The sequence below is a fragment of the Anaerolineae bacterium genome, from assembly GCA_013178015.1.
GTDB lineage: Bacteria > Chloroflexota > Anaerolineae > DRVO01 > DRVO01 > Ch71.
This window is the reverse complement of the sequence record JABLXR010000009.1, coordinates 57672-101250: the sequence shown is the minus strand read 5'-3', so window position 1 is coordinate 101250 and position 43579 is coordinate 57672. Positions and strand designations below refer to the sequence as shown.

Below are 43579 nucleotides of genomic sequence, written 5' to 3'. Positions count from 1 at the left end.
AGGGGTCGCGGTAGTCGGGTACGGCAAGAGGAGGCGGATCGCTGGTTCGCACGTACATGACAAGCTGCTCGTCCGGCGCCACCTGCCCGGCGAGCTCACGAGCCGCCGGTAGACCGGCGCCGGCTCCCTCGTCGAGCCAGGAGGGAGCGTCGCCACGCGCCGCCACCCCAGGGAAGAGCCACTTCACCACCCTGACCACCCGCCGCCAAGGCGCCTCCGCCCGTTCCCAGAAGGCATCGGCCAAGTCCTCAGCCGCTATTGGCGGGAGGATCAATGCCACGGCCAACGCCAGCACCGCGACGGGAGCCGCCAGGGCAATGACCCGGGCCCCCAGGGCCGAATCATCGAGGGGACCATGGGGGCCGAGCTCGTCCCGCAGGCGCCACAGCCGGGTCTGTACCAGCAGGGACAGGGACAGTGGCACGAACGCCACCAGGTGGCGCCAGCCGCCCAGGCCGAAGAACGTGTTGGCCGCCAGCAATACGCCCACCGGCAGCACCGCCGCCATGGCCGCCCGCAAGCGCACTGCCGCCCACCCCATCCACAGGCTGGCCGTCCACATGGTCCAGCCGGCGGCCACTAGAGGGGCCAATGGGTCATCATTGGAGCCGCCCAGCCACACCACCGTCGCCCACCACTGCAACCGGCGTACACCCTGCATCAGACGCCCCAGTGCTTCGGCCGGGTGGGAGAACACCCCGCCTGCTGCCAGCAGCGACAGGGCCATGCCCGCCAGGAACGCCCCCAGCCACGCCCAGGCAGAAGTGCGCCGGGACCGCCCCAATGCGAGGCCCAGAATCCCGGCGATGCCGGTGACGGGCGCTAACAGCTCCATCCCCGGCACCCATCGGCTCTCAGCTAGGGCCAGAGGGAGCATCACGGCTAGCGCCACCACCGCCATGTCGCCCAGCCGTCCCTGCGCGTGAGCCAGAGCCTCCTCGGCCATGGCAATCAGGCCGCTGTTCCTATGCATGGCCCGCCTCGCGATCCGGGTGCCCTTTGCTCGGTGAGCCCCATGCGGCCGGCGCAGCCAGGCCCCATCGCTCGCTGCGTCGGAGGGCCGCCCGCCGCCGCTTCTCCCGACTGCTTAGGGCGACGAATTCGTATTCGCGGTCCAGCACCCAGTGTCGGACCGCCATGCGGCCCAGGACTGCGCTCAGCTCCTGGGCGCCTCGTTTGCCACCGAAGGATACGGCATCGAGCAGGAGAACCGACGGCCTTGATCCCAGGCGTCGAAGCAGCTCCACGCCCGCTGGCAAGCTCTCACACTCGCTGCTGGCCACGACCACCACCCCAGCTCCGCCCCCTAGCCCCCAACGCTCGGCGTGTAGGACCTGGGACAGAGGCCAGGCTCCCTTCGCCCTGATGGTGGCCAGCCCCCGCATGAGCTTCCAGTACTGCTCCTCTCCCTTGGCCGGGGGCAAGAACACCCGACCGCCGCCGTAGGCAAGCAGCCCCACTGCCTGCTCCCGCCCCAGGCCGCGAGCGACGATGGCCGTCGCCGCCAGCACGGCGTATTCCTCGGTGGACTCGTGATCCTGACCGGCCTGCGTGCGTGCCTCCATGTCGAGCACGACCCACAGGTCGCCGGCCGGCTCCAGATCGAAGTCCTTAACCATCAGGTCGCCCACCCGCAGGGTGGTGGGCCAGTGAATGTGGCGTGGTGGGTCGCCTGCCGTGTAGTGCCGCACCCCGGCAGCGGTCACCGTCTGCTCCACCGAGCGCACCATGTGACTGCGCTCTCCCGCCGACCTTCCCTTGTCCGGAGCCACCTCTGGCGCCCGACCCACAGGTGGGTACACCAGCAGGTCCACATGCGCGTTCGATCGGGCGGTAACCTGGTAGAGCCCAAAAGGATCACCGGTCGTCGCTTCCCAAGGCCCCAGACGGAATTGCCCCCGCTGCAGACAGAGTCCCCCTGCCTGCCAGCGCACCTCTGACTGCGGGCCCACGCCCAAGGCGGTGCTCACCGAGTAGCCGGGCAGGTCGGAGTTGTCGCGCAGCTCGAGCCAGGGCATGGGGAACACAGAGGTATTGACCAGGCGGAAGTCTTCGACCAACCGGTCGCCCACTCGAATGAGGGAGCTACCGTACCGACGCCCCAATCGCACTCCGCGGCTCAAAGAACGGGTCCACAGATAAGAAACCAGCTGAACGCACCCAAAGGAAACTAGCAAAACGAACCAGATACGCGAGGGCACAAACAATGCCAGCAGAGCAAGGAGCACCAGCAACGCCCCCAGCAGCCGAGCCGAAGCACTCGCTCTGGGTCTCGAGTCGAATCTCAGGGTAGACAGATGTGCGTCTGTGGTCGGGTCCGCCGGCCTCGGTGAAAACACTTCCTCACCCGTTACCTGACAGTGCTGCAGGTAAGTCTATCAGAGGCCGGTGCCAAACAACCAGAAATGGGCCCCACGACTCGGGCCGGCGCTCGCCTACGCGACGGCAGCGATGACCCGCCGCCGCCATCCCCCTTCCAGGAGTGGGCTCACAGATACGGTGATCCGGCTGCGGGGCCACTCCGGCGCATCAGGCTCTCACCGACAGCGAGGCCTGCAAAGCCTGCGCCGCTCCCGACAGCCCCAGGGCCGTCCAGCCGGTGGTCTCCATAGCACTGAAACCTCGGTCGTAGTCCGCCCCCAGCCCACAGTTCCAGGCGGCAAAGCTGCCGGTTCCCGTCTGGGTGGCGGCTATGCCGCGTGACGCCGAAACGAGGCTCGGCCACAGCTCCTCTCGGCTTGCCGGCACTGCCCACCCAGCCAACGCTAGGCCCTCCGCCAAGACACCCAGTGCCGGCAGAGACATGAGGGAGGCATTCCAGCGCTGAATCACACCGATGTAGCCCAGCAGAGGTCGAAGCCAGCCCCCGGAGGCGTCGGCCAGATGTAGTTCGGCCAGAAACGCCAGGGCCATGCCCAACTGATGCGTCTCGCCCGCAGTCTGCGAGAAGTCCAGGTAGCGAGCTTGCGGCTCTCGGTCCCGCCACCGGGTCAGGAGGGCCGAGCTTGTGCTGTCGTAGGTGAAGTAGAACCGGCCCTCGGGGTCGGGCTGCATGTAGAGCATCTCCGCCAGCAGCTGGGCAGCCTGCCGAGCTCGCTCGTGCCAGGAGAAGCGAAGCGCCACCCTTCCCCCCCACGCCGTGGTGAACGCCTCCACCAGACCGTGTCCCTGGCCCGGATCCATGTCGAAGAAGCCGCCGCTCCGGTGCTGATAGGAAAGCAGCCTCTCGATGGCCTCCCGGGACAGCAGGTCGGCCCGCCCCGCACGGGAAGCCGCCAACAGCAGGCAGGCGGAGCGCACGAAGCTGCGCTGCCTCTGCCGCTCCGGCTCATCCAGCAGATGGAACTCGCCTGGGCTGACCATCCACCGACGCACGGCGTAGTCCAGCAACCGCGCCGAGGTCTGGAAGTCCCCTTGTGTGACAGACGCCAACACCCCAGCGTAGCCATCGCCGAGCGCGGGAGACGGTTGGGCTCGTTCCGCCTCAGCCAGAAGAGCCGACTCCGCCCAACTGGTGGCCCGGCGTGCCGCCTGGGCACACCAGCAGCCCAACATCCCGACCTCGGCTGCCGCTACTGCCACTACAGCGCTCCCACGAAGTCTTCCGGGTCGTCAAGGAAGTGGCAGAACTCTACGTACACCGCCGCCGACCAGCCATAGTCCCGGATGGGAGCAACGCCCGTGTTTCGCTTGCGCGACAGCGCAGCGGGGGAGCGCCGACCTTCCGGGTCGTAATACTCGAAGATGCAGCCCTCCTGATCATACCAGCGCGCCACTTCGGCGACGGTCCGCTCCGCCAGCGCCAAAGCCTCGTCGCGGCACCCGTAGTGGAGGAGACCCTCGACGACCAGGTAGTTCAGGTTCAGCCAGGTCGGGCCTCGCCACATATCGTCGTCGTAGCTGGGGTGGTCGGCTGCCACACTGGGCACAGGGAGGGCGCGCCAGAAGCGGCCTGGGTCACAGAGCGATTCCACCAGCCTTCTCGCCCGCTCGGGGGTCGGCACGCGCGCGTAAAGGGGAGTGAAGGAGGCCACCGAGGGCACATCCACCCACTCCCCGTCGAGGCGGTCGAGATACAGCCCGAGGTCGTCACTCCACAGCTTTGCTTCCATCAGGCGCCGGTGGCTTTCTCGCAGGCTGAGCCAGGCGAAGGCGTCTTCTCCCCGCCCCAGGATGGCGGCGAAACGGGCCATGGTGGCGCACTCGGCCGATAGCATGGCGTTGAAGTCCACCGCCGCCTGATTGCCGGGACGGTCGAACCGAGGGGAGTTGTCCATGCCCGACTCCCCGCAGTGGCAGAGCTCGGACTCAAGGTCCTTGCGCCACTCCAGTAGCCCGTCCCGGTCGGCATCCCGGTGCTCGAGGTCCCAGCCCAAGTAGGCAGAGAGGCGGGGGTAAGCCCACTGCAGAAACTCACGATCCTCACGGACGCGGTAGGCCTTCCAGCAAGCCCAGGCCAGTACCGGCGGCTGGGTGATAGTCGAACGCTGCTCATCGCCCGGCCCCATGACGTGGGGGATGAAGCCGTCCTCTCGCTGCCGGCTGAGCACAGCCGCCAGAGCTTCCTGAGCCAGCATTCCGGAGAGCCGCCTGAGCCCAAGAGAGTGGAAAGCCGAGTCCCACAGCCACATATGCCGGTGGGGCCAGCGATCGGGCGTTGTCCAGCGCACATTGAGGTCGTCCTGGGCCGAATAAGTGTTGCACTTGAGGACCGAACAAGCCTTGAGGTAAGCCCGGCGCTCGGCATCATCTCCCCAGGCAGGAGGTGTCAGTACGCGCAGGAACGCCAGCCGAGCCTCTGCCACTTCCTCTGGCGAGGCCCAGAGACCGCGCCCCGCTCGGCGCGCGGCATCATCGGCATCCAGACCGAAAGCGCAGGCGAAGCGATCGTCCTCCAGACGCACGGAGACCGCCCCCGGCGGGTCGTCAAGGAAGGACCTGGCTGCGGCCACGGGGGATAGCGCCGGACTGGGACCCCGGCCCACCAGAGTGAACTCATCCAGGAAGGCGCAAGTCAGGAACGGCTTCTCCTCGGTCTCCCGAAACAGCACCAGAGCGTCGCCCGTCACCACAGACCGCCGCCGGTCCAGGACCGCAGGGCTTTCCGGCCAGTAGAGTGCGCAGGGAGGCTGGACGTGGAAATGCACCCCAATTCGGTCTGGCAGCAACGACCCCACGAAGGGTCGGTAGTAGTCGGTTCGACCGTCGACACCCGAGAAGGCAAACAGCCCGTCCCGCGCCCAGACGCTCGGGAGGATGATCGTGCTCACGGCAGCTCCTCTGGTGTTAGTGCCATGCTGCCCCTTATCGAGGGGTCAGCGCGGGGGGTACCTGAGTGTACGCGCCGCGGCCCTCCGGGGTCAACCGCCGTTCTTGCCCTTCCTGGGGGCCATGCGGCCGTTACGGCCAAGCCAGAGCGCCTGGGAGCATGGGCGCGGCGCCCGCCATGCGGCCGCGCCCGCCGGCCCATGGCGGTTGCTCACTGTCCTACGCTACGTCAACCGCAGCCCGAAGCGCCGCAGCACTCCGTCGAGGCGGCAGGTGAGCTCCAGCAGTCCTTCCTCTGACGACGACTCCCCCCGAATGGTAAGGAGCGGCTCCGTGATGGAGGGCCGCACTAACACCCACTGCCCCTCCCACTCCAGCGTCAAACCAGCCGGCTGACGCTGAGCTCCCGCATCGGGGAAGGCCTCCACCAGGGCCTCCAGCACCCGGTCAACCGCTCCAACGAAGGGGAGACGCAGTTCCGTCAAGGTGTAGCCTCGAGGCAGGTCAGCGGCCAGCCGACTCAGTGGCCCCTCCCGCGCCACCAGCCGGCAGATCCTCATCGCGGCATAGAGCCCATCGTCTCCCCCCAGCTCGGCAAAGAAGTAGTGCCCGCTGATCTCGCCGCCGAAAGCGGCGCCGTGTTCCAGCAGCTGGGCCCGAATCAGAGCGTGGCCAGGGTAGGACCACACCACTCGCGCTCCCCGCGCTTCCAGGGCGGCTGCTAGCCGGCGTGAGGCGCGCACGTCTAGAATCACGGGCGCTCCCGGAGACCTGCCCGAGGACTCCAGGGCGAGCAACGCTGCCGCGACGTCGCCGGGCACGACGGAGCCGGCCTCGTCCACGAAGACCACCCGGTCGCCATCTCCATCGAAGGCTACGCCGAGCTGAGCGCCGGCCTTCGCCACCTCGGCTGCTAGCTGGGCCAGCGCCCCATCCACCGTGGGATCGGCGCCCCGGGCAGGGAAGCCACCATCTGGACCACCGTTGATCTCCACCACTTGGTGACCGGCCTGGCGCAGGGCAGCGGCAGCTACGCCGCAAAGGCAGCCGTTGCCTGGGTCCACCACCACCCGCAAAGCATCCCCCTCTCCGGACAGGCCCACCACCGCCTGGCAGTAGCGGTCCAGCCACGGAGCGAGAGGCGCCACCGGCGGCGGCCCTGATCGCACCACCGGCCGGTCCAGCAGGGCCATCGCGCGCGCCTCCAGATCGCGGAGGTCGCTCTCAGAGGGCGGCCGGCCCTGGCGACCGAGGATCTTCAGCCCGTTGTAGACAGGAGGGTTGTGAGACGCCGTCACAACCAGGGTGAGGTCAGCGCCCAACTCCCGGGCCACGAAGTAAGCGATCGGGGTGGCCGCTGGGTGCAGGACAGTCGCCCAAGGACAGGACAGACCCTCCCACACGGCTTCCAGGAGGGCAGGCGTGCTAGCCCGCAGGTCGCCCGCCAGCACCACGATAGAACCCTGTGGATACTGCCCGGCGAAAGCCGCCCCGATACCCCGGAAGAGCCGCTCGTTGACAACCTCGGGATATGGGCCGCGCACGTCGCACGGCTTGAAGGCGCTAGTGAGACCCATAATGTCCGTTGCCGGCCAGGCCGTCGCACCGCGCTAGTGTGGAGGCTCCGTCGGCAGCCGTCAAACAGGACCGCTCACAGGGACCGAGCCGGGGAGGGTAGCTCCCCGGCTCGGTCCTTCGGCCCCGTTGGTAAACCTGCGGGCGAGCTAACGGCCCATGGCCTCGGCAGTATAGCCGGTGACGAACACGTAGAACGATTCTGCCTCCTCGAAGTGCTCGGGGAAGTAGCCCTCGAACTCGGTCTTCTCCCCTGGCCTCAGAGGGACATCCAGCTCGATCCAGTCCAGCGTGGCGTTGATCACCTTGCCTTGGGCATCGTAGAGGGTGGAATAGACGGCCAAGCCCATGAATTCCAGGTCTGTCTGATTGACGACAACGCCGCGAATGTAGAACACGCTCCCTTCGATGGACGTCTCCGCTTCGGTCACCGTGAGCTCCACGTCCGGCGAAGGCTCGTCGGTGATCCAGAGGAGGATCTCATAGTCGGTGATGCTCTCCACATCCACGTCCCCAAGGTCGGAAGCCCACACTGGAATCCAGAAGCTGCTCTTCTCACCCGGTGGGATGACCGGTCGGTCGAGGTAGTAGGTGAAATCGCCCTCGACCTGGTTGCCGTCAGCGTCGTACAGCCGAGCCTCGACGAGGATGAGCGTGTCGAGAGTCTGGTCAGAGACGTTGACCGCCTCGCCCACCACGCTGATGTCGCCGTTCTCGGTGATCCAGCCGGCATGGCTGGTGATCTCGAGGATGCCGTCACCCGGAATGAGCCCCTCGGCCTCCTTCTGGCCCGTCGCACCCGCTTCCACTGGGTATCCGGTGACGAACACGTAGAACGATTCGGCTGTCTCGAAGTGATCCATGAAGTAGCCCTCGAAGTCCATCGTCTCGCCCGGCAGCAGCGGCTGCTCAGGCGTGATGAAGTCGAGGGTGGCGTTCACCACCTTCCCGGCGGCGTCGTACAGAGTGCTGTAGACGCTCAGCGATCCGATGCTGAGGTCGGTCTGGTTCTCCACTTCTCCTCGGATGTAGAAATAGCCGCCTTCCTCCACCGCCTCGGCGCTCTTCACCACCAATTCGACGTCAGGCGAAGGCTCGTCGGTCACCCAGAGGGTGAGCTCGTAGTCGCCCACTGCCTGGGGATCAACGCCGCCCAACTCGTCCTCCAGAATAAGCACCCAGAAGCTGCTCTTGTCCCCAGGGGCGATGACCGGACGGTCCAGGTAGGCACCAAAATCTCCCTCGATCAGGTTGCCTTCCAGATCCCACAGCGCAGCCTCGATGGACACCACTGTGTCTATGGTGATATCGGAGACGTTGAGCACCTCGCCGACGATGGAGATGTCGCCCTCGTCGTCCACCCAGGCGGTGTGGCTAAGGAACTCGAAGACGTTCTTCGCCTGCGCCTGCCCCTCAGCCGCCGGTCGCTTGACGCCGCCACTGGCACCCAGGCCGGTCGCAGCAGGGCTGGTGGCAGTAACCCCCGGAGAGGCAGCCGGCTCGGCTGTCGGCGTCGCCGTTGCCGGAACGGCGGTGGCTGTGGGTGGTACCGGGGCATCCGTGGCCGGCACGGGAGTATCGGTAGGTGGAACCGGGGTGTCCGTGGCCGGCACCCGAGTATCGGTAGGCGGCACCGGTGTGGCGGTCGGGGGCAACGAAGTCGCCGTCGGCTCTCCCCCCAAGCTGAAGTTGAACCCGCACCCCAAGAGCAGTAGACCCAGGACTACAACTAGCGCCACGACACGCTTGCTACGCATACGCCGACTCCTCGGTAGGTTTGGAGCATACCCTTGCCCCTGCGACCGGCAGGTGCCCTGGGGCAACTGCCCGTGGATACACGCTCTCCGGCCGGGCCGGTTGCGCCGTAAGTTTCGGCAACCGGCTCCGGATTCTTTAGCTCCGCTCCGCCAGGTGCCCGGCAGCCACGACTCCCGCGGCTACGGGCAAAGGCCGGGTGGTAACCACTGGTACTCCCGTGCCGGCCACCGAGTCCACCACTACCTCATGCATGCGCACCGGCGCCCGCAGCCTGGCCTTCCGGAGCTCCGCCAATGCCGGAATCAGACGGTCCTTGGGGATCGCAGTCAAGGTGCGGACCGGGACGACGGGTAACGTTCCGCCCTCCACCCCGACCGTCGTAGTGAGCACTCGCCTGGGATCCGCCACCTCGGCCCGGCCGTAGGCCACACCGCGCCGGCAGGCACTTCCGTGCACCTCCACACTGTCCTGTAGAACACGCACCTGCAGCGGACAGCCACGAGGACAGCTGGTGCAGATGATCTCGCGGGTTGCGGGTGCAACGCCCTGGCCCCCGTCAGACTGCGAACCGGAGGATCCACTCACCCCTCGCTCACCTCCACCAAGACGTCATCCTCTGGGCGCAGAGCCCTAGCCGCCCGCGGGCTCAGACGCACTCCTATCATCTCCCCCGGCCGGGCATAGTCAAGCCGCTTTCGGATCAGAGTCTCGCCGTTGGCCGACACCGTCACGCGGCAGGTAGCCTCGATGGGCCGGCGCACCCGTATAGCCAGTTCCGGCCGGCTCCGGACCGGAAGACGTAGCCTCTGGGGCACGACCGACCGCACCCCCCTTCCGGCCACAACCCGCGACCATGACCGCGGCTCGGGCCCCTCCAGTACGTACCGGGCCGCCTCCCTCCCGGCTAGCTCCCCCGCCATAGTGACGTCGTCCGCCAGATCATGCACCTGCACTACGTTGCCAGCGGCGAACAGCCCCGGGACCGTGGTCTGCATCCCGTCGTCCACCAGGGGCCCGCCCGTGACCGGGTCCAGCTCCGCCCCCAGCATGCGCGTCAGCTCATTCTCCGGTATGAGGCCCACAGAGAGGAGCAGGGTGTCGGCCGGCACCAGCACTCCCGTCTCCGGGCGGGGACAGAGGGCCTCGTCTACCTGGCACACTGTCACCCCGGTGAGGCGCCTGTCGCCGTGAATCTCGGTCACGGTGTGGCCCAGGTAGAGGGGCACGTCGTAGTCCTGGAGGCACTGGACGTAGTTCCTTCGCAGGCCCGACAGGTAGGGCATCAGCTCGTACACGCCCACCACCTCGGCCCCCTCCCACGTCAGCCTCCGGGCCATGATCATGCCAATGTCGCCGGACCCCAGAATGGCAAAGCGCTTGCCGGGCAGGTAGCCGTCAATGTTGACCAGCCTCTGGGCGGTTCCGGCCGTCATCACCCCGGCAGGGCGCGTGCCGGGGATGGCGATGGCCCCCCGCGTCCGCTCCCGGCAGCCCATGGCGAGCACGACGGCGCGCGCCCTGATCCGCACCAGCCCCACCGCCGGCCCGCTCACCCAGAGGGTGAAGCCTTCATCCGGGTGATCGTCGGTTCCGCGCCGGGCCTGCACCACCATGGCCTCGGTGAGACAGCGCACGCCATCCAGTTGGTCGAGCCAGCGGTAGGCGTACTCCGGCCCGGTCAGTTCCTCGCCATACAGCTTGAGGCCAAAGCCGGGGTGGATGCACTGCAGTAGCACCCCGCCCATCTCGCGGCTGCGCTCGACGATGGTGGTGCTGGCCCCGGAGGCCTGCGCCGCCGAGGCGGCGGCCAGCCCGGCCGGGCCCGAGCCCACGACCACCACATCGCAAGCCTCCTTCCTCACCCGCACCTTCCCCGGCACGCGCCCGTAGTGCCCATCAGCACCTCCGAACCGGTCCCGCTCTTGGTGACCTCGCAGGGGGCGATGCCGAGCTCTCGGGCAAGGATCTCCACCACGTAGGGCAGATCAAACCCACCCTGACACCGTCCCGCCCCTACCCGCACCCGCTTCTTGATGGCGTCCAGCGTCCGGGCGGGAATGGGCGATCTGATGGCCGCCACGATCTCCCCCTCGCTCACTTCCTCACAGCGGCAGACGATGCGTCCGAACGCCGGATCTCGGGCCACCAATTCGGCCCTGACCTCCGGCGGCATCCCGGCCAGCCGAGGCGGCGGCTCGCGGATGGGGTCGAAGCTCGGGTCGGGCCTCAGCTTGAGGCCGGCCTCGCCCAGCAGAGCCACGGCCCGGCGGGCGATGGCCGGCGCCGCCGTAAGCCCGGGTGATTCGATCCCCGCTAGGGTGATCAAGCCCTGCGGTGATCGTTCGCCGCGGATGATGAAGTCGCGGGCACCGGCGGGCCGCGAGCCGGCAAAGACGGCGATGCACTGCCGCAGATCCAGCGAGGGCACCATCCGCACCACCTGGCGCTCCACCTCCGCCAGCCCCTCGCCGCTGACCGCCGGGTGCTCGAGCTCGTGAGTGGGCAACGAGGTGGGCCCCAACAGCACGTTGCCGTCCACCGTAGGGGTCACCAGGATGCCCTTGGTCACCGGGGTGGGGATGGGGAAGAGGACGTGTCGGACCAGAGGTTTGCCCCCGGATCGCTCCCCGTCGAGGCCACTGGAGCAGACCGACCGATCTAGCACGAAGTAGTCCCCCCGGCGCGGGTGTATGGTCAGGTCGGTGATGCCCACCATCCGCATCACCCGGTCAGCATGGGCGCCGGCGGCATTTACCAGGAAACGGCAGCCGAAGTCGCCGCGGGTGGTGCGCACCCCGGCGACCCCATCCTGCTCCACGATGATGCCCGTGACCTCCGCTTCCAGCAGCACCTCGGCCCCATTGGCCACCGCGTTCTCGGCTGCCGCGATGGTGAGCAGCATAGGGTTGACGATGCCAGCGCTGGGGGACAGCAGCGCGGCCACAGCCTCTTCGGACAACGCTGGCTCCGCCTCCCGCAGTCTGGGCCCGCGCAGTATCTCTAGGCCGCGCTCTCCGTTGCGCTCACCCCTGGCCCGGAGCGCGCTCAGCACTCGCACCTCCCTCTCCCGGAAGGCCACAGTCAGAGCGCCCACCGGCATGAAAGGCACCCCCAGTTCTCGGCAGAGCTGAGGCATGAGGCGGTTGCCCTCAAGACACAGGCGGGCCTTATTGCTGCCCGGCTTGGGCGAGAGGCAAGCATGCACGATCCCGGAGTTCGCCTTGCTGGCCCCGCTGCATACGTCGGACCCCTTCTCCAGGACCAATACCCGGGCCCCGTAGCGGGTTAGCTCCCGGGCACAGAGGGCCCCGACAACGCCCGCGCCCACCACTATGACATCGTATCGCTTCACGTCCGTAAGGGCTTCCCAGTTCAATGAGTGGGCCTCAGCCCGCTACCATCTTCGGGGCTGAGGCCACAGTCACTCGACAGTCGCGCTTGCGCGGCTGTATCAGGCCATGATTTGAAGCCGCTGCCAGGTCACCGCCATCTCCGGTTGTTCGCCGGCGAAGTACCGGGCCATGTCTTTGGCAATGGCCTCTACCAGGCGGCCCCGAGACTCCTCGCTGGCCCCGGCCATATGCGGGGTGAGGAACACATTGGGCAGGTCCCGCAGCGGGCTATCGGCCGGTAGAGGCTCCTGGCCGAACACATCTAGGACAGCGCGTATGCGCCCCGTCTTCAGCTCCTCGATGAGAGCCTCCTCATCCAAGACCCAGGCGCGAGCGTTGTTGACTATGAGGGCCCCATCCTTCATGGAGCGGAAGTGCTCCGCCCGCAGCATCTTCTCCGTCTCCGGAGTCGTGGGGGCGTGAACCGAGACGATGTCGGCAGTAGACATCAGTTCCTCCAGCCCCACTTTCCTCGCCCCTAGCTGGGCCGCCCCCTCCTCGCTCAGGTAGGGATCGTAGACCACTAGATCGCAGTCCCATGGGCCGAGCAGCCGCATCACCTTGCGCCCCACCATACTGGCGGCGATGATCCCCACCCTCTTGAAGTAGAGCTCGTGCCCCCAGCCGTCCTCGGGTCGGCGCCAACCCCGCTCCACTTTCATGCGGTGCTCGTACTTGTACAGGTCGCGCTGTGCGCTCAACATGGCCCACAGCGTATACTCCGCCACTGAGTCGGCTATCACGGGGGCGGCGCTGAGCACCACGATGCCGCGGTCATAGCCCTCCTTGGGCATGAGATGCTTCACGCTGCCGGCTGCGTGTCCCACAATGCGCAGTGAGTGGGCGGCCTGTAGTAACTCTGGGCTGAAGGCAGGAGACCCCCACGAGGTCACCACCGCCTCCGCTCCGGGCAGAAGCTCGGCCAACTGCTCGGCGTTCAGGTTCTCATCGGTCTCGTTCCAGATCACCTGTCCGAGGCTCTCCAGGATAGAGCGCGCCCGCTCGGAGAGGATGTCGGCCGAGAGGGGACGGGGTGGCAGGTACAGGATCTTGCGCCTGGTCATGGTGCCGCCTAGAGGCAACTGGCGAGGATATCGTCCGCCAGCGCCATCGTCTTAGCCGCGTCCGCGAAGCCGCATTCGGTCTCGATGCCCTCCTTGACGCAGTCGATGAAGTGGCGGCTTTCGCCGAAGAACCCGTACACGTGGTGCCTTTCCTGGCTCTCCGCCGCTTCCTCGGCCCCGATAGTGAGTGTCTCCTTGCCGGCGCGGTACACCACCGCCTGGCCACCCGGGTCTGGGTTGACGAAGGCTCCGAACCCGGGCGCGTGCAGTTCGAAGGTGTGCACGCGGCCGCCCGAGTCCCAGTTGGTGAGCAGGACGCCCGTGCCCCCGTCCTCGAAGTCCATCACCGCCAGCCATCGGTTCAGCCTGGGGGAACCGCTGGCCCCCACGTCTGAGGCCACCGCCCGCACGTCTCCCCCCATCCAGCGCAAAGCGTCTACCGCGTGGATGGCATCGCAGTGCAGGCAGTCGATGACACCGTTGTAGTACAGCGCTTCCGGCTGCGCCTTGTAGAAGGTCGACACCGCCAGGTTCAGCGCTCCCGCTTCTCGCTGCATATCCCGCACCCGGGTCATCAAGGGGATGAAACGCCGGTTGAACCCGACCAGAGTGGTGCAGCCCTTCTGGGCCGCCCAGTTGGCCAGCTCCATGGTCTGAAACGTGGTGACAGCCGGCGGCTTCTCCACGAACACATGCTTGCCCTGCTGCAGGCAGTAGACCGTGATGTCGAACAGGTGATGTGGTGGCATGAGCACATATACCGCGTCCGGGTTCTCCTTCTCGATCATCTCCCGGTAGTCCGTGTAAGTGCGGCGAATGCCGAACCGGCGGCTCGTCTCTTCCAGCTTCTGCGGTACCAGGTCACACAGGGCCGCCATATCCACATCATCCATCTCGGCTAGCGATGGATAGTGGACCGAGTTCGCCATGCTGCCAGCACCGATAAGGGCTACTTTCACTTTCTCCATCTGACGGCCTCCTCAGTGGCCCCGTTTCGTCATCGAATCCCGCACCTGGGCCATATCACCCTGTGCAGGTCATGCTTCCCAGGCGGGGTGCTCGCGGTGGTTCGGGCCTGAGCGCGCATGCTAGCATAGGGACCGGAGGGCGGCAAAGGGCATTTGCCGATCGCCCCACCCCATCATATACTGCCGCGACAGATGACCCGAGTCAGATAGGTGGCAGTAGCTGGGCCAATGCGACGACGAGCGCGCGCGACGACTGCAGTCCGGAGTCTCGCCTTTGGGAGCCTTCCCAAAGGCTTTTTCGTGCCACCCGCGCTCCGCATGGGGATGAGGCTAGGAGGGAACCATGGCGAACCCGCTCACCGGTAGAGACGTCATCGAGATCCCGGATCTGACCAGGGAGGACGTCCACCTGATCGTGGCCACGGCCCGCGACTTCGAGGAACGCCTCCAGCGCGAACGGGTGATCCCTCTGCTCGAGCAGTACATCCTGGCCACGCTGTTCTACGAGCCCAGCACCCGCACCCGGCTTTCCTTCGAGGCAGCCATGCACCGGCTGGGCGGCCGGGTCATTAGCGTGGCCGAAGTGACCAGCAGCTCCGTGTCCAAGGGCGAGTCCATCGATGACACCGTCCGGACCATCGAGCAGTACGCCGACGTGATCGTCATGCGGCACCCCGAGGCCGGAGCCGCTCACGTGGCCGCGGCCGCCATCGGCATCCCCCTGATAAACGCCGGGGATGGAAGCCGCAATCACCCCACCCAGGCCCTTCTCGACCTGTACACTATAGAGAAGGAGAGGGGTTCGGTGGACGGCCAGACCATCGCCCTCGTGGGGGACCTGAAGTACGGCCGCACCACTCACTCCCTGGCAGAGGCGCTGGTGCATTACCAAGTGCAGCTGCTCCTGGTGTCGCCCGCCGAGCTGCGTATGCCCGAGCGCGTGCTGCAGCAACTGCAGCGGGCAGGGGTGGAATACCGGGAAACGGAGGATATCGAGGAGGCCGTGCGCCAGGCCGACGTGCTCTACCTCACCCGCATCCAGCGCGAGCGCTTCCCTTCGCCAGCGGACTACGACCGGTTCCAGGGCGTATTCCACGTGGACCCGGCGCTCGCCGCTCGCTCCCCCCGCAATGCCACCGTCATGCATCCCCTCCCCCGAGTGGATGAGATCTCGCACCAGGTAGATGCCTTGCCACAGGCGGCCTACTTCCGCCAGGCCCGCAACGGAGTGTACGTGCGCATGGCCCTCCTGGCCCTCGTCCTCGGCGCAGTCTGAGGTGGCGCCGTGAGCTACTTTGGACGAGTTAGAGAGCGGGCTGAGAGGCTCGACTCCTGGGTCTGCGTGGGGCTCGACCCGGTGCGAGAGAGGCTCCCCTCGCTCCTGAGGGACCACGACGACGGTATGTTTCGGTTCCTGAGCGACATCGTCGCGGCCACCAGCGATGTCGCCTGCTGCTTCAAGCCCAACCTCGCCTTCTACTTGGCTGAGGGTGCAGACGGGGTTCGCAGCCTGGAGAGACTGCGCCACGTCATCCCGGAAGAAGTGCCGGTCATCCTGGATGCCAAGGTGGGCGACATAGGGACTACCGCCGCCGCATACGCACGCGCGGCCTTCGAGGTCTGGGGTTTTGACGCACTGACCGTCTCCCCCTACGTGGGCGACGATGCCGTGCTGCCCCTCGCTGCCTATGCCGACAAGGGCGTATACGTTGTGGCCCGGACCTCCAACCCGGGGGCTGCCCGCCTCCAGGATCACTACGCCCTGTGGATGAAAGTGGTGGAGGCGGCCACAGACTGGAACGAGAACGCGAACATAGGATTGGTGGTGGGCGCCACTCGCTCCCACCAACTTCGTGCCGTTCGCCGGGCCTCCGCCGACCTGCCCTTCTTGGTGCCCGGGATAGGCACCCAGGGTGGCGACCTCGGGGCGGCCTTGCAGTGGGGACCAACCGCCGCCGGCGACCCGCCAGTCATCAACGCCTCTCGTAGCATCATCTTCGCCTCGCAGGGGCCCGACTACGCTTCCGCCGCCCGAGAAGCCGCCATGCGCTTGCGGGACGAAATCCGCACCCTTCGTCGGGGGAGGCCTGGGTGAACGACTCTCTCCGTCGCCTGGTTGACGGGCTGCATTGCCTGGGCGCCATCCAGTTCGGTCAGTTCCAGCTCAAGTCGGGCCTCATGTCGCCCATCTACGTGGACTTGCGGCTGGTGCCCTCTTCTCCTGCCCTGCTTAGGCAGGTGGCACACGCCCTGGCCGAGGTGGCCGGCGCTCTCCAGTTCGACCGTATCGCCGCCATCCCGCTCGGAGGCCTGCCCATCGGCACGGCCCTTGGCCTGGAGATGGGCCGCCCTCTCATCTATCCCCGCCCGCAGGCGAAGGAGCACGGTGCCAGGCGCACTGTGGAGGGCATCTACCAGGCCGGCGAGCGGGCCCTCGTAGTGGATGATCTGATCTCCACCGGTGGGGCGAAGCTGGACGCCATACGCCAGCTCGAGGGCGAGGGACTGCGCGTGCACGACGTCCTGGTGCTAATTGACCGCCAGCAAGGAGGGCGCGAAGAGCTGGCGGCAGCGGGCTACACCCTGCACTCGCTCTTCACGCTCCGGGAGATGGTGGGGGTCCTGGAGGTCTCGGGGCGCATCAGCGCCGAGCAGGCAGCCACCGTGCGCGATTACCTGGCGAGGGGCGGGTGATCTCACCGGAGCAGGTGGACCTATCCACCGAGATCTGCGGGGTGCGGCTGGCCAACCCGACCATCCTCGCCTCCGGCGTACTGGGGCTGAGCGGCGACGTGCTGGCCCGAGTGGCCCGCTCCGGTGCCGGTGCCGTGGTGACCAAGTCCTGTAGCCTCAAGCCACGGGTGGGGCACCCCAACCCGGTGGTGGTGGACTATGGGGCCGGGGTGCTCAACGCGGTGGGGCTGGCCAACCCAGGGGTGGAGGCTATGGTGGCGGAGATACGGCGGGCGCGAGAGATGCTGGCCCCCGCCGGTGTCCCCATCATCGCCAGCATCTTCGCCAACTCCATCTACGATTTCGGCACCACGGCCCGGTACATCTCAGAGGCTGAGCCCGACTTGATCGAGGCCAACATCTCCTGCCCCAACGTGGAGGAAGAGTTCGGCCAGATCTTCTCCTCCACCCCGTATGTGGCTGGCCAGGTCACCCGTCGGGTCAAGAGCTCCACCAGGATACCAGTCATCGTCAAGCTATCCCCCAACGTACCCAGCATCGCGGACGTAGCCCGGGCCGTCGTCGCTGCCGGCGCGGACGCCATTAGCGCCATCAACACCGTTGGCCCCGGCATGTTGGTAGACGTGGAGACGGCCACGCCGGTGCTGTCCAACCGGGTGGGCGGGATGAGCGGCCCGGCCATCCGACCTCTGGCCATCCGCTGCGTGTACGACATCTGCGCTGCTGTGTCCGTTCCGGTGATCGGCATAGGAGGCGTCAGCGACGGGCGCGACGCGGCGGAGATGATCAGCGTGGGCGCCTGCGCTGTCGGCGTGGGCACGGCGGTGTACCGGCGGGGGATCGAGGTATTCGGGCTGATCACGGAGGAGCTCAGGCAGCTGATGGCCCGCATCGGCCTGGGTAGCCTGGCCGATCTCCGGGGACGGGCCCTCCCCGAGGGTGCCCCGGGAAAGGGAGGGCGCCGCGCCCGATGATCCCCCAGATCGCGCATATCACCCGGGTGATCCAGGAAAACCGCACCGTCCGGACGTTCGAGCTCGACACATCGCTGGAGGCCGAACCGGGGCAGTTCCTCATGCTCTGGCTCCCGGGCGAGGCGGAGAAGCCCATCAGCATCATGGATCCGGACCCGCTGACGGTCACAGTCTCTCGCGTGGGCCCTTTCTCCTCCGCCCTGCATCGTAAGCAGGTGGGTGACCCCGTGGGATGGCGAGGTCCCTTCGGCCGCCCCTTCACCGTCCAGGGAAGCCACCTCCTGCTAGTGGCCGGCGGCTACGGTGCCGCGCCCCTGCACTTTCTAGCTCGGCGCGCCTGCGAAGCCGGCATCGCCACCACGCTTGCCATCGGCGCCCGTACCGCCGAGGGGCTGGTCCTGGTGGAGCGCTTCCGCCAGATCGGGTGCGCCACCGTACTGGCTACCGAACGAGGTGACGCAGGGCACCAGGGGTTGGTCACTGAAGCCGTGGTGAACGACTTGACTCGCTACGACCGGGTGTGCGCCTGCGGGCCGGAGCCTATGCTCTACGCCGTCGCTCGGATGTGCTGGGAGGCGGGAGTACCGGCGCAGGTCAGCCTGGAGCGATACATGAAGTGTGGCTTCGGCATCTGCGGCCAGTGCGCCATGGGCGACAAGCTCGTGTGTAGGGACGGCCCTGTGTTCGATATAGAAGAACTGAGGGACAACGAGGATTTCGCCCGCTTCACTCGGAACGCCACCGGGAGGAGAGTGCCGCTGTGAGCACCGGTCTGCGCCTTTTGCGCGGTGGGCTGGTGGCGACGCCCGAGGGCGTGATGCCCGGCGACATCCTGGTGCAGGGCGAGTGGATCGTGGCCGTCGGGCCGGATCTGGAGGCGAGTGGAGCCACGGTCGTTCACTGCGGGGGGCTGGTGGCTCTGCCCGGCGCGGTGGATGCCCACGTCCACCTCCGCGAGCCCGGTGCCGAGCACAAAGAGGACTTCACCACCGGCACTCGCGCCGCCCTGGCCGGGGGCTACACCACTGTCCTGGACATGCCCAACTCACCCGTCCCTACTTCCTCTCTCTCCGCCTTCGCCGCCAAGGCCGACCTGGCCCGCGCCAAAGCCTGCTGCGACTTCGGGCTCTTCTTCGGGGCCACGCCCGCTAACATGGGTGAGGCGACCGAGGTCGCTGGAGCCGTGGGCCTGAAGCTGTACATGGGTTCGTCTACGGGCGACCTCCTGGTGGCCGATCTGGCCCACCAGTACCGCCATTTCGCGAGCTACCCCCGGGATCGAATCCTGGCAGTGCACGCCGAAGACGAGGAGGCCGTGCGTACCTTCAGCGAAGAGGAGCGGCGCCCGCCCATCTGCGCCGAACTGGCTGTGGCTCGCGCCATCGCCCTGGCCCGGCGCACGGGCCGCCGCCTGCACGTCTGTCACGTGAGTACGGCGGCCGAGCTCGATGCCATACGCCTGGCCCGCGCCCAGGGCTTGGCGGTGACGTGCGAGGTCACCCCCCATCACCTCTTCCTCAACCGGACCGACGAAGCTCGGCTGGGACCGCTCGCGCTCATGAACCCTCCGCTCCGTTCTCCGGAGGACCAGGAGGCACTGTGGGAGCGGCTGGATGAGGTGGACATAGTGGCCAGCGACCATGCTCCCCACACCCTGGAAGAAAAGTCTGGCTCCCTTCCACCGGCCGGGGTGCCCGGCCTGGAGACTACCCTGCCACTGCTGCTGGATGCTGTTGCGGGGGGCCGACTGTCCCTCCCTCACCTGGTGCGGCTGACCGCCGCCCGGCCCGCCGCCTTGTACCGGCTGCCTCACAAGGGCCGGCTGGCTCCCGGATACCACGCCGACATCGCCCTGATCGAGCTCCAGTCTGAAACGGCCCTGGGCACAGATCTCAAGACGAAGTGTGGCTGGTCCCCATTCCAGGGCCGGCGGGTGCGAGGACGCATAGTTCGCGTCATCCTTCGCGGCGAAGACGCGATGGTTGAGGGAGAGCTCCTGGCCGACCCCGGCCGAGGCCGGCTGGTCACTCCGCGGCCTTCGTGAGCGGCGACCTGACCATGGCGCTGGGCACCCTCGTCAGCATCTTCGTGGCCGCCTTCACCCAGGGAGTGACCGGCTTTGGCTTCGGAATGGTCGCCATGGCCCTGCTGCCCTTCTTCACCCACGCGCGCGACGCCTCCATCCTCATCGGCATGTTCAGCCTGGTGACCACCAGCTTCGTCCTGTTCAGCGTCAGACGCCACTTCCACTGGCGCGATCTGCTCCTGCCGGTGCTGGGCATGTTCGGCGGCATTCCGCTCGGGGTCTACGCCCTGGTGATCCTCGATGAGACCATCATCCGCCGTCTGGTGGGCGTGGCGATACTAGTGGCCTGTCTGCAGATGTTGGCGCCCAGGCTGCGCTCCGCCCGGCTCGCGTCCTGGCCCTGGGCCCTCGGGGCTGGCTTCGCCAGCGGCATCCTTGGTGGTGCGTTCGGCATCGGCGGCCCGCCGGTCATCGCCTATGCCTCCATCCAGAACTGGGAGAGCGCCCGCTACAAGGCCATGCTCTGCTCCTTTTTCGCCGCCTCCAACCTGTACCGGGTGATCATCATGCTGGGCGCCGGCCTCATCACCTCCAGCATCGCCACTCGCTTCGCCCTGGGCCTGCCCGTCCTGCTGCTGGGGGTCGTAGCAGGCATCAGGACCTACGGCCGCCTCTCGGTCGCCGCCTTCCGCCGAGTCGTCATCGGCACCCTGGCCGTACTTGCCTTGACGCTGCTGTTCCTGTAGGGCATACAGCGAAGCGGGGCATGGCATCACGCAGGGAGGATGGTATGAACAATGTGCTGGAGTCGTTCCGGCTGGACGGACGCGTCGCCTGCGTCACCGGAGCCGGTCAGGGGTTGGGGGAAGCCATGGCCATAGCTCTGGCCCAGGCCGGGGCCGACCTGGTCCTGGTCGACCTACGCCGGGACACGGCTCAGGCCGTGGCCCAGCGCATCCAGGACGAGGGCCGGCAGGCGCTGGTGGTCCAGGCGGACGTCTCCGATCCCGACCAGGTGCGCCGGGCCCGGGAGGCAGCCGAGGAGCGGTTCGGGCGGGTGGACATTCTGGTGAACAACGCCGGCATTAGCCGCCGCGCCCCCTCCATGGAGATGAACCCGGCCGACTGGCAGGCCGTGATCGGCGTGAACCTCACCGGCGTGTTCCTCTGCTGCCAGGCCTTCGCCCGGGGCATGGTTGAGCGCGGCTACGGCAGGATCATCAACACGGCTTCGATGTCGGCCCTGATCGTCAACCGCGACGTGCCCCAGGCACCCTACTACGCCTCCAAGGCAGGTGTCGTCATGCTCACCAAAGCCCTAGCCGCCGAGTGGGCCCCTCACGGCGTCACGGTCAACGCCATCGCCCCGGGCTACATGCGTACTCCCCTCAACGAGGGCTTTCTAGCCGATCCTGTCCGGGCGGCCCAATGGACAGACGCCACGCCAATGGGGCGCATCGGTGAGCCGACCGATCTGGCCGGCGCCGTGGTGTACCTGGCCTCGCCGGCCTCCGCCTTCGTCACTGGCCACACCTTGGTCGTGGATGGCGGCTTCACGCTGTGGTAGGTTGCCGCTGCCGCTGCCCGTGTGCTAGCATGGCGGCGGCTTCGGAGAGTCACTCGCCTGCGTCGGCGCCTTCAGGGGGTCTTATCCTTGCCTCTCGGTGAGTACGTACGCATAGCCCGCCAGCGAGGTTGGATCGTTGTGCTGACGGCGGTGTTGGGAGCCGTAAGTGCTCTCGTGTTCAGCCTCACCCAGCAGCCCGTCTACCAGTCTACCATTCGACTCAACGCCCTCGGCGCCCGGCCGGATATGGGCCTCTCCCAGACGGTCAAGAGCATGCTGCGCAACTACGCCGGGCAGATCCGGTCCCACGATACCGCCGTGGCTGCCCTCCGAGACATGCCCGAGCCTCTCGACCTCACGCCGGAAGCCCTTCTGGCCAAGGTGAACGTGCAGGCAGTCGAGTCCGACTTGCAGCTGGTCATCGAGGTAGAGGATCCGGACCCCGTCATCGCCAACATGATCTGCCAGCAGATGGCAGAGACTTTCATCTGGAACATCCAGGCATTCAACGATCGGCTGGATCAGCGCGATCGGGTGAACGTCTTTACGTCGGGCCCTGCCACTCCTGGTGTTAAAGTCCGCCCCCAGAAGAAGATCAACACGCTGGCTGGCGGCATCCTCGGGGGGGTGGCGGGACTGGCTTTGGTGGTGGTGCTCGAGTGGCTGGACACCGGCTACATCCGACGGCCCGAAGACGTCATCCGCGACACGGGCCTGCCCCTTCTTGGCCTTGTGCGCACCCAGGATCAGGGGTCGGTAGGCTTAGCCGAGCGGGCGCTCGGCCCGACGGCCGGCCTGTGGGCAGTGCCCCTCCTGGGCGGCATAGCCCTGGGGGCGCTGGTGACCAGCCTCGTCTATCTCGTCTTCTAGAGCGGGAAGGTCAGCCCATGGACAAGCCACGGTCGCCGGAACTGGTGATGCTGAATGCTCCCGCCTCTCCCCGCGCGGAGGCATTCCGGGTGCTGCGGGCCCGTCTCGACCGGGCGATGCCTAAGGGCTCCTCGGGCACGGTGCTGGTGACCTCACCCACGGAGGCCGAGAACAGGCATGCCGTGGCTGCCAACTTGGCCCTAGCTCTGGCCGAGACAGGAACCACCGTGGTTCTAGCCGACCTGGACCTGCACGCGCCGCGGCTGCACGACCTGCTCGACCTGCATGACGGACCGGGGGTGCTGCAGTGCCTCGAATCCGGAACGCCGGCCGAGACCTGCCTCCAGCCCGGCCCCCTTCCGTCGTTGTCGGTGATCGGCGCCGGAGGAGGAGCGGAGGTACCTGCCCGGCTTCTGGGGTCCCCGGCGATGTCGCGCCTGCTGGCCGAGCTTGGCTCGGGGCGAGCGGTGGTGCTGGCCGGCCCGCCGGCACTGCCGGCCGCGGACGCCAGTTTGCTCTCCGGGATGGTGGACGGCGTGATCTTGGTGACCACGGCCTACCGCACCCGCCGCTCTGCCGTTCGTGACGCGCTTGCGCGGCTTGAGGGTACAGGGGCCAACCTAATCGGGGCAGTCCTCGACGGCTTCAGCGGCCCGTAGCTTGACCTCGCCGGCCGAGCGCAGCGTTCGTCGGTCACCCACTGCTCAGTTCGCCGGCAAGAGCGTAGAGGGACGGCGCTCTTCTGAGTGCCCCCCGGGAGGCATAGCAGTGAAAGCCCTCATCCTCAGTGGTGGCCGTGGGACGCGACTGCGTCCCATTACCTATACCAGCGCCAAGCAGTTGGTGCCCGTTGGCAATCGCCCAGTGCTCTTCCGGGTCATAGACGCCGTCGTGGACGCTGGCATCACCGACCTGGGCATCGTGGTGGGCGACACGGCCCCAGAGATCCAAGCGGCAGTGGGCGATGGCTCCCGCTGGGGCGCCCGCGTCACCTACATCCACCAGAGCCAACCCCTGGGCCTGGCCCATGCCGTCAAGGTGGCAAGAGACTTCCTGGGCCAGTCGCGTTTCGTCATGTTCCTGGGCGACAACGTCATCCAGGGTGGCATCCGCGATCTCATCCGTCAGTTCTCGGAGAGCAACTGGAATGCCCAGGTAGTCCTAAAGCGGGTGCCTGACCCACGTCAGTTCGGCGTCGCTGAGCTGGCCGATGGCCGCATCGTGAGACTGGTGGAGAAGCCGCCCAACCCACCTAGTGACCTGGCCCTGATCGGCATCTACATGTTCGACCACAACATCCTGGACTCGGTGGAGAACATCAAGCCCTCCTGGCGGGGCGAGTTGGAGATCACCGATGCCATCCAAGATCTGATCGACCGCGGCCTGGCAGTGTACCCCCACGTGCATGAGGGATGGTGGATAGATACCGGCAAGATGGAGGACCTCCTTGACGCCAACCGCCTCATCCTGGACGACCTTGTCCCCTCCGTCCAGGGCTTCGTGGACAGCGACTCCCAACTGATCGGCAAGGTCGTGATCGAGCAGGGGGCAGAAATCATCAATAGCGTCATTCGGGGCCCAGCCATCATTGGGGAGGAGTCGCGCGTGATCAACTCCTACATTGGCCCCTTCACCAGCATCTACCATCACTGCGAAGTCCGCGACAGCGAGATTGAGCACAGCATCGTTATGGAGGGCTCCCGCATAGACGGAGTGAACCAGCGCATCGAGGATAGCGTCATCGGCCGCAACGTCGAGGTCACTCGCTCTCCGCTCAAGCCCAAGGCCTATAAGGTGACTCTGGGCGATAACAGCCGCGTGGGGCTGATCGGCAAGTGAGCGCCAGCAGGGTGGCGCGGACCTACCGGGTCCAGGTGGACCTCAGGCCCGAGTTGGAGGATTGGCGCGGTCGAGCCCTGCTGCCGGACGTCGCCGCCCTCGGCATCCAGGGCGTGGAGAGCATCCGGGTATCGGACCTGTACTTTCTGGCCGGCGACCTCGACCTCGCTGCTGCCGAGCGCGTCTCCGCCGAGCTGCTGTGCGATCCCGTCATCGCCGCCTGCTCCGTGATCCCTGCGGAAGAGACCACCGGCGAGCCCCGGGTTGGAGACGCCTGGCAGGTAGAGGTCTGCCTGCTGCCGGGCGTCACCGATGCTGAGGCCGAAAGCCTGCTCATGGCTGCCGCCCGCATCGGCATCTCGGGCCTGAGCCGTGCCGCTACTGCCACCCGCTATGCGATATCGGGGGCAATCACGGAACCCCAGGTCCGAGCCCTGGTAGAGCGTCTCCTCTGCAACCCGGTCATCCAGCGCTACGCCCTAGGATCCATCCTTCCCGACCTGGACCCGGCGACGCGGGGAGCGGGCGATCGGGTGCAGTCGGTGCCCCTTGCCGGGCTGGGGGACGACGAGCTCCTGGCCCTGAGCCGGGATCGAGTGCTGTTCCTCAGCCTAGAAGAGATGCACGCGATCCGGGACTACTTCGATGCTGAGGGCCGCGCTCCCACCGATGTCGAGCTAGAGACTCTGGCCCAGACCTGGTCCGAGCACTGCGGACACAAGACTTTCCGGGCCATCATAGACTACGAGGAGGTGACGGCAGAGGGGCGCAAGAGCGAGCGCATCGAGAGCCTGCTACAGACATACCTCGCCTCGGCCACGCGCAGGATTGCCAAGCCCTGGGTGCGGTCGGCCTTCATCGACAACGCTGGCATCGTGGACTTCGATCAGGATAACGAGGTCTCGTTCAAAGTCGAGACTCACAACCACCCCTCGGCCCTGGAGCCTTTCGGCGGAGCTAACACCGGCGTGGGCGGCGTGGTCCGCGACGTCATCGGGGTATCTGCCCGGCCCATCGCCAACACCGACGTTCTCTGCTTCGGGTATCAGGACCGGGCCTTCGAGGACCTGCCCGAAGGAGTCCTGCATCCTAGGCGCATCTTCAGCGGGGTAGTGGCCGGCATCGAGGACTACGGCAACAAGATGGGCATCCCCACCGTCAATGGCGCCATCCTGTTCGACGATGGCTATCTAGCCAACCCCCTGGTGTACTGCGGCTGCGTCGGCATCGCCCCCAAAGGGCTTCACCCTAGGCGGGTGGTGCCGGGTGACGCAGTCGTGATGATGGGGGGACGCATCGGCCGGGATGGGCTGCACGGCGCCACCTTCTCCTCCGCCGAGTTGGCTCACGACACGGGAGAGACAGTCGGGTCGGTGGTGCAGATCGGCAACCCGATCACCGAGAAGAAGATGCTCGAGGCCATCATGCAGGCCCGCGACCGGCGGCTTTACCACGCCATTACAGACTGCGGCGCCGGCGGTCTTTCCTCCGCTGTGGGGGAAATGGGCGAAGAGACGGGCGTGTCGGTGGAGCTAGCTCACGCCCCCCTCAAGTACCCGGGGCTGGACCCGTGGGAGATCTGGCTTTCCGAGGCTCAGGAGCGCATGGTCCTGGCTGTGCCCCCGGAGAACATCCCCGCCCTCGAGGCCATCTGCAGGCAACTGGACGTGGAGATGACCGTAATCGGCCACTTCACCGACGACCGGCGGCTGCGAGTTCATTATCGGGGTAAGGTAGTGGCGGACCTGGATATGGGCTTCCTCCACGATGGTCTGCCCCGTCGGCACCTGCGGGGCGTGTGGCAGCAGCCCATCGTCCGCGGCGATCCTCCCACCGCTCCCAGCGATCTGAATGGCGTGCTGCTGCAACTCCTGCGCTGCCCCAACATCGCCTCCAAAGAAGGGGCCATCCGTCGCTACGACCACGAGGTCCAGGCGGCCACCGTTCTGAAGCCCCTCGTGGGTGTGCTCGACGGGCCGTCCGACGCCACCGTGCTGCGCCCCACCTACGCCAGCGATTGCTGGAAGGGAATCGCCTTAGGCTGCGGCATCAACCCCCGTTACAGTGCCCTCGACCCGTACGCCATGGCGGTGTCGGTCATTGACGAGGCGATCCGGAACGTGGTGTGTGTGGGCGCTGACCCGGATCAGATCGCCCTCTTGGACAACTTCTGCTGGGGCAACCCTAACCTGCCCGACCGCCTCGGCGATCTCGTCCGGGCAGCCAAGGGCTGCTACGATGGTGCCCTGGCCTTTGGCGCCCCTTTCATCTCCGGCAAGGACAGCCTCAACAACGAGTACACCGACGGAACCACCGGCCGACGCATCTCCATACCCCCCACTTTGCTCATCTCCTCCCTTGGGATCGTGCCGGACGTGCGAAGGGCCGTCACCATGGACCTGAAGCAGCCCGGCAACCGCTTGTACCTCCTGGGCCGCACCCGCAATGAGCTGGGCGGCTCTCACTATGGTCTGGTGCTGGGCCAGGACTGGGGTGGGCCACCGCAGGCGGCTCCCCAGGGGCTGGAGTTGGCCCGTGCTCTACACCGCTGCCTGCGGATGGGGCTGGTCCGCTCCTGCCACGACTGTGCCGAGGGTGGTCTGGCGGTGGCGGCAGCTGAGATGTGCATTGCCGGAAACCTGGGCCTCGAGTTAGAATTGAAGGGTATAGCGTTGGACGATGACGTCAAGCGAACAGACCTCGCCCTCTTCGCCGAGAGCAACTCGCGCTACCTGGTAGAGGTGGCACCGGAGGCTTCCTTGGCCTTCGAGGCGCAGTTGGCAGACTTGCCCTTCGCTCTCGTAGGCACCGTGACTGCCCGCCCCTTCCTGACAGTCACAGGCCTGGCCGGGGAGCTTGCCCTGGAAGCCTCCGTCGCTGATCTTTTGCGTGCCTGGTCGGATCAGTCATATGTCAACCCAGCACCGATCGGCCCTTGAGCATGCCGTACGCCTCGCCCTGGCCGAGGACATCGGCCCGGGGGACTACACCAGCATCTGGACTCTGCCCGCGAGTAGCCGTTCGCGGGCCGTCTTTGTGGCCAAGGAAGAGGGAGTAGTCGCGGGCCTTGAGGCAGCCGAGATGGTCTTCGCCCTCACCGATCCTGACTGCCGCTGCGCTTTCTGGGTCAACGATGGCAACCGCGTTTCGGCGGGGCAGGAGTTCGGAGAGGTGGACGGGCCGACGCGGGCGGTGCTGGCCGCCGAGCGGACGGCACTGAATTTCCTCCAGCGCGCTTCCGGCATCGCCACGGCCACTCGCGCCTATGTGGATGCCGTCCGGGGCACGGGTGCCGTCATTCTGGACACGCGCAAGACGGCCCCTGGCTTGCGGCATCTAGACAAGGCGGCCGTGGTCGCCGGTGGCGGGCGGAACCATCGGTTCGGCCTCTTCGACATGGTACTGATCAAGGACAACCATATCGCCGCTGCCGGAGGGGTGACCGCGGCCGTGCAGGCAGTCAATGAGCACAATACCCTGGGACTGCCCGTCGAGGTGGAGGTCACCACTCTCGAGCAGTTGCAGGAGGCCCTGAGCCTCGGCGTGGATCGGATACTGCTGGACAACATGCCGGTGCCTATCATGGAACAGGCGGTGCGGCTGGCCGGTGGCCGCGTCCCGCTCGAGGCATCCGGCGGTGTGACTCTGGAAAGCGTGGCCGCGATCGCAGCCACCGGCGTGGATTTCATCTCGGTGGGCGCCTTGACTCATTCGGTGAAGGCGCTCGATATTAGCCTGGACATAGTGGAGAGCAGCCCATCTCCGTCCTGAGCCTAGAGCCGATGGTGGGCAGTGGACGACCGGCGAACAGGCTCGGGTGCCCTATGGCTACGTGGCAGAGTTGTTGACAAGAACTGCGCCGTTGGCCAGCGTCCTGACCACTGGACACCGTACACCGCACGTCATGGGAGCGCGTTGGCGCGCTGCGGCCGTGCTTCTGGCCGAGCCACTGAGTTACCGAGGAATAGACAGATGTCAGTGCACACAGTGCGTCCGCTAGACACACCGCGCGAATACCGCGCGCTGGACGTCGAGGAGGTGCGCGGCCGCGCCTGGACCGCCCGTCGAGCCCTGGGGCCCAGCGCGGTTGTGTTGGCGCACCACTATCAGACCGATGAGATAATGGAGTTCGCGGACTTCCGGGGCGACTCGCTGGAGCTCTCCCGCATTGCCGCCGGCCACGACGCCCCCTACATCGTATTCTGTGGGGTGGACTTCATGGCGGAGAGCGCCGCCATCCTCTGCAGCCCCGATCAGACAGTCATCCTGCCGGCTGGCGATGCCCCCTGTCCCATGGCGGGCATGGCCGACCTCGGAGGCCTTGAGTTCGCCTGGAATCGCCTTGAGGACATCTGGGGCAAGGGCAGCTTGGTCCCTCTGGTGTACCAGAACTCCAGCGCAGCTGTGAAGGCCTTCTGCGGCCGCAATGGAGGTGCCGTCTGCACCTCGTCCAACGCTCAGGCCGCCATCCGCTGGGGCCTAAGCGAAGGGCGCCGGGTGCTATTCGCCCCTGACCGATACCTGGCCACCAACTCAGGGCTGGCCCTAGGCTACTCTCAAGACCAGATCGCTATCTGGAACCGCTCCGACGACGTCTTGGAGGCAGAGGACCCCGACCGTGTCGTCCTGGTGGCCTGGGATGGTTATTGCAGCGTCCACCGTCGGTTCCAGGTGGAGGACGTGGAGCGGGTGAGAAGGGACCACCCGGGGGTGCAGGTGGTGGTGCACCCGGAATGCACCCCTGAAGTGGTGCAGGCATCGGACGCCGCCGGCTCCACCGCCTACATAGTGCGCTACGTGGAGGAGGCAGAGCCCGGTGCCGTCATCGCCGTGGGCACCGAGCTGCACCTTGTCCTCCGACTGGACAAAGAGCACCCCGACAGGACGGTGCTCCCCCTGCGACGGTCGGGCTGCGTGGCCATGGCCCGCACCGACATATACAACCTCTGCTTCTCGCTGGAACACCTGGCCGTCGGCGATCCGGTGAACGTGACTACGGTCCCACCCAACGTAGCTGCTGATGCCAGGCGAGCGCTGGAGCGGATGCTGGAGATGCGGTGAGCGCCCGTAGCGACCAACTCATCACCGACGTTCTCATAATCGGCAGCGGTATCGCCGGCGGTAGCGCCGCCCTGCGTTTGGCCGAGATGGGGGGAGCGAAGGTCACGATCGTTTCTGCCGCCAGCGACCCCCGTGAAGCCAACACTTACTACGCCCAGGGCGGCATCATAGGGCGCGGGCCGGCCGACTCCGCTGGGCTGCTGGCCGAGGACCTCTACCGGGCAGGCGCCGGCATCAACAATCCAGAAGCGGTGGAGCTCCTGATACACGAGGGCCCCCGACTGGTGGAGCAGTTCCTGCATCAGAAGCTGGGAGTGCCTTTCGACACCGGTCCCGACAACGGCCTGGAGTATCTTCGCGAGGCCGCCCATTCGACCGAGCGCATCCTCCACGTGGAGGACTCCACCGGCCGCGCCATCGAGGAGAAGCTCGTAGACGCCCTCTCCTCGCAGCCCAACATCACCCTCCTGTCCGAGCACACGGCGGTGGACCTGCTCACCCTGTCTCACCACTCGCTCAACCCTCTCCATGCCTACCAGCCGCTGACCTGTGTCGGCGCCTACGTGTTCGACCAGCGGCGGGGAGAGATCATCACCATCCTGGCTAAGAAGACCATCCTAGCCACTGGCGGCGTGGGCCAGATCTACCTTCACACCACCAATCCGCCCATCGCTCGGGGCGACGGCGTGGCGATGGCGGCTCGGGCTGGGGCTCGCATCCTCCATGCCCAGTTCATCCAGTTCCACCCTACTGCCTTCTACTACCAGGGCAAAGCCCAGTTCCTGGTCTCCGAGACGGTCCGAGGCGCCGGGGCTCGCCTGGTAAACCAGAAGGGCGAGGCCTTCATGGAGCGGTACGCTCCCGAGTGGAAGGACCTCGCCCCGCGCGACGTGGTGGCCCGCAGCATCCACTACGAGATGCTGGCCACCGGTGCCTCGCACGTGTACCTGGACCTCAGGTCGCACCTGTCGGCAGATCAGATCCGGGCCCGGTTTCCGTACATCTATGAGAATGCCCTCCAGTACGGCGTGGACATCACCCAAGAGCTCATACCGGTCGTCCCTGCCGCTCACTACTTCATCGGCGGCGTCTGGGTGGACTCGGAAGGCCGGAGCAGCATCCGCAACCTCTACGCCGCCGGCGAGGTCTCCTGCACCGGGGTGCATGGCGCCAACCGCCTTGGCAGCGCCTCGCTGCTCGAGGGGCTGGTCTGGGGGCATCGCGCTGCCGAAGATGCCCTGCGCAGCCTCGACGGCTTACCGGTACAGCCCGAAGACATACCCCCCTGGGAGGATCCTGGGCTGGTGGAACGGGTGGACCCGGCTCTCATCGCCCAAGACCTGACCACCATCAAGTACATCATGTGGAACTATGTGGGGTTGGTACGCAGCCAGAGGCGGCTGGAGCGGGCCATGGACGATCTGACCCAGCTCCGCTCCGAGATCAGCCGCTTCTACCGACGCGCCCGTCTGAGTGACAGCCTCATTGGGCTGCGCAACAGCGTCGAGACAGCGATCCTGGTGGCTTCCGCCGCCTGGGAAGACCGCCGCAGCGTCGGCGCCCATTACCGCGAGGACTGACCATGAAGCCTCGCGTGCTCATTCTGGTGGCCTCCGGCACCAATCGCGACCGCGATGCCGTCGTGGCCTGCCGTGAAGCCGGAGGGGAACCCGAGGTGGTGCACATCAATCAGCTTCGCCAGGGCGAGCGACGCCTGGGCGACTACCAGATGCTGCTGCTCCCGGGTGGCTTCTCTTACGGCGACGACCTGGGCGCCGGGCGTGTCCTAGCCACCGACCTGCTCTATTCCCTGGGAGGACGCGTGCTTGGGGCTGGGCTAAGCCAAGAGCTGGGCGAGGGCTTGAGCTCCTTCGCCCAGTCGGGCAGACCCATCTTGGGCATCTGCAACGGGTTCCAGGCTCTGGTGAAAGCCGGGCTGCTTCCAGGGCCGGCCGGACGACAACTCGCCACCCTGGCCACCAACGCCTCCAACCGATTCGAGTGCCGCTGGGTCTACCTCCGACCCAACCCGGCTAGTCCCTGCATCTTTACCCAGGGCCTCGAGGCATTGGTGTACTGCCCGGTCGCCCACGGGGAGGGACGTTTCATCCCTCTCGACGAGGAAGTGCGTCACCGGTTGCATCGGGAGGGTTTGGTCGCGCTCACCTACAGCAACGAGCGGGGCGAGCCGGTGGGCTACCCCGGTAACCCCAACGGCTCTGTGGATGGGATCGCCGGGATCTGCAACTCGCGGGGCAACGTATTCGGGCTCATGCCTCATCCGGAAGACCATGTATTTGGGCAACAGCACCCACGCTGGACTCGCGGGGAGGCTGGCGGCAGTGGCTTGCCTCTCTTCGTCAATGGCATCCGCTACGCCGCGCAGTTCTAGGCGGATGGCGGATAGTGGCTAGTGGGCAGCTGGCAGCGGGCACGAAGGCACTGAAGTCCCATGGCACCGCTGCAGAGCTACAGGGACCTAATGGGCTGGCAGGAATCCATGGCTGCAGCCGCGACGATCCATCGCCTCCTCTCCGAGCTGCCCAGAGAAGAGACCTACGGTCTGCGGGCGCAGTTGGCCCGAGCAGCGGTGTCGCTCCCGGCCAACATCGCCGAGGGCCAGGCACGACACGGGACACGGGAATGCCTGCACTTTCCGGGCGATGCCCGTGGTTCTCTCGCCGAACTGGAGGCGCTCACGATGCTGCGCCTGAGCTTCGGCTTCCCCTCGGAGGGAGCCGCTCAATGCGCGCTGAACCACTGCGAAGAGGTCAGCCAACTGCTGATAGGACTGGCCAGAGCGTTACGTCGCTGACCAGCCCGCTGTCCGCTGTCTACTATTCACCATTCACCAAGGGGCAAGCATAGGTGCAGAGCTTCACCCACGAGACCTACCTCTCCCCTTTCACCTGGCGCTACGGCAGCCCGGAGATGCGCGCGCTGTGGTCCGAGGCCAACAAACGGCGCCTGTGGCGGCGCGTGTGGGTGGCTTTGGCCTCGGCCCAGGCCCGGGCTGGCTTGGTATCGCCGGAGGAACTAGAGGACATACGCCGGCATCAGGACGACATAGACATCGAGCGGGCCGAGAGCATCGAACGAGAGATCCGGCACGACCTCATGGCCGAGATCCGCGTGTACGCAGAGCAGTGCCCGGTGGGTGGCGGGAAGATCCACCTGGGCGCCACTAGCATGGACATCGAGGACAATGCCGATGTCTTGCGCCTGAAGCAGGCCCTCGACCTCATCCGCCACCGTCTAGCAACCGTGCTGCATCGGCTTGTGGCCTGCATCCGAGACCAGGCGGGCTCCGTCTGCATGGGCTTCACCCACATCCAGCCGGCGGAGCCTACCACCGTCGGCTATCGGCTCAGTCAGTACGCCCAAGACTTCCTCACTGACCTCCAGGCGCTCGACGGGCTCCTGGCCCGACTGCGGGGCAAGGGTTTGAAGGGCGCCGTGGGCACGGCCGCCTCCTACCGCCGCTTGCTGGAAGGCACGGGCATCACTGCCGATCAGCTGGAGGCCTGGGTCATGGAGGACCTGGGTTTGGCATCCTATCCCGTGGCCAGCCAAGTGTACCCCCGCAAGCAGGACCTGGCGGTGGTGGAGGTGCTGTCGGGCATCTGCTGTTCCGCTCACAAGTTCGCCTTCGACCTGCGGCTTCTGCAGTCTCCCCCGGTGGGCGAGTGGAGCGAGCCTTTCGGCCGGCATCAGGTGGGATCGTCAGCCATGCCCTTTAAGCGCAACCCGGTCTCCTCCGAGACGGTGTGTAGCCTGGCTCGCTACGTCTCCAGCCTTCCAGCTGTGCTTTGGGACGACGCCGCTAACTGCTTGCTGGAGCGTACGCTGGACGACTCTGCCAACCGCCGCGTCACCCTGCCCAATGCCTTCCTAGCCACCGATCACGTGCTCAGTCTGGTGGCGCGCCTCGTTCAAGGCCTGGTCATCCGACCGGAGGCCATCCGGCGCAACCTGGACATATACGGGCCCTTTGCCGCCACCGAAGTGGTCCTGATGGAAGCCGTTCGCGCGGGCGCTGATCGGCAGCAGATGCACGAGGTCATCCGGGAGCACGCCATGGCTACCTGGGCTGAGATTCAAGAGGGAGGCCCCAACCGCCTGGGAGGCCGCCTGGCGGAAGACGAGCGCCTGACCCGCTACCTTGCCCCGGAGCGGGTGCTTTCGCTCATGGAATCCACCGATCACGTAGGTGAGGCAGAACGCTGGGCGCTTGGCCTGGCCGATGCAGTCGAACGCTACTTGGACCAGGGAGGCCGAAAACCATGATCCCGACCCGCGAGACAATCCTGGATGTGCAGCCCCACGCCCTGCGGGCTATGGACTTGCCCGAGCTGGGGCCAGTGCAGCGCGGCAAGGTGCGCGACAGCTACGTCGTGGGCGACCGGCGGGTGCTCATCACCACGGACCGCCTCTCGGCTTTCGACCGGGTGCTCGGCGTGGTGCCGTACAAGGGTCAGGTGCTTAACCAGCTCAGCCGCTTCTGGTTCGAAGCCCTGGAGGACGTTGTGCCCAGCCACATGCTGGACACTCCCGACCCCAACGTGATGCTCGCCCGGGAGAGCAAGCCCTTCCCGGTGGAAGTGGTAGTGCGCGGCTACATTACCGGGGTCACCACCACCTCGCTCTGGTACAGCTACGAGCGGGGCCAGCGGGAGATGTACGGCATCCGACTGCCGGAGGGCTTGAGGAAGAACCAGGCCCTTCCCGAGCCTGTCATCACCCCCACCACCCGCGCCACCGGTCCGGGCGGTCACGACGAGCGCATCACCCCAGCCGAGATCGTCGAGCGCGGCCTCGTGTCCGAAGACGACTGGAGAGCTATCGTGGAGAGCGCCCTCCGCCTCTTCGCTCGCGGACAGGAAATCTGCCAGCAAGCTGGTATAATACTGGTAGATACCAAGTACGAGTTTGGCCGGGTGGGTGGGCAGATTGTGGTCATAGACGAGGTCCACACACCTGACTCGTCTCGGTTCTGGAAGGCCGAGAGCTACCAGGAGCGAGTGGACCAAGAGCTAGAGCCCGAGAACCTGGACAAAGAGTTTGTGCGCCTTTGGTACTCAGAACAGGGATACCGGGGAGAAGGTGATCCTCCCCCGATGGGGGATGATCTGGTGGTAGCCGCCGCCCAGCGGTACGTACAGGTTTATGAGGCCATCACAGGAGCGGCCTTCGAACCCGCTCGATACCCCGCTGAGGACAGGATCAGGGACTCGCTGCGCAGGGCGGGCATCTTGAGCGCCTGACCTGTCACCCACCCAGAACAATTAGAGGCAAGGATCAGTGCCGAGCAGAGCCATCATCATCATGGGATCAGCGTCGGATAGAGACCACGCTGAGAGAATCCGGGCCCCCCTTGTGTCCTGGGGCGTAGAGGTGGAGATGAGAGTCGCCTCCGCTCACAAGAGCGTCCGCCACCTGCTGGAGGTGCTGGCCCGCTACGAAGAGCAGGGCGGCAACAGGGTATACATCACCGTGGCCGGGCGCTCGAACGCCCTCGGTGGCCTGGTTGACGCCTCGGTGTCGGCTCCGGTCATCACCTGCCCACCCGTGTCGGACTCCTTCGGTGGGGCGGACATATACTCCTCTCTGCGGATGCCAGGCGGGGTCGCGCCGCTGGTGGTATTGGAGCCGGGCAATGCCGCCCTGGCCGCAGCCAAGATATTGGGATTGGGCCAGGCGTCACTGGCCGAGACAGTGCGGAAGGAACAGCGTGAGAACGAGAATCGAATCATTGAGGACGACAGGCGGTTGCGCGGGTCGTAGCCGGAGCCGCGCCGTCCTCCAGGCAGGAATGCGATGAATCTTGACAGGCCCCGTGAGAGCTGCGGCGTGTTTGGCGCCTTCGTGCCGGGCACCGATGTGGCTCGCACCGTGTTCTTCGGGCTGAGCGCTCTGCAGCATCGCGGCCAGGAGAGTGCCGGCATAGCTGTGTCGGATGGGCGCTCAGTGCGCATACATAAGGCGATGGGCCTGGTGTTGCAGGTGTTCAATGAGGACAACCTACGGCCTCTCACCGGGCACATCGGCATCGGCCACAACCGGTACAGCACCAAGGGCTCCTCGCGCCTGGTGAACGCCCAGCCGTTCGTTCTCGAGTCCTTTCTGGGGCCGCTGGCGGTGGCCCACAACGGCAACCTGGTCAACACGGGCACCTTGCGGCGCGAACTGCTGCAGAAGGGCGTCGGCCTCACCACCTCCTGCGACAGCGAGGTCATCACCCAGATGATCGCCGGAGGGGCAGGCGACAACTGGACCGACCGCCTGCGCTCCTTCATGGCCCGAGCGGAAGGCGCCTACTCCCTGACCATCCTCACCCGCGATGCCCTCTACGGCGTGCGCGATCCGCATGGCTTCCGTCCCCTGTGCCTGGGCCGGGTGCCAGACGGCTGGGTCATCGCCTCCGAATCCTGCGCCCTCGCCACGGTGGGCGCCGAGTTCATTCGGGAGATAGACCCCGGGGAGATAGTGCGCGTGGACCAGAACGGGGTCGCCAGCGTCCGTGGGCGCCAGCCAGAGCAGCCATCGCTCTGCATCTTCGAGTTCATCTACTTTGCCCGGCCGGATAGCGTCCTCAATGGCAGGCTGCTGCACACGGTGCGCCAGCAACTGGGGGCCGAACTGGCACGTGAGCATCCCGTGGACGCTGACGTCGTCATCGGCGTGCCCGACTCGGCCACCGCCGCCGCCATCGGTTACGCCCACGCCAGCGGCATACCGTTCAACGAAGGGCTCACGAAGAACCGGTACATCGGGCGCACCTTCATTCAGCCCGACGACCGACTCCGGCGGGTGGGCATTGCCCTGAAAATGAACCCTTTGCCGGACAACCTCAGGGGCAAGAAGGTGGTTGTGGTGGACGACAGCATCGTCCGGGGTAGCACTACCGGGCGCATCGTGGACTTGTTGCGCGACGGCGGGGCCCAGGAGGTGCACGTACGCATCTCCTCTGCCCCTCTTCGTCACCCCTGCTTCATGGGGGTGGACATGGCCACGTATGAGGAGTTGATTGCGGCCCAGAGGTCGGTGGAGGACATCCGCAAGCACATTCACGCCGATAGCTTGGCCTATCTGTCCGTCGAGGGGATGATCGCCGCCACCGGACAGCCGCACGGCCCCTTCTGTCGTGCCTGCTTCACCGGGTCCTACCCCGTGGAGCTCGAGCCGGAGCAGAACAAGATGGCATACGAGGCGCTTCAATGAGAGTCCTGGTGGTGGGCTCAGGTGGACGAGAGCACGCCTTGGCCTGGAAGCTGGCGCAGTCTCCCTCGGTGAGCGAACTGCTTATCGCTCCCGGCAACCCTGGTACGGCCTCGCTAGGTGAGAACGTCCAGGTGCAGCCCAACGACGTGCAAGGGCTGGTCCGCTTGGCCCGCGAGCGCCAGGTGGACCTCACCGTGATCGGCCCGGAGGCGCCTCTGGCGGCGGGGCTGGCCGATGCGCTCACCGAGGCTGGCCTCGCCGCCTTCGGGCCTTCGCGTGCAGCCGCCGCCATCGAGACGTCCAAGGTCTTCGCCAAGGAGTTCATGGCCCGGCACGGGATACCCACCGCCAGCTTTCGCGCTTTCAGCGACTACGAGCAAGCACGCGCTTACGTTCGCTCCCTCCCATCTCCGCCGGTGATCAAAGCGGACGGACTGGCTGCAGGGAAGGGCGTCATCGTGTGCGACAGCATGGACGAGGCCCAACAGGCCTTGCGCGCCACCATGGTGGAACAGGAGTTCGGAGAGGCCGGGCGGCGGGTGGTAGTGGAGGAGCGCCTCTGCGGGCAGGAAGTATCCCTCCTTGCCTTCACCGACGGGGAGCGCGTCGCGGCCATGCTCCCGGCCCAGGACCACAAGCCCATCTATGACGGGGACAAGGGCCCCAACACCGGCGGCATGGGCGCCTTCGCCCCGGCGGGTATCCTCACTTCCGAGCTTCAGGCGGAAGCAGTGCAGAGGGCCATCGAGCCGGCGGTGGCCGGCCTCCAAGCCGAGGGCCGGCCCTATCGCGGAGTCCTGTACGCCGGGCTCATACTGACCGACGACGGCCTCAAGGTGCTGGAATTCAACTGCCGGTTCGGCGATCCCGAGGCCCAGGCACTGCTGCCCCTGCTCGATGCCGACCTGGCAGAGCTGTGCCTGCAGTCGGCCCGGGGCCATCTGGATTCGACGGCCGTATCCTGGCACGCGGGCGCCTGCGTGTGCGTAGTGATGGCGTCAGGCGGGTACCCGGGCCCGTACGAGACGGGGTACCCCATTGATGGCATCGAAGAAGCCGAGCGCCGGGGTTGTCTAGTCTTCCATGCCGGCACCCGCATCCGCGACGGTCGCCTGGTAACCGCGGGGGGACGCGTTCTAGGCGTCACGGCCACGGGGCCCGACCTCAGTGCTGCCATCACCACTGCCTACGAAGGGGTGGAGGCCATCTGCTTCCCGGGTGCCTACTACCGCACCGACATCGGGGCTAAGGGCCTGGCTTACACGCCGAGGCCAGAGTGTGATTGACACGTGACGCGTGAAGAGTGATACGTGATGCGTGAAGAGTGATACGTGATGCGTGATGCGTGCGACACCACGTATCGTATGTCGCCTATGACGGGTCATGTGTCGCTTGTCACGTATCAGAGGGAGACACACATGGACAGCCGCCAGGAGAGCGCCTACAGCCGCGCGGGCGTGGACATTGACACCAAGATGAAGGCGCTGGAGTTGATGACCGCGTCAGTGCGCTCCACCTACGGCCCGGAGGTACTGGCCGGCATGGGGCAGTTCGGGGGCCTGTACTCGGCCGCTGCCCTCACCCGGATGCAGCACCCAGTGCTGGTCGCCTCCACCGACAGCGTGGGCACCAAGACCATGCTCGCCGCTCGGGCGGGCCGCTACGAGGGACTGGGCGAGGACATCGTCAATCACTCCCTGAATGACATCCTGGTGCAGGGGGCCGAGCCCCTCTTCTTCCTCGATTACCTAGCTGCCCCCAAGCTGGACCCCCAGGTGATTGCCGCGCTTGTCTCCGGCATGGCAATGGCCTGCCGAGTCGCGGGCTGCGCCCTCATCGGCGGGGAGACAGCCGAGCTGCCCGGCGTCTACCAGGAGGGGCAGTTCGACGTAGTGGGGGCCATCGTGGGGCTGGTGGAAAGGGACGATATCATTGACGGCCAGTCCGTCGTGCCCGGGGATCAGCTCATCGGCCTGCCCTCGTCCGGGCCCCACACCAATGGCTACACCCTCATCCGCAGCGTCTTCGCTGACTACGACCTGGATCACGTATTCCCGGAATTGGGCCTCCCCCTGGCGGATGCCCTTCTTGCCCCTCACCGCTCTTACCTGCCCGAGGTCCGGCGCCTCCGCCGGGGCGTCCACGTCAAGGCCCTGGCTCACATCACCGGCGGAGGGTTCTACGACAACATTCCCCGCGTGCTGCCTCCCGGCGTGTGTGCTGTAGTGCGCAAGGGCTCCTGGGGCGTCCCGCCTCTCTTTGGCCTCATACAGAGGTTAGGTCAAGTGGAGGAGCGGGAGATGTATCGCGTCTTCAACATGGGCGTGGGCATGGTAGCCGTGGTCGCCGCCGACGAACTGCGCCGGGCCATGTCGCTGGCCGGCCCGGGGGCGGCTCACATCGGAGAGATCAAAGCCCGGGAGAAGGATCAGGTTGAGCTCATCTAGGTATCCAGTCGCAGGAGGCCACCCCCAATGACCGTCGCTTCGCGCCCGGCCCGCATCGCCGTCCTGGTCAGTGGCTATGGCTCCAATCTCCAGGCCATCATTGATGCCGTCCGCGACGGGCGCATACCTGATGCGGAGGTATGCCTGGTCGTCTCCAACCGCAGGGATGCTTACGCCATGGAGCGGGCCCGCGCCGCCGGCATACCGGTGGAGTACTTCCCCTTGAAGCCCTATCGCGAGGCCGGGAAGTCCCGCGAGGAGTACGACGCCGACCTGGCCCGGCTAGTGCAGTCCTACAAGCCCGATTGGCTTGTCCTGGCCGGCTGGATGCACGTGCTGAGCATGGAGTTCCTCCGCCACTTCCCTAATCGGGTCATCAACTTGCACCCCGCCCTGCCTGGGCAGTTCCCCGGAACGCATGCCATCCAGCGCGCTCACGAAGCCTTCCGCCAAGGTAGGATCGCCCACACCGGGCTCATGGTGCACCTGGTGCCCGATGAGGACGTGGATGCCGGTCCCGTGATCCTGGAGCGTCGCATCCCCATCCAGCCTGAAGATACCCTGCAGGACCTGGAAGAGCGGGTGCACCGCGCTGAGCACGAGGCACTGGTGGAGGCCCTGCGCCGCCTGGTGACGGGCGAGGTGACCGTCTCGGGGTGACCGGGCCGCGGCCCGCCAGCCATCTCACTTGGTCGCCAGCATACCCTATCGAGGAGAGAGAACGCGTCCCATGAAGGTCAAGAGAGCCCTGTTGAGTGTCTATGACAAGGCCGGCCTGGTTGAGCTGGGCCAGGCCCTGTCGGACCTGGGCGTGGAATTGATTGGCAGCGGCGGCACCGCGCGCGCTCTGCGCCAGGCCGGCCTGACGGTCCTGGAGGTAAGCGACCTGACCGGATTCCCTGAGGTGCTGGGAGGCAGGGTAAAGACCCTGCACCCCGTGATACACGCCGGCCTGCTGGCGCGCCCGACGCCTGAGCATATGGAGGAGCTACGCCAGCTGGGGATCAAGCCCATAGACCTGGTTGTGGTCAACCTGTATCCCTTCGCTCAGACCATCGCCACACCCGGGGCTTCGCTGGACGACATCGTGGAGCAGATAGACATAGGTGGCGTAGCTCTGCTGCGAGCCGCCGCCAAGAACTTTGCCCGGGTGGCCGTGCTGGTGGACCCCAGGGACTACGGGATGGTGTTGGATGAGCTGCGGCAGCGGGGCGAGGTGAGCGAACGGATCCGCCGTCGGCTGGCCCAGAAGGCCTTCACTCACACCGCCAGCTACGACACTGTCATCTCGCGCCATCTCTATGATGCCGGATTCGCGGGCAGCGGCTTCCCTGAGGCGATCTCTTTTGCCTTCGAGAAGGTGCAGGACTTGCGCTATGGCGAAAACCCGCACCAGAAGGCGGCCTTGTATCGGGAGAGTGGCGCTCGCTGTGGCCTGCCTCAGGCACAGGTCGTTCAGGGGAAGCCACTCTCTTACAACAACATCATAGACGCAGCGGCCGCCCTGGCCGTCACCCAGGAGTTCCAGGAGTCGGCGGTGTCCGTCATTAAGCACAACAACCCCTGCGGGGCGGCGGTGGCCGCGGATCCGGTGACCGCCCTTAAGCAGGCTCTGGCCAGCGACCCCGTCTCCGCCTTCGGCAGCGTAATCTCCGTGAACCGCCCAGTGGCGGCCGACTTCGTGGAGGCCCTGGATGATCTCTTCGTGGAGGTGTTGCTGGCCCCCGGCTACAGCCAGGAGGCTCTGGGGCGCCTGGCCAGGAGGGCCGACCTGCGGGTGCTCGTCGTGCCCGAAGTGGCGACCAGGCCGGCCTGCGACTTGCGCAAGATCGTTGGCGGCGGGCTGGTGCAAACGCCGGATCACGGCGACGCGGCCGAACTAAAGGTGGTCACCCGGCGCCAGCCTACCGAAGAGGAGATGCGCTCCCTGCGGTTTGCCTGGAAGGTGGCCAAGCACGTAAAGTCTAGCGCCATCGTGCTCGCCCAGGGGATGGCCACGGTGGGCGTCGGCGCTGGGCAAATGAGTCCCATCGACTCCGTGTGGATAGCCGCTCGCAAGGCTGGCGAGAGGGCCAGAGGTGCCGCCATGGCCTCCGATGCCATGTTCCCCTTCGCCGACGGCATCGAGGTGGCAGCCGGGACGGGAGTGACCTCGGTGATCCAATCCGGCGGCTCAGTGCGGGACCAGGACGTGATCGCCGCGGCTGACAAGCACGGCCTGGCCATGGTCTTCACCGGCATGCGCCACCTTCTACATTAGCAGCTGGCGCCGCCGACGCAGGCGGGCGGCGAAACCCCGCGGAAGCCAACCTCTGGTTGACCACACCGCGGTTCGCTTGGCGCGAGCGCGGTACCAGCACGCGTGCAGTTGCAGCCGCACGCGCAAGATGCCGTTCTCAACCCTCGACTTCAGGAGCAAGCACTTTGATCTGGCACTACTGGTGGCTCATCCCTCTGGGATTCGTTGTTGCGGCCTATGGCACGCTGATCGGCGCTGGTGGCGGGTTTGTGCTAGTGCCAGCGCTCCTCCTCCTCTATCCCAATGAGAAGCCGGAGGTCGTCACCAGCATCTCTCTGGCCGTTGTCTTCTTCAACGCTCTGTCTGGCTCTGTGGCGTATGGCAGGATGCGACGCGTCCACTACCGCTCAGGCCTGCTGTTCTCGGCCGCCACAGTGCCTGGCGCGATCCTGGGAGCCCTCACTACCTCGTTCATCCCTCGCCAGGAGTTCAATCTCATCTTCGCAGTGGTACTGATCCTGGGGTCGGTCTTCCTGTTGTTACGGCCGAACGCCGAGCAGGAAGCTGCGGGCCCCTTGCCCAGGCGTCACCTGGCTTGCCACCTTGTGGAAGCAGACGGTACCAGCCACGCCTTCGGGTATGACCCCGTGGTCGGGGTCATGCTGAGCATGGTCGTGGGGTACGTTTCCAGCCTGCTGGGGATCGGCGGCGGCATCATCCATGTGCCCGCTCTGGTCTACTTGCTGCACTTCCCCACGCACATCGCCTGTGCCACTTCACACTTCATCCTAGCGATGACCGCTCTCGCGGGCACTGCCACCCACATCGCAACGGGCGCCTTCTCGGTTGGCATCCGGCGCACGATACTCCTCGCGGCAGGAGCACTCGTGGGGGCACAGGTCGGAGCGGCGCTCTCCAGGCGCGTGCACGGGACATGGATCATGCGCGGTCTCGCCATCGCCCTCCTGCTGGTCGGGGTAAGAATCCTCATCCTGGCAGGGTGATCGGCGCCAAGCACGTTCAGCCTTCGTACTGAGGCTCACTCGTCTCCGGGCATCTAGCCGAGGCCAGCCTGGCGGTTGTCGCTATCGCGATGCCCCCCCTGAGCACCCGAAGCCTCCGGCTCCAGGCCCTGATCCTGGCGCATGTGGCAGTGCTTATACTTCTTGCCGCTCCCGCACCAGCAGGGGTCATTGCGCCCCAGCTTGCTCTGGGCCGTAGCCCGGACCGGTGTCCGAGCAACGCCGCCCCCGTCGGCCCGGTTCGTGCGCAATCGCTGCGGGTCCACCGCCGGCTGCGGGGCCGCCACCAGCTGGGCCCGGAAGATGGCGCTTACCACGTCCCGCTGGATGGCGGCGTTGAGCTCGTCGAACATGGCGTGCGCCTCTCTCTTGTAGGCCACCAGCGGATCTTGCTGGCCAAAGGCGCGCAGCCCGATCCCCTCCCGCAGGGCGTCTAGGTCGGTGAGGTGCCGCACCCAGCGTGTGTCCACCGCCCTCAGGATGACCATGCGCTCGAGCTGGCGCATGACTTGTTCGCCATACTGGCGCTCCCGAGCCTCGTAGGCCTGGCGCGCCAACTCGATGAACCGGTCCTCGATCTGGGAGGCGTCCAGCCCCTCCAGTTCCGCCGCCTTGGTGGTGGCCGGAAGGGGGAGCAGCGACCCCACCTCGGCCAGGAATCCATCCAGGTCCCAGGCTGAGCCGTTGAGGTGTCTGTGAACTGCCCCGGCGATCTCCGCTTCGACCATGTCCCACACCACGTCGCGCAGGTTTGCCTCGCTCAGCACCCGCCGCCGCTGCTCGTAGATCACCTCGCGCTGGGTGTTCACCACGTCGTCGAACTGAAGCACGTGCTTGCGGATGTCGAAGTTGTGGCCTTCCACCCTCGTCTGGGCGCTCTCGATGGCTTTCGACACCAGGCCATGCACTATGGGCATGTCCTCCTCCACGCCCAGCCGATCCATCAGGCCCCTTACGCTGTCTCCCCCGAAGCGACGCATGAGGTCATCTTCCAGCGAGAGATAGAACCGCGAGGACCCTGGATCCCCCTGGCGGCCGCCACGCCCGCGTAGCTGGTTGTCAATGCGTCGAGCCTCGTGCCGCTCCGTGCCGATGATGTGCAGGCCACCCAGCTCCAGCACCCGCTGTCGGTCTCTCTCGGTCATCTCCCTGGCGCGCGCCACGGCTGCCTCCCACTCCTGTGGGGAGACGGTGGTGAGGTCCACCCCCTGGCGCCGCAGTTCCTCCCGAGCGATCCCCTCGGGGTTGCCGCCCAGGAGTATGTCCACGCCGCGACCGGCCATGTTGGTGGCAATGGTGACCGCCCCCGGGCGGCCGGCCTGGGCAATGATGGCGGCCTCGCGCTCGTGCTGCTTGGCGTTCAGAACCTGGTGAGGGATGCCCTTGCGCTTCAGCATCGCTGACAGCATCTCTGACCGCTCGATGGAAGCAGTGCCCACCAGGACAGGCCGCCCGATCCGGTGCATTTCCTCAATCTCGGCCACTACCGCTCTGTACTTCGCCGCCTCCGACTTGTACACCAGGTCCGGAGCATCCTCGCGGATCATGGGCTTGTTGGTGGGCACCACCACTACGTCCAGCCCGTAGATGCGGC

Annotated in this window: 38 protein-coding genes (1 of these 38 running past the window's edge); 26 read left to right on the top strand and 12 right to left on the bottom strand. The window is 66.5% G+C overall.

Annotated elements, in window-relative coordinates; translation table 11 throughout:
- From HPY83_05105 to HPY83_05055, 11 genes are all read right to left on the bottom strand, one after another.
- Positions 1-973, bottom strand: a 973-nt coding sequence (locus HPY83_05105; protein NPV07328.1) for a hypothetical protein, incomplete at its 3' end; no start/stop codon positions are given.
- Positions 966-2105: a DUF58 domain-containing protein gene (locus HPY83_05100; protein NPV07327.1), complete on the bottom strand. Its 1140-nt coding sequence runs from the start codon at positions 2103-2105 to the stop codon at positions 966-968. The genes HPY83_05105 and HPY83_05100, both read right to left, overlap by 8 nt.
- A gap of 424 nt (positions 2106-2529) precedes the next feature.
- Positions 2530-3582 (bottom strand): hypothetical protein, encoded by a 1053-nt coding sequence (locus HPY83_05095; protein ID NPV07326.1) that lies wholly within the window; start codon positions 3580-3582, stop codon positions 2530-2532.
- A complete protein-coding gene (locus HPY83_05090) occupies positions 3582-5270 on the bottom strand; it encodes a hypothetical protein (protein NPV07325.1) in 1689 nt (562 codons plus the stop codon). The genes HPY83_05095 and HPY83_05090 overlap by 1 nt, the downstream gene beginning before the upstream one ends.
- 222 nt (positions 5271-5492) lie before the next feature.
- The gene (locus HPY83_05085) at positions 5493-6845 is read right to left on the bottom strand and encodes a hypothetical protein (protein NPV07324.1); all 1353 of its coding nucleotides are present in this window, start codon (positions 6843-6845) and stop codon (positions 5493-5495) included.
- Positions 6846-6992: 147 nt separating this feature from the next.
- Positions 6993-8600 carry a hypothetical protein gene (locus tag HPY83_05080; protein ID NPV07323.1) on the bottom strand — a complete coding sequence of 536 codons (1608 nt, stop codon included), beginning with the start codon at positions 8598-8600 and terminating at the stop codon, positions 6993-6995.
- Positions 8601-8736: 136 nt separating this feature from the next.
- Positions 8737-9186, bottom strand: coding sequence for a DUF1667 domain-containing protein (locus HPY83_05075; protein ID NPV07322.1), 450 nt, complete (start codon positions 9184-9186; stop codon positions 8737-8739).
- On the bottom strand, positions 9183-10463 hold the full coding sequence (locus tag HPY83_05070) for an FAD-dependent oxidoreductase (protein NPV07321.1): 1281 nt from the start codon (positions 10461-10463) through the stop codon (positions 9183-9185). Before HPY83_05070 ends, HPY83_05075 begins: the two co-directional genes overlap by 4 nt.
- The gene (locus HPY83_05065; protein ID NPV07320.1) at positions 10460-11977 is read right to left on the bottom strand and encodes an NAD(P)/FAD-dependent oxidoreductase; all 1518 of its coding nucleotides are present in this window, start codon (positions 11975-11977) and stop codon (positions 10460-10462) included. Before HPY83_05065 ends, HPY83_05070 begins: the two co-directional genes overlap by 4 nt.
- Before the next feature lie 75 nt (positions 11978-12052).
- Positions 12053-13057, bottom strand: a complete 1005-nt coding sequence (locus HPY83_05060) for a hydroxyacid dehydrogenase (GenBank protein ID NPV07319.1) — start codon at positions 13055-13057, stop codon at positions 12053-12055.
- A gap of 8 nt (positions 13058-13065) precedes the next feature.
- The gene (locus HPY83_05055; GenBank protein ID NPV07318.1) at positions 13066-14025 is read right to left on the bottom strand and encodes a Gfo/Idh/MocA family oxidoreductase; all 960 of its coding nucleotides are present in this window, start codon (positions 14023-14025) and stop codon (positions 13066-13068) included.
- Between the two features lie 343 nt (positions 14026-14368).
- Between HPY83_05055 and pyrB the strand changes: the two genes are divergently transcribed.
- The 26 genes from pyrB (at position 14369) to HPY83_04925 (ending at position 41967) form a co-directional block, all read left to right on the top strand.
- Entirely contained in the window at positions 14369-15301 is a 933-nt protein-coding gene (gene pyrB, locus HPY83_05050) for an aspartate carbamoyltransferase (protein ID NPV07317.1), read from the top strand.
- A gap of 9 nt (positions 15302-15310) precedes the next feature.
- Complete coding sequence (pyrF, locus tag HPY83_05045) at positions 15311-16120, top strand: orotidine-5'-phosphate decarboxylase (GenBank protein ID NPV07316.1); 810 nt, start codon at positions 15311-15313, stop codon at positions 16118-16120.
- Positions 16117-16719 (top strand): orotate phosphoribosyltransferase, encoded by a 603-nt coding sequence (pyrE, locus tag HPY83_05040; protein ID NPV07315.1) that lies wholly within the window; start codon positions 16117-16119, stop codon positions 16717-16719. Before pyrF ends, pyrE begins: the two co-directional genes overlap by 4 nt.
- Positions 16716-17693 carry a dihydroorotate dehydrogenase gene (locus HPY83_05035; GenBank protein NPV07314.1) on the top strand — a complete coding sequence of 326 codons (978 nt, stop codon included), beginning with the start codon at positions 16716-16718 and terminating at the stop codon, positions 17691-17693. Before pyrE ends, HPY83_05035 begins: the two co-directional genes overlap by 4 nt.
- Positions 17690-18457 carry a dihydroorotate dehydrogenase electron transfer subunit gene (locus HPY83_05030; GenBank protein NPV07313.1) on the top strand — a complete coding sequence of 256 codons (768 nt, stop codon included), beginning with the start codon at positions 17690-17692 and terminating at the stop codon, positions 18455-18457. The genes HPY83_05035 and HPY83_05030 overlap by 4 nt, the downstream gene beginning before the upstream one ends.
- Positions 18454-19737: a dihydroorotase family protein gene (locus tag HPY83_05025; protein NPV07312.1), complete on the top strand. Its 1284-nt coding sequence runs from the start codon at positions 18454-18456 to the stop codon at positions 19735-19737. Before HPY83_05030 ends, HPY83_05025 begins: the two co-directional genes overlap by 4 nt.
- Positions 19734-20465: a sulfite exporter TauE/SafE family protein gene (locus HPY83_05020; protein NPV07311.1), complete on the top strand. Its 732-nt coding sequence runs from the start codon at positions 19734-19736 to the stop codon at positions 20463-20465. The genes HPY83_05025 and HPY83_05020 overlap by 4 nt, the downstream gene beginning before the upstream one ends.
- A 44-nt stretch (positions 20466-20509) precedes the next feature.
- Positions 20510-21286: a glucose 1-dehydrogenase gene (locus HPY83_05015; protein NPV07310.1), complete on the top strand. Its 777-nt coding sequence runs from the start codon at positions 20510-20512 to the stop codon at positions 21284-21286.
- A gap of 87 nt (positions 21287-21373) precedes the next feature.
- Positions 21374-22156: a hypothetical protein gene (locus HPY83_05010; GenBank protein NPV07309.1), complete on the top strand. Its 783-nt coding sequence runs from the start codon at positions 21374-21376 to the stop codon at positions 22154-22156.
- A 17-nt stretch (positions 22157-22173) separates the two neighbouring features.
- Positions 22174-22815 (top strand): CpsD/CapB family tyrosine-protein kinase, encoded by a 642-nt coding sequence (locus HPY83_05005; GenBank protein NPV07308.1) that lies wholly within the window; start codon positions 22174-22176, stop codon positions 22813-22815.
- 109 nt (positions 22816-22924) lie between these two features.
- Positions 22925-23995 carry a glucose-1-phosphate thymidylyltransferase gene (locus HPY83_05000; protein NPV07307.1) on the top strand — a complete coding sequence of 357 codons (1071 nt, stop codon included), beginning with the start codon at positions 22925-22927 and terminating at the stop codon, positions 23993-23995.
- A 35-nt stretch (positions 23996-24030) separates the two neighbouring features.
- Positions 24031-26934 (top strand): phosphoribosylformylglycinamidine synthase subunit PurL, encoded by a 2904-nt coding sequence (gene purL / locus HPY83_04995; GenBank protein ID NPV07306.1) that lies wholly within the window; start codon positions 24031-24033, stop codon positions 26932-26934.
- Positions 26906-27766, top strand: a complete 861-nt coding sequence (gene nadC, locus HPY83_04990; protein ID NPV07305.1) for a carboxylating nicotinate-nucleotide diphosphorylase — start codon at positions 26906-26908, stop codon at positions 27764-27766. The genes purL and nadC overlap by 29 nt, the downstream gene beginning before the upstream one ends.
- A 201-nt stretch (positions 27767-27967) precedes the next feature.
- A complete protein-coding gene (gene nadA, locus HPY83_04985) occupies positions 27968-29056 on the top strand; it encodes a quinolinate synthase NadA (GenBank protein ID NPV07304.1) in 1089 nt (362 codons plus the stop codon).
- A 20-nt stretch (positions 29057-29076) separates the two neighbouring features.
- Positions 29077-30636: an L-aspartate oxidase gene (gene nadB, locus HPY83_04980; protein ID NPV07303.1), complete on the top strand. Its 1560-nt coding sequence runs from the start codon at positions 29077-29079 to the stop codon at positions 30634-30636.
- A gap of 2 nt (positions 30637-30638) precedes the next feature.
- Positions 30639-31448, top strand: coding sequence for a phosphoribosylformylglycinamidine synthase I (gene purQ / locus HPY83_04975; GenBank protein NPV07302.1), 810 nt, complete (start codon positions 30639-30641; stop codon positions 31446-31448).
- A gap of 108 nt (positions 31449-31556) precedes the next feature.
- Entirely contained in the window at positions 31557-31871 is a 315-nt protein-coding gene (locus tag HPY83_04970; GenBank protein NPV07301.1) for a four helix bundle protein, read from the top strand.
- Between the two features lie 53 nt (positions 31872-31924).
- Positions 31925-33343 (top strand): adenylosuccinate lyase, encoded by a 1419-nt coding sequence (locus HPY83_04965; protein NPV07300.1) that lies wholly within the window; start codon positions 31925-31927, stop codon positions 33341-33343.
- Positions 33340-34320 (top strand): phosphoribosylaminoimidazolesuccinocarboxamide synthase, encoded by a 981-nt coding sequence (locus HPY83_04960; protein ID NPV07299.1) that lies wholly within the window; start codon positions 33340-33342, stop codon positions 34318-34320. The genes HPY83_04965 and HPY83_04960 overlap by 4 nt, the downstream gene beginning before the upstream one ends.
- A 61-nt stretch (positions 34321-34381) precedes the next feature.
- Positions 34382-34840 (top strand): AIR carboxylase family protein, encoded by a 459-nt coding sequence (locus HPY83_04955; GenBank protein NPV07298.1) that lies wholly within the window; start codon positions 34382-34384, stop codon positions 34838-34840.
- 33 nt (positions 34841-34873) lie between these two features.
- Positions 34874-36277 carry an amidophosphoribosyltransferase gene (gene purF / locus HPY83_04950; GenBank protein NPV07297.1) on the top strand — a complete coding sequence of 468 codons (1404 nt, stop codon included), beginning with the start codon at positions 34874-34876 and terminating at the stop codon, positions 36275-36277.
- A complete protein-coding gene (gene purD, locus HPY83_04945) occupies positions 36274-37563 on the top strand; it encodes a phosphoribosylamine--glycine ligase (protein ID NPV07296.1) in 1290 nt (429 codons plus the stop codon). The genes purF and purD overlap by 4 nt, the downstream gene beginning before the upstream one ends.
- A gap of 78 nt (positions 37564-37641) precedes the next feature.
- Positions 37642-38724 carry a phosphoribosylformylglycinamidine cyclo-ligase gene (locus tag HPY83_04940; GenBank protein NPV07295.1) on the top strand — a complete coding sequence of 361 codons (1083 nt, stop codon included), beginning with the start codon at positions 37642-37644 and terminating at the stop codon, positions 38722-38724.
- A 27-nt stretch (positions 38725-38751) separates the two neighbouring features.
- Entirely contained in the window at positions 38752-39384 is a 633-nt protein-coding gene (gene purN / locus HPY83_04935; protein ID NPV07294.1) for a phosphoribosylglycinamide formyltransferase, read from the top strand.
- A 70-nt stretch (positions 39385-39454) separates the two neighbouring features.
- The gene (gene purH / locus HPY83_04930; GenBank protein ID NPV07293.1) at positions 39455-40984 is read left to right on the top strand and encodes a bifunctional phosphoribosylaminoimidazolecarboxamide formyltransferase/IMP cyclohydrolase; all 1530 of its coding nucleotides are present in this window, start codon (positions 39455-39457) and stop codon (positions 40982-40984) included.
- 167 nt (positions 40985-41151) lie between these two features.
- Entirely contained in the window at positions 41152-41967 is an 816-nt protein-coding gene (locus HPY83_04925) for a sulfite exporter TauE/SafE family protein (protein NPV07292.1), read from the top strand.
- Positions 41968-42020: 53 nt separating this feature from the next.
- On the opposite strand, the gene secA is transcribed toward HPY83_04925, so the two are convergent.
- Positions 42021-43579, bottom strand: partial view of a preprotein translocase subunit SecA gene (gene secA / locus HPY83_04920; protein NPV07291.1) — the 3' portion only. The gene runs 1345 nt beyond the window's last position; the window shows 1559 of its 2904 coding nt (coding positions 1346-2904); its start codon lies off the right edge, out of view; its stop codon occupies positions 42021-42023.

What these genes read in the sequence shown, in the direction of transcription:
- purF (NPV07297.1), top strand. Translation starts at nt 34,874, where the DNA reads ATGAATCTTGACAGGCCCCGTGAGAGCTGCGGCGTGTTTGGCGCCTTC.
- HPY83_04940 (NPV07295.1), top strand. Translation starts at nt 37,642, where the DNA reads ATGTCGCCTATGACGGGTCATGTGTCGCTTGTCACGTATCAGAGGGAG.
- nadA (NPV07304.1), top strand. Translation starts at nt 27,968, where the DNA reads ATGTCAGTGCACACAGTGCGTCCGCTAGACACACCGCGCGAATACCGC.
- nadC (NPV07305.1), top strand. Translation starts at nt 26,906, where the DNA reads ATGTCAACCCAGCACCGATCGGCCCTTGAGCATGCCGTACGCCTCGCC.
- HPY83_04970 (NPV07301.1), top strand. Translation starts at nt 31,557, where the DNA reads ATGGCTGCAGCCGCGACGATCCATCGCCTCCTCTCCGAGCTGCCCAGA.
- HPY83_05030 (NPV07313.1), top strand. Translation starts at nt 17,690, where the DNA reads ATGATCCCCCAGATCGCGCATATCACCCGGGTGATCCAGGAAAACCGC.
- HPY83_05055 (NPV07318.1), bottom strand. Translation starts at nt 14,025, where the DNA reads ATGGAGAAAGTGAAAGTAGCCCTTATCGGTGCTGGCAGCATGGCGAAC.
- purQ (NPV07302.1), top strand. Translation starts at nt 30,639, where the DNA reads ATGAAGCCTCGCGTGCTCATTCTGGTGGCCTCCGGCACCAATCGCGAC.
- HPY83_04955 (NPV07298.1), top strand. Translation starts at nt 34,382, where the DNA reads ATGGGATCAGCGTCGGATAGAGACCACGCTGAGAGAATCCGGGCCCCC.
- HPY83_04960 (NPV07299.1), top strand. Translation starts at nt 33,340, where the DNA reads ATGATCCCGACCCGCGAGACAATCCTGGATGTGCAGCCCCACGCCCTG.
- HPY83_05060 (NPV07319.1), bottom strand. Translation starts at nt 13,057, where the DNA reads ATGACCAGGCGCAAGATCCTGTACCTGCCACCCCGTCCCCTCTCGGCC.
- purH (NPV07293.1), top strand. Translation starts at nt 39,455, where the DNA reads ATGAAGGTCAAGAGAGCCCTGTTGAGTGTCTATGACAAGGCCGGCCTG.
- pyrB (NPV07317.1), top strand. Translation starts at nt 14,369, where the DNA reads ATGGCGAACCCGCTCACCGGTAGAGACGTCATCGAGATCCCGGATCTG.
- HPY83_05080 (NPV07323.1), bottom strand. Translation starts at nt 8,600, where the DNA reads ATGCGTAGCAAGCGTGTCGTGGCGCTAGTTGTAGTCCTGGGTCTACTG.
- HPY83_05005 (NPV07308.1), top strand. Translation starts at nt 22,174, where the DNA reads ATGGACAAGCCACGGTCGCCGGAACTGGTGATGCTGAATGCTCCCGCC.
- HPY83_05085 (NPV07324.1), bottom strand. Translation starts at nt 6,845, where the DNA reads ATGGGTCTCACTAGCGCCTTCAAGCCGTGCGACGTGCGCGGCCCATAT.
- HPY83_05015 (NPV07310.1), top strand. Translation starts at nt 20,510, where the DNA reads ATGAACAATGTGCTGGAGTCGTTCCGGCTGGACGGACGCGTCGCCTGC.
- purN (NPV07294.1), top strand. Translation starts at nt 38,752, where the DNA reads ATGACCGTCGCTTCGCGCCCGGCCCGCATCGCCGTCCTGGTCAGTGGC.
- purD (NPV07296.1), top strand. Translation starts at nt 36,274, where the DNA reads ATGAGAGTCCTGGTGGTGGGCTCAGGTGGACGAGAGCACGCCTTGGCC.